Origin of the sequence: Actinoallomurus oryzae, assembly GCF_039541955.1 — a bacterium.
Classification (GTDB): Bacteria; Actinomycetota; Actinomycetes; order Streptosporangiales; family Streptosporangiaceae; genus Actinoallomurus; species Actinoallomurus oryzae.
The window spans coordinates 1-57,182 of record NZ_BAABHF010000019.1; the positions used below are offsets into that span (position 1 = coordinate 1).

At 71.6% G+C, this 57,182-nt stretch carries 52 protein-coding genes (1 of these 52 running past the window's edge); 33 read left to right on the forward strand and 19 right to left on the reverse strand.

All coding sequences use genetic code 11. From position 1 onward, the window contains the following. Positions 1-55 precede the first annotated feature (55 nt). Genes ABEA10_RS14345 through ABEA10_RS14355 form a run of 3 tightly spaced genes read right to left on the reverse strand, consistent with a single transcriptional unit; the run spans position 56 to position 3,088 of the window. The gene (locus tag ABEA10_RS14345; RefSeq protein ID WP_345463116.1) at positions 56-982 is read right to left on the reverse strand and encodes a glucose-6-phosphate dehydrogenase assembly protein OpcA; all 927 of its coding nucleotides are present in this window, start codon (positions 980-982) and stop codon (positions 56-58) included. A 31-nt stretch (positions 983-1,013) separates the two neighbouring features. Then, the gene (locus ABEA10_RS14350; RefSeq protein WP_345463119.1) at positions 1,014-2,183 is read right to left on the reverse strand and encodes a zinc-dependent alcohol dehydrogenase; all 1,170 of its coding nucleotides are present in this window, start codon (positions 2,181-2,183) and stop codon (positions 1,014-1,016) included. Beyond that, positions 2,180-3,088: an SRPBCC family protein gene (locus ABEA10_RS14355; protein WP_345463122.1), complete on the reverse strand. Its 909-nt coding sequence runs from the start codon at positions 3,086-3,088 to the stop codon at positions 2,180-2,182. Before ABEA10_RS14355 ends, ABEA10_RS14350 begins: the two co-directional genes overlap by 4 nt. Before the next feature lie 237 nt (positions 3,089-3,325). Between ABEA10_RS14355 and ctaD the strand changes: the two genes are divergently transcribed. Beyond that, positions 3,326-5,005, forward strand: coding sequence for an aa3-type cytochrome oxidase subunit I (ctaD, locus tag ABEA10_RS14360; RefSeq protein WP_345463125.1), 1,680 nt, complete (start codon positions 3,326-3,328; stop codon positions 5,003-5,005). A 97-nt stretch (positions 5,006-5,102) separates the two neighbouring features. Then, on the forward strand, positions 5,103-5,333 hold the full coding sequence (locus ABEA10_RS14365) for a hypothetical protein (RefSeq protein ID WP_329237112.1): 231 nt from the start codon (positions 5,103-5,105) through the stop codon (positions 5,331-5,333). Positions 5,334-5,391: 58 nt separating this feature from the next. Here ABEA10_RS14365 and ABEA10_RS14370 read toward each other — a convergent pair whose 3' ends face one another. Beyond that, positions 5,392-5,763 (reverse strand): DUF2267 domain-containing protein, encoded by a 372-nt coding sequence (locus ABEA10_RS14370; RefSeq protein WP_345463132.1) that lies wholly within the window; start codon positions 5,761-5,763, stop codon positions 5,392-5,394. A 348-nt stretch (positions 5,764-6,111) separates the two neighbouring features. On the opposite strand from ABEA10_RS14370, the gene ABEA10_RS14375 reads away from it, so the two are divergent. Continuing rightward, positions 6,112-6,750, forward strand: coding sequence for an SUKH-3 domain-containing protein (locus ABEA10_RS14375; RefSeq protein WP_345463136.1), 639 nt, complete (start codon positions 6,112-6,114; stop codon positions 6,748-6,750). Between the two features lie 66 nt (positions 6,751-6,816). Here ABEA10_RS14375 and ABEA10_RS14380 read toward each other — a convergent pair whose 3' ends face one another. Next, complete coding sequence (locus ABEA10_RS14380) at positions 6,817-7,248, reverse strand: DUF2267 domain-containing protein (RefSeq protein ID WP_345463139.1); 432 nt, start codon at positions 7,246-7,248, stop codon at positions 6,817-6,819. Between the two features lie 329 nt (positions 7,249-7,577). Between ABEA10_RS14380 and dnaK the strand changes: the two genes are divergently transcribed. From dnaK to clpB, 5 genes are read left to right on the forward strand one after another with little or no spacing between them, the layout of a single operon-like run. Further along, positions 7,578-9,494 (forward strand): molecular chaperone DnaK, encoded by a 1,917-nt coding sequence (gene dnaK, locus ABEA10_RS14385; RefSeq protein ID WP_345463142.1) that lies wholly within the window; start codon positions 7,578-7,580, stop codon positions 9,492-9,494. Between the two features lie 8 nt (positions 9,495-9,502). Beyond that, positions 9,503-10,108 carry a nucleotide exchange factor GrpE gene (locus ABEA10_RS14390; protein ID WP_345463145.1) on the forward strand — a complete coding sequence of 202 codons (606 nt, stop codon included), beginning with the start codon at positions 9,503-9,505 and terminating at the stop codon, positions 10,106-10,108. Further along, positions 10,092-11,048, forward strand: a complete 957-nt coding sequence (locus ABEA10_RS14395) for a DnaJ C-terminal domain-containing protein (protein ID WP_345463148.1) — start codon at positions 10,092-10,094, stop codon at positions 11,046-11,048. Before ABEA10_RS14390 ends, ABEA10_RS14395 begins: the two co-directional genes overlap by 17 nt. Beyond that, complete coding sequence (locus ABEA10_RS14400) at positions 11,045-11,365, forward strand: chaperone modulator CbpM (protein WP_329237127.1); 321 nt, start codon at positions 11,045-11,047, stop codon at positions 11,363-11,365. Before ABEA10_RS14395 ends, ABEA10_RS14400 begins: the two co-directional genes overlap by 4 nt. After that, positions 11,347-13,959: an ATP-dependent chaperone ClpB gene (gene clpB / locus ABEA10_RS14405; protein WP_345463154.1), complete on the forward strand. Its 2,613-nt coding sequence runs from the start codon at positions 11,347-11,349 to the stop codon at positions 13,957-13,959. The genes ABEA10_RS14400 and clpB overlap by 19 nt, the downstream gene beginning before the upstream one ends. 64 nt (positions 13,960-14,023) lie before the next feature. Here clpB and ABEA10_RS14410 read toward each other — a convergent pair whose 3' ends face one another. The 8 genes from ABEA10_RS14410 to ABEA10_RS14445 all read right to left on the reverse strand — a co-directional run bounded on the left by ABEA10_RS14410 (position 14,024) and on the right by ABEA10_RS14445 (position 22,445). Further along, entirely contained in the window at positions 14,024-14,542 is a 519-nt protein-coding gene (locus ABEA10_RS14410; RefSeq protein WP_345463157.1) for a (2Fe-2S)-binding protein, read from the reverse strand. 65 nt (positions 14,543-14,607) lie between these two features. Next, positions 14,608-15,453 (reverse strand): FAD binding domain-containing protein, encoded by an 846-nt coding sequence (locus ABEA10_RS14415; RefSeq protein WP_345463160.1) that lies wholly within the window; start codon positions 15,451-15,453, stop codon positions 14,608-14,610. Then, on the reverse strand, positions 15,450-17,792 hold the full coding sequence (locus tag ABEA10_RS14420) for a xanthine dehydrogenase family protein molybdopterin-binding subunit (RefSeq protein WP_345463163.1): 2,343 nt from the start codon (positions 17,790-17,792) through the stop codon (positions 15,450-15,452). Before ABEA10_RS14420 ends, ABEA10_RS14415 begins: the two co-directional genes overlap by 4 nt. Beyond that, the gene (locus ABEA10_RS14425) at positions 17,765-18,523 is read right to left on the reverse strand and encodes an ABC transporter permease (protein ID WP_345463166.1); all 759 of its coding nucleotides are present in this window, start codon (positions 18,521-18,523) and stop codon (positions 17,765-17,767) included. The genes ABEA10_RS14420 and ABEA10_RS14425 overlap by 28 nt, the downstream gene beginning before the upstream one ends. Further along, complete coding sequence (locus ABEA10_RS14430) at positions 18,520-19,359, reverse strand: ABC transporter permease (RefSeq protein ID WP_345463169.1); 840 nt, start codon at positions 19,357-19,359, stop codon at positions 18,520-18,522. The genes ABEA10_RS14425 and ABEA10_RS14430 overlap by 4 nt, the downstream gene beginning before the upstream one ends. After that, positions 19,356-20,153: an ABC transporter ATP-binding protein gene (locus ABEA10_RS14435; RefSeq protein ID WP_345463172.1), complete on the reverse strand. Its 798-nt coding sequence runs from the start codon at positions 20,151-20,153 to the stop codon at positions 19,356-19,358. Before ABEA10_RS14435 ends, ABEA10_RS14430 begins: the two co-directional genes overlap by 4 nt. 12 nt (positions 20,154-20,165) lie before the next feature. Next, complete coding sequence (locus ABEA10_RS14440; RefSeq protein ID WP_345463175.1) at positions 20,166-21,173, reverse strand: ABC transporter substrate-binding protein; 1,008 nt, start codon at positions 21,171-21,173, stop codon at positions 20,166-20,168. 267 nt (positions 21,174-21,440) lie between these two features. Continuing rightward, the gene (locus ABEA10_RS14445; RefSeq protein ID WP_329237155.1) at positions 21,441-22,445 is read right to left on the reverse strand and encodes an LLM class flavin-dependent oxidoreductase; all 1,005 of its coding nucleotides are present in this window, start codon (positions 22,443-22,445) and stop codon (positions 21,441-21,443) included. 68 nt (positions 22,446-22,513) lie between these two features. Here ABEA10_RS14445 and ABEA10_RS14450 point away from each other — a divergent pair, with 68 nt between their 5' ends. Then, complete coding sequence (locus tag ABEA10_RS14450; RefSeq protein WP_345463179.1) at positions 22,514-23,686, forward strand: acyl-CoA dehydrogenase family protein; 1,173 nt, start codon at positions 22,514-22,516, stop codon at positions 23,684-23,686. Between the two features lie 13 nt (positions 23,687-23,699). Continuing rightward, on the forward strand, positions 23,700-24,299 hold the full coding sequence (locus ABEA10_RS14455) for an SRPBCC family protein (protein WP_345463182.1): 600 nt from the start codon (positions 23,700-23,702) through the stop codon (positions 24,297-24,299). Positions 24,300-24,314: 15 nt separating this feature from the next. On the opposite strand, the gene ABEA10_RS14460 is transcribed toward ABEA10_RS14455, so the two are convergent. Further along, positions 24,315-25,487 (reverse strand): amidohydrolase family protein, encoded by a 1,173-nt coding sequence (locus tag ABEA10_RS14460; RefSeq protein WP_345463185.1) that lies wholly within the window; start codon positions 25,485-25,487, stop codon positions 24,315-24,317. Positions 25,488-25,559: 72 nt separating this feature from the next. Here ABEA10_RS14460 and ABEA10_RS14465 point away from each other — a divergent pair, with 72 nt between their 5' ends. The 5 genes from ABEA10_RS14465 to ABEA10_RS14485 are packed head-to-tail and all read left to right on the forward strand — an operon-like array spanning position 25,560 to position 30,957. Beyond that, positions 25,560-27,014: an aldehyde dehydrogenase family protein gene (locus ABEA10_RS14465; protein ID WP_345463188.1), complete on the forward strand. Its 1,455-nt coding sequence runs from the start codon at positions 25,560-25,562 to the stop codon at positions 27,012-27,014. Between the two features lie 13 nt (positions 27,015-27,027). Further along, entirely contained in the window at positions 27,028-28,650 is a 1,623-nt protein-coding gene (locus ABEA10_RS14470) for a thiamine pyrophosphate-binding protein (protein WP_345463191.1), read from the forward strand. Then, complete coding sequence (locus ABEA10_RS14475) at positions 28,647-29,816, forward strand: CaiB/BaiF CoA transferase family protein (protein WP_345463194.1); 1,170 nt, start codon at positions 28,647-28,649, stop codon at positions 29,814-29,816. Before ABEA10_RS14470 ends, ABEA10_RS14475 begins: the two co-directional genes overlap by 4 nt. Before the next feature lie 23 nt (positions 29,817-29,839). After that, positions 29,840-30,490, forward strand: a complete 651-nt coding sequence (locus ABEA10_RS14480; protein WP_345463197.1) for a GntR family transcriptional regulator — start codon at positions 29,840-29,842, stop codon at positions 30,488-30,490. Beyond that, a complete protein-coding gene (locus ABEA10_RS14485) occupies positions 30,487-30,957 on the forward strand; it encodes a RidA family protein (protein WP_345463200.1) in 471 nt (156 codons plus the stop codon). Before ABEA10_RS14480 ends, ABEA10_RS14485 begins: the two co-directional genes overlap by 4 nt. Here ABEA10_RS14485 and ABEA10_RS14490 read toward each other — a convergent pair. From ABEA10_RS14490 to ABEA10_RS14500, 3 genes are all read right to left on the reverse strand, one after another. After that, the gene (locus ABEA10_RS14490) at positions 30,929-31,561 is read right to left on the reverse strand and encodes a GntR family transcriptional regulator (protein WP_345463203.1); all 633 of its coding nucleotides are present in this window, start codon (positions 31,559-31,561) and stop codon (positions 30,929-30,931) included. The two genes, ABEA10_RS14485 and ABEA10_RS14490, sit on opposite strands and share 29 nt — an antisense overlap. 166 nt (positions 31,562-31,727) lie before the next feature. Then, positions 31,728-32,426: a 4-carboxy-4-hydroxy-2-oxoadipate aldolase/oxaloacetate decarboxylase gene (locus tag ABEA10_RS14495; protein WP_345463206.1), complete on the reverse strand. Its 699-nt coding sequence runs from the start codon at positions 32,424-32,426 to the stop codon at positions 31,728-31,730. Positions 32,427-32,525: 99 nt separating this feature from the next. Beyond that, a complete protein-coding gene (locus ABEA10_RS14500; protein WP_345463209.1) occupies positions 32,526-33,905 on the reverse strand; it encodes an MFS transporter in 1,380 nt (459 codons plus the stop codon). A 246-nt stretch (positions 33,906-34,151) separates the two neighbouring features. On the opposite strand from ABEA10_RS14500, the gene ABEA10_RS14505 reads away from it, so the two are divergent. The 4 genes from ABEA10_RS14505 (at position 34,152) to ABEA10_RS14520 (ending at position 37,397) form a co-directional block, all read left to right on the forward strand. Then, entirely contained in the window at positions 34,152-35,078 is a 927-nt protein-coding gene (locus tag ABEA10_RS14505) for a DUF6282 family protein (RefSeq protein ID WP_345463211.1), read from the forward strand. Beyond that, the gene (locus ABEA10_RS14510; protein WP_345463213.1) at positions 35,075-35,863 is read left to right on the forward strand and encodes an NAD(P)-dependent oxidoreductase; all 789 of its coding nucleotides are present in this window, start codon (positions 35,075-35,077) and stop codon (positions 35,861-35,863) included. The genes ABEA10_RS14505 and ABEA10_RS14510 overlap by 4 nt, the downstream gene beginning before the upstream one ends. 62 nt (positions 35,864-35,925) lie before the next feature. After that, on the forward strand, positions 35,926-36,531 hold the full coding sequence (locus ABEA10_RS14515; RefSeq protein WP_345463215.1) for a GntR family transcriptional regulator: 606 nt from the start codon (positions 35,926-35,928) through the stop codon (positions 36,529-36,531). Positions 36,532-36,551: 20 nt separating this feature from the next. After that, complete coding sequence (locus ABEA10_RS14520) at positions 36,552-37,397, forward strand: DUF72 domain-containing protein (protein WP_345463218.1); 846 nt, start codon at positions 36,552-36,554, stop codon at positions 37,395-37,397. Between the two features lie 58 nt (positions 37,398-37,455). Here ABEA10_RS14520 and ABEA10_RS14525 read toward each other — a convergent pair whose 3' ends face one another. Further along, the gene (locus ABEA10_RS14525; RefSeq protein ID WP_345463221.1) at positions 37,456-38,355 is read right to left on the reverse strand and encodes a FadR/GntR family transcriptional regulator; all 900 of its coding nucleotides are present in this window, start codon (positions 38,353-38,355) and stop codon (positions 37,456-37,458) included. Positions 38,356-38,438: 83 nt separating this feature from the next. On the opposite strand from ABEA10_RS14525, the gene ABEA10_RS14530 reads away from it, so the two are divergent. From ABEA10_RS14530 to ABEA10_RS14560, 7 genes are all read left to right on the forward strand, one after another. After that, a complete protein-coding gene (locus ABEA10_RS14530; RefSeq protein WP_345463224.1) occupies positions 38,439-39,299 on the forward strand; it encodes an HpcH/HpaI aldolase/citrate lyase family protein in 861 nt (286 codons plus the stop codon). Between the two features lie 153 nt (positions 39,300-39,452). Next, complete coding sequence (locus ABEA10_RS14535; protein ID WP_345463227.1) at positions 39,453-40,907, forward strand: MFS transporter; 1,455 nt, start codon at positions 39,453-39,455, stop codon at positions 40,905-40,907. Beyond that, positions 40,904-41,485 carry a MaoC family dehydratase gene (locus ABEA10_RS14540; RefSeq protein ID WP_345463230.1) on the forward strand — a complete coding sequence of 194 codons (582 nt, stop codon included), beginning with the start codon at positions 40,904-40,906 and terminating at the stop codon, positions 41,483-41,485. Before ABEA10_RS14535 ends, ABEA10_RS14540 begins: the two co-directional genes overlap by 4 nt. Continuing rightward, the gene (locus ABEA10_RS14545; protein WP_345463233.1) at positions 41,482-42,687 is read left to right on the forward strand and encodes a CaiB/BaiF CoA transferase family protein; all 1,206 of its coding nucleotides are present in this window, start codon (positions 41,482-41,484) and stop codon (positions 42,685-42,687) included. Before ABEA10_RS14540 ends, ABEA10_RS14545 begins: the two co-directional genes overlap by 4 nt. A gap of 1 nt (position 42,688) precedes the next feature. Then, a complete protein-coding gene (locus ABEA10_RS14550; RefSeq protein WP_345463236.1) occupies positions 42,689-43,852 on the forward strand; it encodes an acyl-CoA dehydrogenase family protein in 1,164 nt (387 codons plus the stop codon). Between the two features lie 151 nt (positions 43,853-44,003). After that, complete coding sequence (locus tag ABEA10_RS14555; RefSeq protein WP_345463239.1) at positions 44,004-45,386, forward strand: MmgE/PrpD family protein; 1,383 nt, start codon at positions 44,004-44,006, stop codon at positions 45,384-45,386. Positions 45,387-45,897: 511 nt separating this feature from the next. Further along, complete coding sequence (locus ABEA10_RS14560) at positions 45,898-47,112, forward strand: sialidase family protein (protein WP_345463242.1); 1,215 nt, start codon at positions 45,898-45,900, stop codon at positions 47,110-47,112. A gap of 128 nt (positions 47,113-47,240) precedes the next feature. On the opposite strand, the gene ABEA10_RS14565 is transcribed toward ABEA10_RS14560, so the two are convergent. After that, a complete protein-coding gene (locus ABEA10_RS14565) occupies positions 47,241-48,008 on the reverse strand; it encodes a FadR/GntR family transcriptional regulator (RefSeq protein WP_345463245.1) in 768 nt (255 codons plus the stop codon). Between the two features lie 142 nt (positions 48,009-48,150). Here ABEA10_RS14565 and ABEA10_RS14570 point away from each other — a divergent pair, with 142 nt between their 5' ends. The 7 genes in view from ABEA10_RS14570 to ABEA10_RS14600 are tightly spaced (at most 59 nt apart) and all read left to right on the forward strand, a layout consistent with a single transcriptional unit that may run on beyond the window. Next, on the forward strand, positions 48,151-49,758 hold the full coding sequence (locus ABEA10_RS14570) for an ABC transporter substrate-binding protein (protein ID WP_345463248.1): 1,608 nt from the start codon (positions 48,151-48,153) through the stop codon (positions 49,756-49,758). Positions 49,759-49,801: 43 nt separating this feature from the next. Continuing rightward, positions 49,802-50,761, forward strand: a complete 960-nt coding sequence (locus ABEA10_RS14575; RefSeq protein WP_329237228.1) for an ABC transporter permease — start codon at positions 49,802-49,804, stop codon at positions 50,759-50,761. Continuing rightward, on the forward strand, positions 50,761-52,740 hold the full coding sequence (locus tag ABEA10_RS14580) for a dipeptide/oligopeptide/nickel ABC transporter permease/ATP-binding protein (RefSeq protein WP_345463257.1): 1,980 nt from the start codon (positions 50,761-50,763) through the stop codon (positions 52,738-52,740). Before ABEA10_RS14575 ends, ABEA10_RS14580 begins: the two co-directional genes overlap by 1 nt. Beyond that, complete coding sequence (locus tag ABEA10_RS14585; protein ID WP_345463260.1) at positions 52,737-53,756, forward strand: oligopeptide/dipeptide ABC transporter ATP-binding protein; 1,020 nt, start codon at positions 52,737-52,739, stop codon at positions 53,754-53,756. The genes ABEA10_RS14580 and ABEA10_RS14585 overlap by 4 nt, the downstream gene beginning before the upstream one ends. 57 nt (positions 53,757-53,813) lie before the next feature. After that, positions 53,814-54,743, forward strand: a complete 930-nt coding sequence (locus ABEA10_RS14590) for a dihydrodipicolinate synthase family protein (protein WP_345463263.1) — start codon at positions 53,814-53,816, stop codon at positions 54,741-54,743. Between the two features lie 12 nt (positions 54,744-54,755). Continuing rightward, positions 54,756-56,558 carry an exo-alpha-sialidase gene (locus ABEA10_RS14595; protein WP_345463266.1) on the forward strand — a complete coding sequence of 601 codons (1,803 nt, stop codon included), beginning with the start codon at positions 54,756-54,758 and terminating at the stop codon, positions 56,556-56,558. A gap of 59 nt (positions 56,559-56,617) precedes the next feature. Continuing rightward, a protein-coding gene (locus tag ABEA10_RS14600; RefSeq protein WP_345463269.1) for a beta-galactosidase crosses the window boundary here: on the forward strand, positions 56,618-57,182 show its start. It continues 1,436 nt past the right edge of the window; only the first 565 of its 2,001 coding nucleotides appear in the window; it begins with the start codon at positions 56,618-56,620; its stop codon lies beyond the right edge, outside the window.

Here is a 57,182-nt window from a genome sequence, read left to right on the forward strand (position 1 = left end):
CTACCAAGGCATGATCGACCTGGCCACCCTGCTCATATGGCTTTGAGGACACGCTCTAGGGCACGCCGGCGGGGACGCGGAGCGTGACGTTCTCCGCCCAGCCCACGAGTGCCTCGCGGTAGATCTCGTCGGGCTCGAGCCGGCGGAGCTCCTCGGCGATCAGCTCGGCCTTCGGCCGCCGGTGCAGACCCACCTGCCGCTCGGGCTGGCCGGGCCGGCTGAGGGTCGCCACCCGCCCGTCCGGGCGCGTCACGGACATGCGTCCGGTCGTCGTCTCCAGCGCGACCGACGTCACGCCGGGGCCGCACGACCAGGCCACCTCGGCCGGCGCCTCCAGCCGTGCGGACAGCCAGGAGGCGAGGAGCACGGCGCTGGGGTTGCCGAACGCGGCCTCGATCGTGATCCCGGTGATGGCCCCGTGCGGCTTGTCCAGCCCGCTGGCCAGCAAGGAGCGCCACGGCGTGAGCCTCGTCCAGGACAGGTCGGTGTCGCCTGGCCGGTAGGCCAGCGCCAGCCGGGTCAGCGCGTCGAGGGGGTCGGCGTTGCCGGTGACGTCGGTGACGCGACGCTGGGCGAGGTGGCCGAGAGGCTCGTCGCCGGGACGGCTCGGCGCCTCACCGGGCCACCAGGTGATGACCGGCGTGTCGGGCAGCAGCAGCGGCAGCACGGCCGACTCGGCGTGCTGGGCCAGCGACCCGTACATCCGCATCAGGACGGTCTCGCCGGGGCCGGTGTCGCCGGCGTGGACCTCCGCGTCCAGCCGAGGCTCCTCACCGCCGCGCCGGATGACGGCGAGGATCCGGCTGGGGCTGTCCTGCGACGCTTCGGCCGAGAAGCGCAGCGCATCGTACTGGCCCACCTCGTCGGTGACGATCACGAGGGTCAGCACCTTGCCGCTCGCCGGGCCGCCCACGCGGTGGCGTACCGCGATGAGCGCCTCCTCGATCTTGCCGGTCGTCGTGTTCACCAGATCAATGATCATGATCGGTACCTCCCGTGCGCCGGTACGGGCGCTACGGCGTGAGGACCACCTTGAGGCAGTCGTCCTCCTTCTGCCGGAAGATCTCGTAGCCGTGCGGGGCGTCCTCCAGCGGCATGCGGTGGCTGATGACGAAGCCGGGATCGATGTCCCCGGCGCGGATCCGCTCCAGCAGCGGGCGCAGGTAACGCTGGACGTGACACTGGGCGCCCCGCAGGGTGATCGACCGGTTCATCAGCGAGCCCATCGGGAACTTGTCCACGAAGCCGCCGTAGACGCCGACGACCGAGACGACTCCCCCGTTGCGGCAGGCCATGATCGCCTCCCGCAGCGCGAACGGCCGGTCGGTCTCGGTCCTGGTCGCCTGCTTGGCCCGGTCGTACCCGTACATCAGCGGGGCGGGGTGGTGCGCCTCGATGCCGACCGCGTCGATGCACGCGTCCGGCCCCCGGCCGGCCGTCATGTCGCGCAGAGCGTCGAGGACGTCGGTCCGTTCGTAGTCGAGGACCTCGGCACCCGCGCGCTCGGCCTTGTCGAGCCGGTACGGGATGCGGTCGATCGCGATCACCCGCTCGGCGCCCATGAGGAAGGCCGACGCGATGGCGAACTGCCCGACCGGCCCGGCGCCCCAGACGGCGATGACGTCGCCCGGCGTGATGTCGCACATCTCGGCGCCCATCCAGCCGGTCGGGAAGATGTCGGACAGGAAGAGCACCTGCTCGTCCGGCAGGTCGTCCTCGATCTTGATCGGGCCGACGTCGGCGAACGGCACGCGCGCGTACTCCGCCTGCCCGCCCGCGAAGCCGCCCAGCATGTGCGAGTAGCCGAAGATGCCCGCCGGGCTGTAGCCCATCACCTTCTCCGCCATGCCGGCGTTCGGGTTGGAGTTCTCACAGACCGAGTACAGGCCGTGCTCGCACGCGTCGCAGGCACCGCAGGCGATCGGGAACGGCACGACGACACGGTCGCCGGCCCGCAGGCCGGTGACGTCCGGCCCCGTCTCGACCACCTCCCCCATGAACTCGTGCCCGAGCACGTCGCCCTTCTTCATCGTCGGGATGTAGCCGTCGTAGAGGTGGAGATCGGATCCGCAGATCGCCGTGGAGGTGATGCGGACGATCGCGTCGCGGGAGTTGAGGATCCGCGGATCCGGCACGTCCCGGACCTCGACGTGGTTGCGGCCCATCCAGCAGTTGGCTCTCACGGCGTCCCCCCTGTCGTCACCGGCTGCGCCGGGCGCCGCCGGAGCCGGGGCATCGCCCGCACGCCCTCCGGGCCGCCCTCCGCGCGCAGTACCTCGCCGGTCTCCATGATCTGCTTGAATCGCCGCAGGTCCTCGCGTACCTGCCGCTCGGGGTGCGCGAGAGCCGCCCCGGCCGCGCCGTACGGCAACTCGTAGAGGAGCCGGACCCGCACCTCGGTCCCCTGGAGGCCCGGCGCATCGGCGAAGCGCACCTCACCGCTGTTCGTCACCACGGTGCCCCGGGAGGAGCACCAGGCGATGACCTCGCCCGGCCGGTCCTCGACGATCTCCGCGTCCCACTCGACCGTGCGCCCGGACGGACCGCGGACGGCCCAGCGGGAGTGGCGGTCGTCGATCACCGTCACCGACTCCAGACGGCTCGTGAAGCGCGGCAGGTTCGCGAGGTCGCGCCAGAAGCGGTACACCTCCTCACGCGGGCGCCGGACCGTGATCGCCGCGTGCAGCGTCAACTCCCGGTCCCACGGGCGGCGGCCCCGGCGCAGTGCGGTGGCCAGGTCGACGGCCGCGATGCCCGCGACCGCCGCCGTGGCGACCGCCGCCCGGCGGCGCCGCACTCCCCGGCGGCGGGCCGCCGCGAGGCCGAGCACGGCCAGGTCGGCCGCGTCGCCCGCCACTCGCGTCCACACCCACGGCCCCGGGACGCGGCTGCCCAGCAGGACGGCCGCCTGGCACAGCTCGCGTACGCCCGCGAGCGGCACCAGCAGGTGGGCCGACGCGGAGTCGTCCACCCCGGTGATGCGGCGTACGGCGTTCGGCACGGCGAGCTGGGCCGCTCCCAATCCCACGCCGGCCCAGCCGAGTGCGCGGGCCGGCCGATCGGTCTTGCGCTGACGTCCATCGTTCATGGCGTCCTCCCCCCGGCCCGCGAGTGCCAGGCCGAGCCACGGAGCGTGATGTACGTCCTCTTACCAGCGGACCTCTTCGGCTCCGCCGGTTCAAGGGCGCGGGGTAAAACTTGGGCAAGCCGCCCCCGGACGCGGATCACGACGACGCTCCGACCTGGGAGGACGTGACGCGGTTGGCCACCGTACGCAGCGGGAACGGCTGGGGATGGCGATGCCGGACGGCACTGGAGACCGGTCATGGTACTTACGGGGCGTACACCACCGACCGCTCCGGAGCGACCCCCGCGTGCCCGCGGCGGAGCCGTCGTCTCCGTGCTCACCACGACCGATCACAAGGTGATCGGTTACCTGTACCTGACGACGGCGTTCGGCTTCTTCCTCATCGCCGGCCTGCTCGCGATGATCATCCGGGCCGAGCTCGCCGAGCCGGGAATGCAGTTCGTCGGCGCGAACCGGTACAACACCCTGTTCACCATGCACGGCACGCTCATGCTGCTGCTGTTCGCGACACCGCTGTTCGGCGGGTTCGCCAACTTCCTGGTGCCACTGCAGATCGGGGCGCCCGATGTCGCCTTCCCGCGGATGAACGCCCTCGGCTACTGGCTGTTCCTGTTCGGCGGGATCATGGTGGTGGCGTCGATGCTCGTTCCGGACGGCCCGGCGAGCTTCGGCTGGACCGCCTACACACCGCTCAGCGACTCGGTCCACTCGCCCGGCGGCGGCGGAGACCTGTGGATCATGGGCTTGGTGCTGTCCGGCCTGGGCACGATCCTGACCTCGGTCAACTTCATGACGACCATCGTCGCCATGCGCGCGCCGGGGATGACGATGTTCCGGATGCCGATCTTCACGTGGAACATCCTGTTCACCGGCATCCTGGTGCTCCTGGCCTTCCCCGTGCTGGCCGCGGCGCTGCTGGTGCTGGAGGCCGACCGCAAGCTCGGCGCGCACGTGTACGACGCCAGTTCGTACGGGGCGATGATCTGGCAGCACCTGTTCTGGTTCTTCGGCCACCCCGAGGTCTACATCGTCGCGCTGCCGTTCTTCGGCATCGTCACCGAGATCATCCCGGTGTTCTCCCGCAAACCGCTGTTCGGCTACGTCGGCATGGTCGGCGCGACCGTCGCGATCACGGGCCTGTCGGCCACGGTGTGGGCGCACCACATGTTCGCCACCGGCCAGGTGCTGCTGCCCTTCTTCTCCTTCATGTCGTTCCTGATCGCGATCCCGACGGGGGTGAAGTTCTTCAACTGGACGGGCACGATGTGGCGCGGGCACCTGACGTTCGAGTCGCCGATGCTGTGGGCGATCGGGTTCCTGGTGACCTTCCTGTTCGGCGGGCTGACCGGCGTGATCCTCGCCTCGCCCGCACTCGACTTCCACGCCACCGACAGCTACTTCGTCGTCGCACACTTCCACTACGTGCTGTTCGGCACCGTGGTGTTCGCCATGTTCGCCGGGTTCTACTTCTGGTGGCCGAAGATGACGGGCCGGATGCTGAACGACCGGCTCGGCAAGATCCACTTCTGGATGCTGTTCATCGGCTTCCACATGACGTTCCTCGTCCAGCACTGGCTCGGCGCGGAAGGCATGCAACGGCGCGTCCCCGACTACTGGAGCCCGTTCGCGACGCTGAACGCCGTGTCCAGCGCGGGGGCGTTCCTGCTCGGCCTGTCCACGCTGGTGTTCATCTACAACGTCTACTGGACCGCCCGGAACTCGCCGAAGATCATGGCCGACGACCCCTGGGGGTACGGCAACTCGCTGGAGTGGGCCACCTCGTCCCCGCCGCCGCGCCACAACTTCCAGGAGATCCCCCGTATCCGGTCCGACCGGCCGGCGTTCGACCTGCACTACCCGCACACGCCGCTGCCGGCCGGCGGCGAAACGTCGCACGAAGCACCCGGCGAGGGCTGAAGGCCGTCGCGTCCCACCCGACTACGCCCAGGTCAAGGCGGGTAGTGGAGCAGTACGCCGTTGATGGCGGAACGCGAACAGCTGACAGGGGGCGCTCATGACTGTGCGCAACGAGGAGACCGGGCAGATCACCGGAACCCAGGACAAGGACTACAACCTGCTCTGGTTCACCGAGACGTGCCTGAAGAACGCGCTACGGCTGGAGACCTACATCGCCGACGCCGACCGGTCGGGCGACTCCGAACTGGCCGACCTGTTCCGCCGCGCCCAGGCCGAGAGCCGCAAGGGCGCGGAGCAGGGCAAGGAGTTCCTCCGCCGGCGCCTGTGACGTCCCTGCCGAGCGTCGCCGACCGCCCGGGACCCGCAGATGGGTTCCGGGCGGTCGCTCAGGGCGGGGGCAGCAGCATCGTGTAGTCCGGCGGGAGCCGGGTCGTCAGGCCGGCGTACGCCTCGTTCCCGACCGCCTCACGGAGGGCGGCGGCGACGGCGCGGACGTCGCGTTCGGCCGACTCGGTGTCCACGCCCTCGCGTTCGGCGACGCGGCGCAGGAACTCGGCGACGGCGAAGCGCTCGGCGGAACGCTCGGTGCGCAGCCAGGGCCTGATCTCGTCGGGGAGCCGCGGGATCAGGGCATCGGCGTTCTCGCGCGAGAGGCGTTCACCCAGTGTCGTCAGGACCGCTCGCGCGGCGCGTTCGGCCTCCCCGGCGTCGCCCCCGGCCTCGCTCTGCGTGATCTGCAGGAACTCGGAGTACTCCATGCCCACCCAGCGCCCACTCAGCGGAACCGCCGGTGAAGCGGCGAGCGGACGCTCGCGCCTTTCCGGCCGGCACGGTCCGAAGTGCGCCCTCCCCGCCCGGCGGCGGGGACGGCGCGTTCGGCTCCCCTGCGGCGGTTCGTCAGTGACCCTCGCTCTGCCGGATCGCCACGCCTGGGACGCTATGCGCCGCGGTCCGGCGCGACATCCCTAATCCGGGTAGTGCGCCACCGCGCAGCGGAGGCCGTGGCGGGGCCCCTAAGCCGGCGCGGGACAGGACCGGAGTGCCCTGAGCGAGCGGATGAGCACCGGTGTTCTCCCTGCTTCTCCGGGGATACGCGGGATCGAGCGATGGGGGCTCATGAGCGAGGCGGCGGAGCCCGGCCACGGCGGTTCACCTACGCCACCCTGTCGCCGCTGTCCGGCGCCGGCTGGATGCCGGGGCGGGACACCATCGCGCGGGTGGCCCCGTGGTTCGACGTCCTCGCCGCGCGGGGCGTCGAGGTCCACGACGCCGCCCGCGCGATCTACCGCGAGTTCGCCCTGTTGGACGCCACGCCCATGTACGACCGCGGGGAGTTGCTGACCGCGCCGCTCTACTTCCTGCCGGCCGAGGACGTCGCGCTCGACGACCAGGCCCTCAGGAGGTGGGCGTCGCTCGCCGGAGCCATCGGAGGCCGCCCGGTGTGCCCGGTCGCGCACACGGTCGGTGACCACCCGGGCCGGCCGCACGTCATCGTCGCCGACGACCTCGGCCGCGTCTTCCCGGTGCGCGAGACCGGCGAGGACTTCCTCGGCGAGAACATCGACCAGGCGATGGAACTGCTCTTCCACGGTCTCGAACCGCCGCCGGTACGCGACGGCCGCTGGACGCCCCGCGACGACATCCCCGGCCCGGCGGCCCCGCGCGAGGACGACCCGCTCTTCCAGTACTTCCCGCCCACCGAGGCGGAACCGCGCTATCTGCGCGAGCTCGGCCTCGACATCTGAGCGTGGCGCACGCCGGGGCCGTGCCCGGCGTTCTCACCTGGCGAACGCATCGTGGTACGGGCGCTCTCAGGGCAGCATCTCCGCCAGGTCCTTGGGCAGTTCGGCCTTGATGCCCTGCCACTCGCCGTCGGTGACGTAGAGGCGCAGCGCCTGGGTCACCGAGCTCACGAGCTTCTCGGTGCCGCCTTCCACCTCGCACGGCGGCATCTCACGGCGAATGTGGTCGAGGAAGTCCTCGCGGTGCATCTTCATGGGCACCCCGCTCGGATGCCACCCGTCGTAGTAGAGGCCCCGGACCAGCAGCGGCAGCTGAGCGGCGAAGTGCGCCGTCTCGTCGACCGTCAGGCGATCGCGAACCGCGTGCAGCACCGCGCGCAGGGCGCCATAGGACTGGTTCCGGCGCTCCTTCGGCCAGCCGCACGACTCTTCGATCTGCCGCAGCATGCGGTTCGTCTTGTGCAGCGTGGTGTCGAACGATGAATATCCCGTCTGAGTCATCCCGGTGCCCCGTTTCTTGGGATTACGACCGCGTCCCCAGACCGCTATAACGGCCCCCTCCCCCGGGCCTCCGCGGCGCAAACGAAGCGCGCCACCGGGATCACGGCTTCGCCGGGGCCTCGTCGCCGCTTACCCCTCCGATCCCTACCAGGGTTGAGGATGCGCCGGGCCGCGCGGACGGCGAGTGTCGATGGAGGAGACACGGGCCGACGTCAGGACCGGCCGCGGGACGGGCGTCCCGGCCCCCGGGAGCCGAGCGGCTCGGCAGCAGGCGAGCCCCCCGGTCCGGTGCGCGCACCGCGGCAGGTCGGACAGTACGGAGGTGGGTCATGCCGAAGGCGGCGGGGATCGATCTGGGGACGACGAACTCGGTGATCGCGGCGATGGTGGAAGGCCATGCGTCGGTGGTGCCGAACAGTGAGGGGTCGCGGACCACGCCGTCGGTGGTGGCGTTCACGCCCGAGGGCGAACGGCTGGTGGGACAGCTGGCGCGCCGTCAGGCGATCCTGAACCCGAAGGGGACGATCTATTCGGCCAAGCGGTTCATTGGGCGGCGGTTCGACGAGGTGGCCAGTGAGCTGACCGCGGTGACGTTCGACGTGGTCGCGGGGCCGGACGGCGCGGTGCGGTTCCAGGTGGGGGGCAAGCAGTACGCGCCGGAGGAGATCTCCGCCCTGATCCTGCGGAAGCTGGCCGATGACGCGGGCAAGTTCCTCGGTGAACGGGTGACCGAGGCGGTCATCACGGTCCCGGCGTACTTCAACGACGCCCAGCGGCACGCCACCCGGGACGCGGGGCGGATCGCGGGGCTGGAGGTGCTGCGGATCATCAACGAGCCGACCGCCGCCGCGCTCGCCTACGGGCTGGACAAGAAGGGCAACGAGACGGTCCTGGTGTTCGACCTGGGCGGCGGGACCTTCGACGTGAGCATCCTCGACGTCGGGGACGGCGTCGTGGAGGTCCGGGCCACCTCCGGCGACGGGCACCTCGGCGGGGACGACTTCGACCGCCGGACCGTGGACCACCTGGCGGATGAGTTCAAGCGCGACACCGGGATCGACCTGCGGGATGACCCCCAGGCGCTGCAGCGGCTGTTCGAGGCGGCCGAGAAGGCGAAGGTGGAGCTGTCCTCGGTGACGCAGACGACGATCAACCTGCCGTTCGTCACCGCGGACGCCACCGGTCCCAAGCACCTGAACACCACGTTGATGCGCTCGACGTTCGAGCAGCTGATCGCGGATCAGCTGGCGCGGTGCGAGGGTCCGATGCGGCAGGCGATGGGCGACGCGAAGATCACCGCCGACGACATCGACGAGGTGATCCTGGTCGGCGGGTCGACGCGGATCCCGGCGGTCCAGGCCCTGGTACGGCGGCTGACCGGCGGCAAGGAGCCGAACATGACGGTCAACCCCGACGAGGTGGTCGCGATCGGCGCGGCCATCCAGGCCGGGGTGCTCAAGGGCGAGGTCGAGGACGTCGTGCTGCTCGACGTCACACCGCTGTCGCTGGGCCTGGAGACCCTGGGCGGGGTGATGACCAAGACCATCGACCGCAACACCACGATCCCGGCGCGGCGCAGCGAGACGTTCTCCACCGCCGAGGACAACCAGACGGCGGTGGACGTGGTGGTCCTGCAGGGCGAGCGGGAGCGTGCGGCGGACAACCGGACGCTGGGCCGGTTCCGGCTGGAGAACATCCGTCCGGCTCCGCGGGGAGAGCCGCAGATCGAGGTGACCTTCGATGTGGACGCCAACGGGATCTTGAACGTCTCGGCGCGGGACAAGGACACCGGCGCCCAGCAGGCGATCACCATCAGCGAGAGCACCAATCTGGATCCCTCGGAGATCGACCGGATGATCCGGGACGCCGAGGCGCACAGCACCGAGGACGCCCGGATCAAGGAGACCATCGACGCCCGCAACACCCTCGACTCGGTCGCCTACCAGGTGGAGCGGCGGCTGGGCGAGTTCGGCGATCGGGTGCCCGAGCACGAGCGGGCACGGGCGCAGATGCTCATCAACGACGCCCGCCAGGCGATCAAGGAAGAGGCGCCGATCGACCGGCTCCGTTCCCTGACCACCGAACTCCAGCAGGTCTACCACGGTCTGTCCGCCATCGGCGCCGCCGGCGGACCCGGAGAACCTGGCGGGCCGGGCGGTCCCGGAGGCCCCGGTGGGCCGGGACGGCCGCCGCCCGGCGGCGGCGGCGAGGACGTGATCGACGCGGAGTTCACCACCGATGAGTGAGACAGCCGATGAGTGAGACAGCAGGCGGCGGCGAGGCCGGGCGTCCGCGCGAGCCGCGCACCTGGCCGCCGGACCCCGCCGGCCCGCCCGCCCAGGCGCCGGCCGAAGAGGCCGGACGCGGCCCGGCCGAGCCGGTCGAGGCCGCCGATGAGGCCGGGGAGGACATCGCGGCGAAGGTCGCGGAGCTGGAGGACCGGTGGCGGCGGACGCTCGCGGACCTGGACAACTACCGCAAACGCACCGTCCGCGCCCTGGACGAGGAACGCGACGCCGAGCGCGCCCGTACGGCCGCGCAGTGGCTGCCGGTCCTGGACAACCTCGAACGCGCCCTCGAACACGCCGACGCCGAGCCCGGCGCCGTCATCCAGGGCGTCCGTGCCGTCCTCGACCAGGCCCGCGACGTGATCGCGCGCCTCGGCTACCCGCGCCAGGACGACGTCGGCGTGCCGTTCGATCCCTTCCGGCACGAGGCGGTGAGCACCCTGGCCGGCACCGACGCGCCCGAAGGAACCGTGGTCGGGGTGGCGCTGCCGGGGTACGGCGAGGGACCGCGGCAGCTGCGACCGGCGCAGGTGGTGGTCGCCAAGGGACGGTCCGATGGCCCCGCCTCGTGACTTCTATGCCGATCTGGGGGTGTCGCGGACCGCGAGCCAGGACGAGATCCAGCGTGCCTATCGCAAGCTCGCCCGCCAGTACCACCCCGATGTCAACAAGTCCCCCGAGGCCGAGGAGCGGTTCAAGGACGCCTCCGAGGCGTACTCGGTGCTGTCCGACCCCGAGCAGCGCAGACGCTACGACGCGTTCGGCGCCGACTTCCGCCGGGTTCCCGAGGACGTCGATCCCGAGGCCTGGGCGCGCGCCCGTGCCGGAGCCGGCCGGGCCCGTACCGGCACCGGAGCCGGCGGCGGGTTCGAGGGGTTCGGCGGGGTCGACTTCGAGGACCTGTTCGGGGACGTCTTCGCCCGGCGCGGCGCGGGCGCCCGGCGGGCGCCGTACGGCGGTGGCTGGGGGCCGATGCCGGGCGCGGACCAGGAGGCCCAGGTCGAGCTGTCGGTCGTGGAGGCCTACCACGGCACGCGCCGGAAACTGACCATCTCCGGTCCGGAGGGCACCCGGACGGTGGAGGTGAACATCCCCGCCGGGGTCACCGACGGGCAGCGAATCCGCCTGGCCGGTCAGGGCGGCCGCGGGATGGACGGCGGGCCGGCCGGCGACCTGTACCTGGTGGTCTCCATCCGGCCCGACGAGCGCTACCGCGTCGAGGGCCGCGACATCTTCCTCCGGCTGCCGGTCGCCCCCTGGGAGGCCACGCTGGGCACGACCGTACCGCTGGAGACCCCCGGCGGCGACGCCAAGGTCAAGGTCCCGCCCGGAAGCTCGTCGGGCCGGCGGCTGCGGCTGCGGGGGCGCGGGCTGCCGAACCCGCGCGGTGCGGCCGGTGACCTGTTCGCCGAAATCCAGATCGTGGTGCCTCCGCGGCCGACCGACGAGGAGCGGCGGCTGTTCGAACGGCTCGCCGCCGCGTCCACCTTCGATCCCCGGGAGCGGCGATGACCTACGCGCTGATGCGACCACTACGCCTGGACCTGGACTCCTTCGCCCGGCTGTGCGGCACCCATCCCGACCTGATCCGCCGGCTCGTCGCCCTGGACCTGATCGAGGCCGAGCAGGACGCCTGCGGGGAGCTGTGGTTCATGCCCGCGCAGATCGCCGCGGTCGGCCGTATCCGTCGGCTGCGCTCCGCGTTCCCCCTCAACTACGCCTCCATCGGCCTGGTGTGTGAGCTGCTCGACCGCATCGCCGCGCTGGAGTCGGCCATGCAGCATCGTTCGAGACGTCTGGGAGACCGAACATGGACATCAACAAGCTGACCGAGAAGTCACAACAGGCCCTGAAGGCCGCCCAGACCCACGCGGTCGAGAAAGGACACAGCGACGTCGACGCCGAGCACCTGGCCGTGGCGTTGATCGACCAGCCCGACGGTCTCGCGTCACGCCTGCTGGAACAGGCCAACGTCGACCCCGGCCTGCTGAGGAGCGAGATGGAGAGCCTGCTCGGCAGGCGTCCCCGGGTCGCCGGTCCCGGAGCGACCCCCGAGCAGGTGCACGTCACCCGCCGGCTCGGGCGGGTGCTGGAGAAGTCGTTCGAGGAGGCGCGAAGGCTCAGGGACGACTACGTGTCGGTCGAGCACCTGCTGATGGCGCTGATCGACGAGGCCGTGATCACGGGGGTGCCGCCGGAGAAGTTCGCCGAGGCGGTGAACGCGGTGCGGGGCAACCAGCGGGTCACCTCCGCCACCCCCGAGGCGGCGTACGAGGCGCTGGAGAAGTACGGGCGGGATCTGGTCGCCGAGGCGCGGGAGGGCAAGCTGGACCCGGTCATCGGGCGTGACACCGAGATCCGCCGCGTCATCCAGATCCTGTCCCGCAAGACCAAGAACAACCCCGTCCTGGTCGGCGATCCCGGCGTCGGTAAGACCGCGATCGTCGAGGGCCTGGCGCAGCGCATCGAACGCGGCGACGTGCCGGAGGGGCTGCGCGGCAGGACCGTGGTCAACCTGGACCTGGGCGCCCTGGTCGCGGGCGCGAAGTACCGGGGCGAGTTCGAAGAACGCATGCAGGCCGTGCTGAACGAGGTCAAGGCCGCCGCGGGGCGGATCCTGCTGTTCGTGGACGAGCTGCACAACGTGGTCGGCGCCGGCGCCACCGAGGGGTCCATGGACGCGGGCAACATGCTCAAGCCCATGCTCGCCCGCGGTGAGCTGCACATGATCGGCGCCACGACGCTGCAGGAGTACCGCCGCTACATCGAGAAGGACGCCGCGCTGGAGCGCCGGTTCCAGCCGGTCATGGTGGACGAGCCCTCCGTGGAGGACGCCATCTCCATCCTGCGCGGGCTGCGCGAGCGGCTGGAGGTCTTCCACGGCGTGAAGATCCAGGACGCCGCGCTGGTCGCCGCGGTCGTGCTCAGTCACCGCTACATCTCCGACCGCTTCCTGCCCGACAAGGCCATCGACCTGGTGGACGAGGCGTGCGCCAAGCTCCGTACCGAGATCGACTCCATGCCCGCCGAGCTGGACGAGCTGACCCGGCGCGTCACCCGGATGGAGATCGAGGCGGCGGCCCTGGAGAAGGAGGAGGACCCGGCGAGCCGCGCCCGGCTGGAGGACCTGCGCCTCGACCTGGACGGGCTGCGGTCGGAGGCGGAGGCCATGCGGGCGCAGTGGGAGGCCGAGCGCCACACGCTGCGGCGCCTGCAGGACCTGCGGCAGGAGATCGAACAGGTGCGCCGCGACGCCGACCAGGCCGAACGCGAGTACGACCTGAACCGGGCCGCGGAGCTCCGCCACGGCGTGCTGCCGGACCTCGAACGCCGCCTGCGGTCGGAAGAGGAGCGGCTGCTCGCCAAGCAGGGCGAGCACCGGCTGTTGCGCGAGGTCGTGACCGAGGACGAGATCGCCGCGATCGTCGCCCGCTGGACCGGCATCCCGGTCAGCCGCCTCAAGGAGGGCGAACGCGAGAAGCTGCTGCGGCTCGAGGACATCCTCCACGAGCGCGTCATCGGCCAGGACGAGGCCGTCCGGCTCGTCTCCGACGCCATCATCCGCGCCCGCTCCGGCATCAAGGACCCGCGGCGCCCGATCGGGTCGTTCGTGTTCCTCGGCCCGACCGGCGTCGGCAAGACCGAACTGGCCAAGGCGCTCGCCGAGGCGCTGTTCGACACCGAGGACAACATGGTGCGTCTCGACATGAGCGAGTACCAGGAGCGGCACACCGTCAGCCGCCTGGTCGGCGCGCCTCCCGGATACATCGGGTACGAGGAGGGCGGTCAGCTGACCGAGGCGGTCCGCCGCAAGCCGTACTCGGTCGTGCTGCTCGACGAGATCGAGAAGGCGCACCCCGACGTCTTCAACACGCTGCTGCAGGTCCTGGACGACGGCCGCCTGACGGACGCGCAGGGCCGTACGGTCGACTTCCGCAACACGATCCTGATCATGACGTCCAACATCGGGTCGGAGCTGCTGCTGGAGGGCGTCACCGACCAGGGCGAGCTCAAGCCGGACACGCGGGAGGCGGTGCTGGCGGCGATGCGGGTCCACTTCCGCCCGGAGTTCCTCAACCGGGTCGACGACATCGTGCTGTTCAAGCCGCTGACGCAGCCCGAGATCGAACAGATCGTGGACCTGATGCTGGGCGACCTGCGCGAGCGCCTCGCCGAACGCCTCACGATGCTGGAGGTGAGCGCGGAGGCGCGCGCCTTCATCGCCCGCGAGGGGTTCGACCCGGTCTACGGCGCCCGTCCGCTGCGCCGCTTCCTCGCCCGCGAGGTCGAGACGCCCATCGGCCGCGCCCTGCTCACCGGCGACATCCACGACGGAGCCGTCATCCACGTGAACCTGGAGAACGGCCACCTCGTCGTCCGCCACGAGAACCCGGTGGAGGCCGAGGCCGTCGTGTCGGGCTGACCCGGCCCGGCCACGCAACGCCGGTGAGCCCGACGCCGGGCCGGGCTCCACGGGGTCGCCGCCCTCAGCGTGGCCCCGGGATGCCCGAGTCGTCACGCCCGGGCGTGCCACGCCGGGCGACCTCGAGTACGGCCTCGACGATCCCCTGGTAACCCGTGCACCGGCACACGTTGCCTGACAGCCGCTCGCGTACCTCGTCCTCGTCGAGGTCACGGCCCTCGGCGAGCAGTTCCGTCGCGACCATGAGGAACCCCGGGGTGCAGAAGCCGCACTGCAGGCCGTGGTGGTCGGCCAGGGCGGTCTGGAGTGGGTTCAGCGGATCGCCGTCGGACAGGCCCTCGACGGTCCGCACCGAACGGCCGGACGCCTGGGCGGCCAGGACCAGGCACGACCGTACACTCCGGCCGTCCAGCAGGACGGTGCACGCGCCGCACACGCCGTGCTCGCAGCCGAGGTGCGTGCCGGTCAGGCCCAGATGGTCGCGCAGGAAGTCCGCGAGGGACGTACGGGGTGGCACGGCACCACGGCGGGTCACGCCGTTGACCACCAGGTCGATCGGCACACCGCCGTCCGGGTCGCTCATGATCCCTCCTTTCGCCGGTGGAGAGGGCCGGACGCGCGCGTTGTCGATCCGCTCACTCCGTTCGCTCATGTCTCTCTCCGGGCGGCGTCGCGCAGGGCGCGGGTGACGCACACCCGTGCGTGCGCCCGCCGCAGCTCCGGCTCGTCGGGCGGGTCCAGGTCACGGGTCGCGTCCGCCGCGTACGCCTCGACGGTCTGGTCGGTCACCGGACGTCCCGTCAGCACGGCCGTGTCGAGAAGGATCGGACGGTCCGCCACGCCGAACAGCACGCACCGCACCTGTCGTACGACGCCCGCCTCGCGGCTCAGCACGACGGCCGCGCCGGCGGACGCGAAGTCGCCCCGCCGCCGCGCGATCTCCGCGAATCCCCACGTGGTGCCGCACTCCGGCGCCGGGACGCGGATCCACGTCAGCATCTCGGCGGGCTCCAGAACCGTGGTGTAGAAGGACAGGAAGAACGCCTCCGCCGGGACCTCACGGCGCGGGTGGCCGTGGCGGTCGACGTAGAGCGTGGCGTCCAGTGCGACGAGCGCCGCCGGGAGTTCGGCGGCCGGGTCCGCGTGGGCGACGCTCCCGCCGACCGTGCCCTGGTTGCGGATCGAGACGTGCCCGACGTGGCCGACCGCCTCGGCCAGCAGCGGCACACGGCGCCGCACAAGAGGGTCGGTCTCCAGCCTGCGGTGGGTGCACAACGCGCCCACGATCAGCGAGTCCTCGTCGTCGAAGATCCGGTCCAGCTCGCCGAGCCGACCGATGTCGATCAGGTGCGACGGACGCGACAGCCGGAGGTTCATCACGGCGAGGAGGCTCTGGCCGCCCGCGAGCAGCTTGCCGTCCGGGGCGGCACGCAGGTCGGCGAGGGCCTCGGCGACGTCCAGCGGACGCCGGTACTGGAACGGCGCCGGCTTCACCTCGTGTCCTCCCCGCACATCGCATGGACGTCGGCCGGCCGCAGCGGCGTCGCCGTCAGCCTGGTCCGCCGGGACGGTACGGCGTCCTCGACCGCGCTCGCCAGCGTCGCGTACACCGCGATCGTGCCGCTCTCCCCGACGCCCTTGACGCCCAGCGGGTTCAGCGTCGCGTCGGTGTGCATTGCGGCGACGTCGACCGTCGGGACGTCGAGAGTGCCCGGCAGCAGGTACTCGGCGAAGGTGGCGGTCAGCGGCTGACCGTCCGGCCCGTACGGGAAGGACTCCAGCAGGGCGCCCCCGATGCCCTGGGCGACCCCGCCCCGGATCTGGCCCTCCACGACCGCAGGATTGATCTCCACACCGCCCTCGTGCGCGACGGCGTAGCGCAGCACCCGGACCAGTCCCGTGGCGGGCTCGACGCCGACGATGGCGGCATGGGCCCCCATCGTCCATGTCACGGTCGAGGGCTCGTAGACGCCGCTGATGTCCAGATCGCCCTCATCGGCCAGCCGCCCGTCCAGGGCGAGCGCGCCCGCGAGCTGCTCCCAGGTGAGCGTCTCCCCCGAGACGGCCGTGAACCCCTCCGGGCCGGACGACAGGTCGGCGGTGTCACGGCCGAGCATCTTGGCCGCGAGCACCACCGCGCGTTCGCGCATCCGCACGCAGACCTCGCGCACGGCGTTGCCCGCGACGACGGCGGTGCGGCTCGCGAACGTACCGACGCCGACGGCCAGCCGGTCCGTGTCCGACGGATGCCACACGATGCGGTCCAGGCTCACCCCGAGCGCGTCGGCCGCCGCCTGCGGGAGCGTCGTCTCGTGCGACTGCCCGGCGGAGGCGGCGCCGGTGGACAGCTCCACCCGGCCGTCGCTGAGCAGCCGTACCCGCGCCGACTCGCGCGGACCGCGACCCGTCGCCTCCATGTAGCAGCCGACGCCGTGGCCGACCGCGAGTTCCGGGTGCCGCGCGGCGGCCTCGGCGACCGCCTCGCGCGGCAGCAGTTCGAGGCACGCGTCCAGGCACTTCCGGTAGTCGCCGCCGTCATAGGTGATCGCCACACCGTCGCGGTACGGCAGCGGCCGGGCGTACGGCAGGTCGGCGGCGCCGAGCAGGTTCCGCCGTCGGATCTCCTCGCGGCCGATGCCGAGCCGGTCGGCGGCGGCGTCCAGGCTGCGTTCGAGCGCGAAGCACGCCTCCGGCCGGCCCGCGCCGCGGTACTGCGCGACGGTCGTCTTGTTGGTGTAGACGGCCTTTCCGGTGACCCGGTAGGCGGGCAGCCGGTAGGGCCCCAGCAGATGGATCGCGGTGTTGGCGACGATGCCGGCCACCCAAAGGCTGCCCGCGCCGAGGTCGGCGGCGAAGTCGACGCTCAGCGCCAGCAGCGAGCCGTCGGCGTCCACCGCGAGCTCGGCGGTGAGCACCTGGTCGCGCGCCTGCGCGGTGGCGACGAAGTGCTCCGAGCGGTCCTCGATCCAGGCGACCGAGCGACCGAGCCGCCGCGCCAGGTACGGGACGAGGATCTCCTCCGGGTAGACGTTCGCCTTCGGGCCGAACCCGCCGCCGACGTCCGGCACGGTCACCCGTACCGACCAGCGCGGCCAGCCCGTCGCGGCGCAGATCGCGTCGCGTACGACGTGCGGAACCTGCGTGGACGTCCGCACGTGCACCCGGCCTTCGAGCGGGTCCCACTGGGCCAGGACGCCGCGGCACTCGATCGGTACGCCGCCGTGCCGGCCCATCCGGTAGGTCTCGCGGACCACGACCGCGGCCCGCTCACGCGCCGCCTCCACGTCGCCGAACGAGGTGGCGAGCGTCGCGGCGACGTTCCCCGATACGTCCGGGTGGACCCGTGGGGCATCCGGGGCGAGCGCCTGCTCGATGCTCGTGACCGGACGGCCCGGCTCGTACTCCACGGTCACGAGCTCGATCGCGTCCTCGGCGAGCGCGCGGCTGTCGGCGACGACGACCGCGACCGGCTCGCCGACGTACCGAACCCGGTCCACCGCGAGGGTGTCGATCGGCCGCGGCGTCCAGCGGAACCCGAACGCCTCCGCGAAGACCGGGTGCGGCCGGTGCAGCGGCTCGATCGGTCCGAGCACCCCGTCCAGGTCGGTGCCGGTGAGCACCAGGTGCACACCGGGCAGCTCGCGCGCCGCCGTCGCGTCGACCCGGATCGACGCGCTCGCCTGGGTGGAGCGCACGAGTGCCGCGTGCAGCGTCGCGACGTCGACCAGGTCCGCGACGTACCGCCCGCGCCCGGTCAGGAAACGCCGGTCCTCCCGGCGCGGGACGGAGGTGCCGACATAGCCGCTCACCTGACCCGCCGTTCGAGTTCCCACAGGGCGAAGGACACCACGAAGGAGACGATGAGGAGCAGGAGGATCGTGCCCATCATGGTGGCGTACTCCCCGGCGCTGTACGCGCTGAGCACCACGCGCCCCAGCCCCTTGTCGGTGGCGAAGAACTCCGAGAGCACCACGCCCACCATCGCCAGCGAGACCGCCAGGCGGACGCCGGTGAGCAGCGGCCTGCGGATGGCGGGCAGGAGGATCATGGTCGCGTACTGCCGGCGGGAGGCCTGGAGCGACCGCGCCAGCTTGCCGTAGATCTGCGGGATCTCCCGTACGCCGGCCTCCACGTTGATCAGCACGGGGAAGAGCGCGAACAGCACGCCCATCACCATCTTGGAGCCGTAGCCGAGGTGGAATACCGGCAGCAGCATCGGGTACAGCACGATCTTCGGCAGGCCGTTGAGCCCGATGACCATCGGTTCGAAGAGCGTGCGGGCACGGCGCGACAGCCCCAGGCCGATCCCGATGAGGCCGCCGACGATCGTGCCGATGGCGAAGGCCGAGAGCGCCGCGATGCCGGTGACCCGCAGGTCGTCCAGGTAGTCGGGGTCGCCGAAGGAGTGCACGAGCGCCCGTACGCTGGCCGCCGGCGTGGGGATCGCGAAGGTCAGCCTCGACAGCAGCCACCAGAGGATGGCGGCGGCCAGGAGCACGAGCACCGAGCCGATCGCCACGGCCGGCGGCGCGGACGCCCTCCGTGCCGGGGACAGGGTCGTCATGAGCCGGACCTCCCTTTGAGCAGGGCGCGTTCGAGGAGCGCGAGCGCCGATGTCAGCGCCAGTGAGATCACGAAGACGACGAGGATGTAGGCCACCATCGTCGCGTTGTCGAACGACTCGTACAGGTAGCGGATGCGGTGGCCGATCCCCGAGGACGCCGTGGTGAACTCCATCGCGATCGCGCCGATCAGCGCGTACACGCCGGCGAGGCGGAGCCCGGCGAGCAGGAACGGCGCGGCGGCGGGCAGCGCGATGTGCAGCAGCGTCTGGCGCCGGCCGCAGCCGAGGGAACGGGCCAGTTTGAGGTGGACCGGCCGGATGCCGCGCAGCCCCACCCACGTGTTGAGCGCCATGGGGATGAACGCCATGACCGTCGAGAGGATCACCACCGGCCACTGGTTGATGCCGACGATGACGATCATGACCGGATAGAACAGCACCATCGGGACCGCGTAGAAGGACACCAGGTACGGCTCGAAGATCTTCCCGGCGGTCGGCGCCTTCCAGAACACGATGCCGACTACCAGTCCCAGGACGGCGCCGCCGGCGAAGGCCATGCCGACCTCCCAGACGGTGCTTCCGCAGTCCGCCCAGAACTGGCCGGTGCGCACGGCCGCGGTGAACGCGGTCCATACCGAACCCGGTTTGGGCAACGTCGCCTCGGACCACAGAGACGCCGCCGAGCCGGCGATCCACACGACCACGGCGAGCACCACGAGGCCGGCCGTCGACCAAGCGCCGGCGGGCCCCGGCAAACGTACGGCGCGCCTCCGCGCGGCCGGCGGCACCGTCTCGGCCGCCGCCGGCCGCACGGCCTCGCGTACGCGGGCCGTCACGCCGACTCCGCCATGAATCCGCGCATCGCTTCCTTCTGCAGCGACTCCCAGATCCGGTTGCGCAGGTCGTTGAACCGCGGCGTGGACACGACGCCCGCGTCGCGGTCGTCAGGCAGGTCCACGTCGATCACGTCGATGATCCGGCCGGGCCGGTACGACATGACCCACACCTGCTGCGACATCAGCAGCGCCTCGGACATGTCGTGCGTGACGAACAGGACCGTCTGCTGCGTCTGGCCCCAGATGCGGCGCACCTCGGCGCCCAGCAGCAGCCGTGTCTGCTGGTCCAGTGCCGCGAACGGCTCGTCCATCAGCAGCACCGAGGGCCGCTGGGCGAGTGTCCGCGCGAGGGCGACGCGCTGGCGCATGCCGCCGGACAGCATCGACGGATAGGCGGACTCGAACCCCTGCAGCCCGACGAGCTCCACCATCTCGCGGGCACGGGCGGCCCGCTCTCCCTTGGGGACGCCGAGGACGCGCATCCCGAAGACGACGTTCTCCGTCACCGTCTTCCAGGGCAGCGTCGAGTCCTCCTGGAACACCATGCCGGTGCGACGGTCCGGGCCGGTGACCCGCGCGCCGTTGATCTCGACCGTGCCCGAGGTGGGTCGTTGCAGGCCGGCCACCACATTGAGCAGCGTCGACTTGCCGCAGCCGCTCGGGCCGACGATCGAGACGAACCGATGCTCGCCGATCTCGTGTGTGATCCCGTCGACGGCGGTGACGGGCTCGTCATCGCCGTTCGCGTCGAACCGTACGGTGACGCCGTCCAGTTTCAGTCCCGCGGTAGCCATGCTGGGACCTCCCTATGAAAGATTTCCGGCGCGGTCGGCCGCGGGCAGGTACCGCTGGTCGAGGACCTTCGACCAGTCGACCGGCGCCTTGATCTGGCCGGCGCCCCGCATCATGTCCGACAGGTTCTTCAGGGCGGCCGGGTCGACCTTCAGCGAGTACGCCTTCGCCGTCTCCGGCGTCTGCTTCAGCGCGTCCGTCATGGTCGCCTCGTCCACGCCCACGAGCGGCCCGAGCTCCTTGCCCGCGACGTCGGGCTGCTGGGCGACACTCTGCAGCGCCTGGTCGGCGACCTGCAGGAACTTGCTGACGGCCGCGGAGTGCTTCTTGGCGAAACCGGTGTTGACCGCGACCATGTCCGCCGGGAAGTCGCCGATGAGGTCGCGGGCCTGGACGAGAACGCGGGCGCCGTCGGTCTTCTGCTTCTGGGTGATGAACGGGTGCATCGCCCAGCCCGCGGTGATCTTGCCGGACTTGGCGGCGGTCCAGTTGTCGCCCATCGCGCCGACCGACACCCCCTTGATCCCGTCCTGCGGCGCTTTGGCCTGCATCGCCTTGAGCACCAGCTCGGTGGAGGAGCCGGCGGTCGAGTAGCCGAGCGAGGCTCCGTTGATGGTCGCGCCGTTCTTGGCGGTGATCCAGGAGAAGTCGTTCACCTGGAACCACGGCGCGATGACCTTCAGGTTGGCGGCCGGCTTGCTCGACGCCAGCACGACCGAGGCTCCGCCCGCGATGGCGATGTCGGCGTCGCCGCTCGTGACGACGCGGAGCGTGTTGCCACCGCCGCCGCCCGAGTAGATCGACACGTCGAGGCCCTGCTGCTTGAACCAGCCCTTGTTGATCGCGAGCTGGAGGACCGCCATGAAGGGCAGCTTGTCGACGTCCGTGGCGGACACCCGGACCTTGACGTTGCCGGATTCGGACTCGTCGCCGCCGCCTCCACAGGCGGTGGCGGTGGCCATGGCCAGAGTGGCCACCGCGAGTGCGACGAGGCGGCGTGGCCTGCGCGACGTTCTGTTCATGCGTCTCTCCTCACTCCGCCGGCCCGCGGCAGGAGGGTGTGAGCTTTCGGGGGATGGCTCGTGCAGGGATACGGCGGGCCGCCACCGCGGCCACCAGGCCGAGGAGCGCCAGGAGAAGCACCGGCCAGGACCAGTCGCGATGACGGGTGCGGGCCGAGGCCTCCGATGATTCGCGGTGCGCCGGCGGCTGCGTGGCAGTGCGCCGCAACGGCGGAGGGGCACCTGGTACGGGCGCCCCTGGAGGTGGATACGGGTCCGCCATGGGGACTAGCCCCGCGGTTCCAGGCCGTCGACGATCTCGGCGAACGCCCGGATGGTCGCCGTCCTGCTCTCCCCCGGCCGCACGAACGGGACGATCGACATCTGGTCGATCCCCAGCTTGGCGACGTCGGCGACACGTGCGCGGCACTCGTCGGGAGTGCCGGCCATGGCGAACAGATCCACCAGCTCGTCGGGCACCAGGTCGGCGTGGTCGGCCTCGGTGTCCATGTGGTGGTAGTAGTCGTAGGTCTCCCGGATGCGGTCGATCGCCTCCTGCAACGACGGGTCCACCTGTGCGGGCAGCGGACGGATGCAGACCCGCGCCACGTGTGCGCGGGTGAGGTCGCGGGCCCGCACCGGGTCGTCGGCGATGGCCGTCGGCGTCCACAGCACGATGTGCAGGTCGTCAAGGGTGCGGCCGGAGGCGCGGGCGCCCTTCTCGATCGTCGCCAGGGCGGCCTCGACGAACTCACGGGCCGTCCCGACCAGGACGATCACCCCGTCGGCGATCCGGCCGGCCAGCTCCAGGATCTTCGGCGCCGACGCCGCGATGTAGATCGGCACGCGCACCGGCTCGCGCAGGTAGCCGAGGCGGAACTCCGCGCCGCTGTCGGGTTCGCGCACGGCCTCTCCGCGGAACAGCCGGCGCAGTTCGTCGACGGCCTCCTCGAGCTGGGCCAGTTTGAGAGGCGACAGTCCCATCGTCCGCAGCGAGGAATCGCCGGTGCCGATGCCCAGCGCCACGCGTCCGCCCGTGTACTCCGCCAGAGTCGCCCAGGTCGAGGCGAGCAGGGATCGATGCCGGGTCACGGCGTTGGTGACGCCGGTGCCGAGCACGACCCGCTCGGTGCCGACGGCCGCGGCGCCCATCGTGATCGAGGATTCGCGCCAGATGTTCTGCGAGTCGCCGAACCAGACGTTGTCGTAGCCGAGTGTCTCGGCGAGCCGTGTGTAGTCCCGGATGACCCCGACGGGCTCGGTGGGGAAGAGCCCGACGCCCTTGCTGATCACGCGACCTCCACAGGTATCATGAATCATGTATACATGACCCTAACGGAGCCCGATCTCGAAGGGAAGACATGTCGAGCAGCTCGTTGCAGTCCCTCAGCCCGCTTGACCTCGACCGGCTGCTGACCGCCGACGAACGCGCCGTGCGCGACGCGGTACGCGACCTGGCCGCCAAGGAGCTCCTGCCCAATGTCGAAGAGTGGTACGAGGCAGGGAGGATCCCCCGCGAACTGGCTCAGGAGTTCGGCAGGCTCGGCCTGCTGGGCATGCACCTGAACGGCTACGGCTGCGCCGGCATGAGCGCCGTCGACTACGGCGTCGCCTGCCTCGAACTCGAGGCCGTGGACAGCGGGCTGCGCAGCTTCGTTTCGGTCCAGGGCTCCCTCGCGATGACCGCGATCCACCGGTTCGGCTCGGAGGAGCAGCGTGAGCACTGGCTGCCGCGGATGGCGACCGGTGAGGTCGTCGGCTGCTTCGGCCTGACCGAGCCCGACCACGGCAGCGACCCGGCCGGCATGCGCACGCGCGCCCGCCGCGACGGCGACGACTGGGTGCTGAACGGCGCCAAGATGTGGATCACGAACGGGAGCATCGCGGACGTCGCCGTCGTGTGGGCCGCCACCGAGGACCGCGTCCGTGGATTCCTCGTTCCCGCCGGCACGCCCGGCTTCACCACCCGCGAGATGAAGCGCAAGCTCTCGTTGCGCGCCTCGATCACCTCCGAGCTGCTCCTGGAGGAGGTGCGGCTGCCCGCCGACGCGGTCCTGCCGGGCGTGACCGGCCTGCGCGGGCCCCTGTCGTGCCTGAACGAGGCGAGGTACGGGATCCTGTGGGGCGCGATCGGATCCGCCCGTACCTGCTTCGAGACCGCCGTCGGCTACGCCGGCTCGCGGGTCCAGTTCGGCCGGCCGATCGCCGGCTTCCAGCTCACCCAGCGCAAGCTCGCCGACATGTACCTCGAGCTGACCAAGGGAGCACTGCTGGCCCTGCAGATCGGCCGGTTGAAGGACGCCGGCGACCTGACGCCGCAGCTGGTCAGCGCCGGGAAGCTGAACAACGTCCGCGCGGCGCTGACGATCGCCCGCGAGGCCCGCACCATCCTCGGCGCCAACGGCGTCACGCTGGAGTATCCCGTCATGCGGCACGCCGCGAATCTGGAGTCGGTGCTGACCTACGAGGGCACCAGTGAGATCCACACCCTCGTTCTCGGTGAGGCCATCACCGGGATCCCCGCCTACCGCTGAGAGGGAGACACCGGTGCGGCTGCGGAACGCGTTCCAGGTACCCACGAGCATCGACACCGCCTGGGAGGTGCTCACCGACATTCCACGCCTGGCTCCCTGCATGCCCGGGGCCCGTCTCGACGAGCCGTCCGGCGACGGGGAGTTCACCGGCGCGGTCAAGGTCAGAGTCGGCCCGATCGGAGTCGAGTACCGGGGCACCGCCCGCGTGCTGGAGCGCGACGACGCGGGGCGGCGGATGGTGGTGGAGGGCCGGGCGCGCGACGTCCGCGGCCAGGGCGACGCCACGGCGGTGATCACGCTGACCGCCCGCGAGGAGTCCGGTACGACGATGGCCGAGGTCGTCACCGACCTCGACATCAGCGGGCGGATCGCCCAGTTCGGACGAGGCGCGCTGGAGCAGGTGAGCGGCCGTCTCGTGGAGGAGTTCGCCGGGCGGCTGCGCGCCGAGGTGACGGGCGGCACGCCGCCGACCCCCGCCGCGGACGCCGTGAGCCTGCGCACCCTGCTCCCCGGCCGGCCCTCGCCCGCCGCTCTGCGGTACGCGGCCGCCGCCGCGGCGACCGCGGCGGCCCTGGCGGTCCTGGCCGTCAGGGCACGCCGCGGGCGTCGCTGAACGATGCGGACCTGGTCAGTACGCCGTGACCGCCGCGCTCGCCTGGGGTGGCGGAGTCTGCTCGCTGCGCCCGCTGACCAGCGGGACACCGTCGACGAGGACCGCGGAGATACCCGGCAGGTCGCCGAGGGCGAAGCACTCCAGCGCGTCCGTGCCGCGCGAACCCTTGATCGGGCCCAGCACGACGAGGTCGGCCGGGCGCCCGGGGGCGAGCACGCCCTGGGGCAGGCCGTGCCGGGCGGCGGTGTTGCCGGTGGCCGCCGCGACGGCGAGTTCGGGCGCGAGTCCGCAGACCGAGGCGAGGAAACAGATGTTGCGCATCATGCCCCGAGGGATCACGCCCGTGCCGCCGGGCGTGTCGGTGCCCACGGTGAGCCGGTCGAGCCGGCCGGCCTCGCGCAGGTGGTCGACCGTGACCATGGTCGCCCGGTAGTTCATCGAGCTGCACACCTCGAAACCGGCGTCCGGCAGGTCGTCGATGACACCGCGAATCTCCTCGTCGGGCATGGGGATCGGGCCGCCGGAGATGTGCCCGACCACGTCCGGCCGTACGGCGGCGACCACGTCACGGCCGGCGACCCGGCTCGAGCCCGAGCGCGAGACGCCGCCCGAGTGCATCTTCACGGTCATGCCGCGCTCGGCCGCCCAGCGCATGTACTCGACCGCCTCGCCGTCGTCGAGGCGGTTCCAGTCGTAGAAGATGAACTTGAGCTGCCGGATGCCGGCCTCGGCCATCTGGTCGAAGTGCGCGGCGGTCATGCCCGGCACCAGCAGCAGCGTCCCCGCCTCGACCTTCACCCCCGAGGGCCGCGTCCGCGCGAGAGTGGCGCGCGACACCCGTGCCAGGCCGAGGACCAGGTCGGGGGTGAGGTCCTCGAACGGCAGACCGGGGACGTGCAGCTCGCCGGCCGAGACCATCGTCGTCGTCCCGCCGTGCAGGTAGTTGTGGATCCAGCCGACCGCGTTCTGGGCCGGCGTCCACTCCCCCACGGTCGGATGCACGTGGCCGTCCACCAGGCCGGGGATGACGGTAAGCCCGTTCGCGTCGACGACCGTGTCGGGAGCCGGGCAGTCGCCGCCGATCGAGGTGATCACGCCGTCCTCGACCACCAGCGTCGTGTCGCGCACCGGTGGCGCCGCGTCCCCCGTCACGAGCAAGCCGATACCGGTCACCAGCGTCCGTCCCACGGTGCCTCCCAGGATTGATCGGAGAGTACGGACTATGTATACATGATACGTGACTCCATGGAAGGTGCTCAGATGACGACTGCGGTGCGGAGCCTCGTCGGCGGCCGGTGGCGGGACGGGTGCGGAGCCGCCCGTACCTCGGTGAATCCGGCGCGCCCCGGCGAGGTGGTCGCCGAGTTCTCGGCGGCCGGCGACCAGGACGCCGAGGACGCGATCGCCGCGGCGAACGCGGCGGCCCACGCGTGGGCGCGCACGCCCATCCACGAACGGGCCGCCGTGCTGCGCCGCGCCGCGGACCTGCTCGACGCCCGTGCCGAGCCCGTGGGCACGGAGTTGACCCGCGAGGAGGGCAAGACCCGGCCCGAGGGGATCGCGGAGGTGCGCCGCGCGGCGGAGATCCTCCGGTTCCAGGCCGATGAGGCCAACCGGGACGCCGGCGAGATCTACGCGTCGCCGCGCCGGGAGGAGCGGATCCTCGTGGTGCGCAAGCCGCTCGGCGTCGTCGCGATCGTCACGCCGTGGAACTTCCCGATCGCCATCCCCGCATGGAAGATCGCCCCCGCGCTCGTGCACGGCAACTGCGTCGTGTGGAAGCCCGCGAGCCTCGTCCCACTCCTCGCCTACCGCTTCGCCGAGGCCCTCGTCGAGGCGGGACTGCCCGCCGGCGTGCTCTCACTCCTGCTCGGCCCCGGATCGACCGGGTCGTACCTGGCCCGGCATCCCGGCGTGGCCGCGGTGAGCTTCACCGGCTCCACCGAGATCGGCACGGAGCTCATGGTGACCTGCGCGGGACTGCGCAAGCCCGTGCAGACCGAGATGGGCGGCAAGAACGCGGCCGTCGTGCTCGCCGACGCCGACCTCGACGTGGCCGCCGAGCAGATCGTGCTCGGTGCCATGCGGTCGACCGGGCAGAAGTGCACGGCGACGTCGCGGCTGATCGTCGAGGAGCCGGTCTCGGACGACCTGCTCGCCCGCGTCCGCCGCCGGCTCGACGGGCTGAACGTCGGCGACCCGCTCCTGGAGGAGACCGACATGGGCCCGGCGGCCTCGCTCGACGCCCGCGACTCGATCTTCGCCGGCATCGACGGGGCGGTGGCCGACGGCGCCGAGGTCCTCACCGGCGGTCGCCGTTTCGCGGACGAACGCGCGGACGCGGCGTTCGTACCGCCGACCCTGCTCCGCCTGTCCTCCACCGGCCCGGCCGTATGGCGCGAGGAGGTGTTCGGGCCGGTCCTGTCGGCCGTCACCGCGGCCTCGGCCGACGAGGCGTTCGCACTGGCCAACGACTCGGCGTTCGGGCTCGCGGCGTCGGTCTTCACCGAGGATCTCGGCCGGGCCATGCGCGCCGTCGACGAGTGCGCCGTAGGCGTCCTGCACGTGAACTCCGAGACCGCCGGCGCCGATCCGCATGTGCCCTTCGGCGGGGTAAAGGACAGTGGGTCGGGGCCGAAGGAGCAGGGGCGGGCGGCGCGCGAGTTCTTCACCCACACCACGACGGTCTACCTGCGCCCCGGCGCGCGAACCTGAAAGGAGAGCCGCCATGGAGGAGGCATCAGTCGCCCGGCGTGTGCTCGAGGCGTTCGAGCGGGCGGGCGTACGTAAGGCGTTCGGCCTGCCCGGGGTGCACAACCTCGCGTTCTGGCGCGACGCCGGACCGGGCACTCCGGAGATCGTCGGTGTGCGGCACGAGCAGACCGCGGTGTACGCGGCCGACGGGCTGGCGCGCGCGACCGGCGGGCTCGGTGTCGCCCTGACGACCACGGGACCCGGCGCGGCGAACGCCGCGGGGGCCTTCGGTGAGGCCGCCGCGGCCGGGTCGCCGGTCGTGCTGGTCGCCAGCGAGGTGTCCACGGCGCTGCGCCGGCCGGGGACCGTACGGGGCATCCTGCACGAGTCACGCGACCAGGCCGGCATCTTCGCTCCCCTGGCCAAGGCGGTGTACCGGCCGCGGACCGCCGCGGAGGCCGGTGCGGCGGTCGGCGACGCGGTGCTGACCGCCTTGTCCTGGCCGCGCGGACCGGTCTACGTCGACATCCCGACGAATGTCCTCACCGAGCCCCTGCCGCCGATCGAGGTCTCCGCGCCGACACGCCGGTCCCCTGGCCTCGGGCAGGTCGACCGGCTGGCCGCGCTGCTGGGGGAAGGCGTCGGCACCGTGATCTGGGCCGGCGGAGGCGTCGTGCAGTCCGGCGCCGAGCCTGAACTGGTCGCGCTGGCCGAGCGCCTGGACGCGCCGGTGGTCACCACGTACGCCGCGCGCGGCTCGATGCCGCCCGGTCACCCCCTGCACGTCGGCCTGCCGCCGCACGAGCCCGAGGTGGCCGAGCTCATCGAGAAGACGGGCCTGCTGCTCGCCCTGGGTACCGGCTTCGACGGCATGATGACCAGGAACTGGCGGATGCCCTTGCCCGGCCGTCTGGCGGTGGTGAACTGCGCCGAGGAGGACCTCGCCAAGAACCTCACTCCGGACGTCGCCGTACTGGGCGACGTCCGCACCGTGCTGACGGAGTTGCTCGGTCTCCTCACGCCCAGACCTGCGGGAGCCGCGGAGGGGCTGGGGGCACTGCGCGAGGCGACCCGCGGCCGTCTGAGGGCCGACCCGCGCACCGCCGAGGCGATGCGGTTCCTCGCGAGCGTGGAGTCCGCGCTCGGCGAGGACACGGTGGTCGTCTGCGACATGGCCATCCCCGGCTACTGGTACGGCGGGTACGGACGGGTCGCGGGCGGACGCCTGCTGCAGTACCCGGTCGGCTGGGGCACGCTCGGCTACGCCCTGCCCGCCTCGGTCGGACCGGCCGCGGACGGGCGGCCGACCCTCGTGATCTCGGGCGACGGCGGCCTGATGTTCGCGCTGGGAGAGTTCATGACGCTGGCCGAACGCCGCCTGCCGGTCACCGTCCTGGTCCTCGACGACGGCGGTTACGGCATGCTCCGGTACGACCAGGAGGTCGCCGGCGACCCGATCCGCGGCACCGACCTGCGCAACCCGGAGTGGGAACGGCTGGGCGAGGCGTTCGGCGTCCCCGCGACCGTCGTCGACGGGGTCGGTGAGGCGCTGGCGGGCGCACTCGCCGAGGCGCTCTCCGATCCGGGGCCACGGCTGGTCGTCGGACGAGCCGCGTTGCTGCCCCCGAAGACGACGTCGCCGAGGTGGTTCGAGTGACCGGCCCGCTGGACGGCGTGCTCGTCGCCGACTTCTCCCGCGTGCTGTCGGCCCCGCTCGCGACGATGTTCCTCGCCGACCTCGGCGCCGACGTGATCAAGGTGGAGCGACCCGGCGCCGGCGACGACACCCGGCAGTGGGGACCGCCGTACTGGGGGGACCAGAGCACCTACTTCCTCGCGGCCAACCGCAACAAGCGCAGCGTCGCCCTGGACCTGCGAACCGATCGCGGCCGGAAGGCCGCGCTGACGCTGGCCGCACGCGCCGACGTCGTCGTGGAGAACTTCCGGCCCGGCACGATGGACTCCTTCGGCCTCGGTTATGAGGCCGTACGGGAACCCAACCCCCGCGTCGTGTACTGCTCGGTCTCCGGCTACGGATCCGGAGCGGGCCGCGACCGTTCCGGCTACGACTTCGCGGTGCAGGCCGCCGGCGGGCTGATGAGCATCACCGGGCCGGCCGACGGGGAGCCGACGAAGGTCGGCGTCGCGCTCGTGGACGTGCTGACCGGCCTGCACGCGGTCATCGGCGTCCAGGCCGCGCTGTACGAGCGGCGGCGGACCGGACGCGGGCGGCACGTCGAGGTCAACCTGCTCTCGTCGCTGCTCGCGAGCCTGGCGAACCAGGCCTCGGCCTTTCTGTGCACCGGTGAGGTGCCCGGCCGGCTCGGCAACGACCATCCGAGCATCGCGCCGTACCAGCTCGTGCGGACCGCGACCCGGCCGGTGGCCCTCGCGGTGGGCAATGACGTGCAGTTCCGCGCGCTGGCCCATGCCTTCGACGCGGACGACCTGGCCGCCGACCCGCGGTTCGCCACCAACCGGGACCGGGTGGCGAACCGCGGGGCGCTGGATGAGGCGCTGGCCGGTCTGCTGTCGGCGTTCGACGCTGATGAGGTCATCGCGCGCTGCGCGGCGAACGGGGTGCCCGCCACACCGGTGAACGACCTGGCACAGGCGTTCGCGCTGGCCGAGGAGCTCGGGCTGGACCCGGTCGCGCGGGAACCGGAAAGCGGCTGGGCGCCGCAGGCGGCGAACCCGATCAGGTTCGACGGGGAGATTCCGGCGTATCGGCTGCCGCCGCCAAGGCTCGGCGAGCATGACAATGATATTCTCCGCTGGCTCGATACAATGGAAGAAAATCCGATGACTCCTGGAGCACGTTGATGTCACTCCCGAAACGGACATTCGTGCGTCCACCCACCGCACAGGAGGCCGTTCTCCGAGAACTGCGCGACGCCATTATCAGCGGAGCGATCGCGCCGGGCACGCAGCTTCTCCAGGAGGAGGTGGCAGAGCAATTCGGCGTCAGCCGGGTCCCGGTGCGCGAGGCACTGCGCATCCTCGAGGGCGAAGGCCACCTGACCCACACGGCGCAGCGCGGCTACTATGTCACCGCGCTCGACATCGACGACCTGGTCGAGATCTACCGGCTGCGGCAGCTTCTCGAGTCCGCCGCCGTCCGACACACGGCCGGCCGGCTCACCGAGGCGAACCTGACGGTCATGCGCGAACTGATCGAAAAGATCGACGAGGCGGGCGCCGCCGATGATATCGGCGGCATCGCACGCGCCAACCGGGATTTTCACTTCGTGCTCATCGACTCGCCGGGGCAGGCGCGCCTCGTACGCCTGATTCATCAGCTGTGGGATGTCTCGTCCCCGTATCGCTCGCACTATTTCGCCGGTAAGGAAAATCGGGAACGGCTACAGAAAGAACACCGCGCGATTCTGCGTGCCGCCACCGCCGGAGACACCGAAAAAGTGATCGAACTCCTGGATCTGCACCGCCGTAACGCCATCGCCGAACTCGCGGCCGCACTCAGCGAGCAGCCGTCGTGACCCCGCGCGAACGGGCCGTGAGCCTGGGCATCGACCTGCCGCCCCCGGCACGTGCCCTCGGCGCCTACACGCCGGTCCGCGTGGAGGGCCGGCAGGCCTGGGTCTCGGGCCACACGGCGCGCCGGCCGGACGCCGGCCGCGTGACCGGTGTGGTCGGCGAGGACGTCGACGTGGCGACCGCGCGGGACGAGGCGCGTACGGCGGCGATCAACCTGCTCGCGGCGCTGGAGTCCACCGTCGGAATCGACGCCGTCGACGGGGTCCTGCACCTGCGCGGGTACGTGCGCGCCGCCTCCGGCTTCACCGAGCATCCGCGGGTGATCGACGGGGCGTCGGACCTGCTGCACGAGGTCTTCGGGACCGATGGCGCGCACGCGCGTACGGCGGTCGGCGTCGCGTCGTTGCCGGGAGGTGCGTGCGTCGAGGTGGAGGCGGTCTTCACTCTGCGGGCCGCGGACCCCCGCTGACCGTGCTGCGGATCGACTCGACCGTGCCGGTCCGGTGGGTGTGCATCGTCTCCAACATCGCGTCGACGTCGTGGTCACGCGCGGCGTTGAGGAGCCGCCGGTGCTCCTGGCGGTCGCGCAGCTCCGACAGGCGCGTCTTCATGTAGTAGGAGCGGTAGAGGTCGGAGACGTCCCACATCTGGCCGAGGATGCGCAGCAGGTGCTTGCGCCCCGACATCTCGAACAGCGCGAAGTGGAACCGCCGGTGCGCGGCGAGCCACTCGCTCCAGTCCGCCTCCTTCTCCGCTCGGATCATGGTGTCCAGATCGGCGGTCATCGCGGCGACGGTCTCGGCCGAGATGTTGTCCACGGCCTCCCGCAGGGCCTCGCTTTCGAGGATCTGCCGGATGTCCTGGATCTGCTGGAGCTCCTCGACGTCGATCCGGGTCACCTGGTAGCCGCGGTGCGGTGAGTAGGTGACCAGCCCCTGCCCTTCCAACGTGCGCAGCGCGTCACGGACGGGCACCCGGCTCACGCCGTAGCGTTCGGCGATCTCGTCCTGCATGATCTGGCTGCCCGGAACCAGGTCACCGCTGAGGATCTCGCGCCGCAGCTCCTGCAGCACCGCGGCCTGCGCGGTAGGTGGACGCTTACTCGGCCCAGGACGCACTGCATACACTCCGAATGCCGGACAACGGTAGGAAGCACCTCGACCCTCAGCCTATGCGGTCGGCCGGCCTGTGCGGGCGGCGCCGGCGGCGTGAGCGCACCGGCCCTCCCGTCGCTCCGCGTCAGCCCTCGGTGTACTCGGCGGCGGTGACGTACTCCACGCCCTGCTCGCGCAGGAGGGTGCGGAGGTCGTAGCGGTCGAGGCCGAGTTGGCCGGCGGCCAGGGCCGCGCGGGTGGCCTCCTCCTTCTCGGTCCGGGCCCGGGCCTTCCGTACGCCCTCGGTGGCGTCGGCGCGGGGGACGCACAGGACGCCGTCGTCGTCGGCGAGGATGACGTCTCCAGGGCGGACGAGGCCGCCGCCCACGACGACCGGCACGTTCACCGCGCCGGCGGTCGCCTTCACCGTGCCCTGGGCGCTCACCGCGGCCGACCAGACGGGGAAGCCCATGGCGTTCAGTTCGGCGACGTCGCGGACGCCCGCCTCGATGACCAGCCCGCGTACGCCGCGGGAGCGCAGTGACGTGGCGAGCAGTTCGCCGAACATCCCGTCGGTGCACGGCGAGGTCGTCGTGACCACGAGGATGTCGCCGGCCGTGCACTGCTCGACCGCCGCGTGGATCATCAGGTTGTCGCCGGGCGCGCACAGCGCGGTGACCGCGTTCCCGGCGATGCGTGTGCCGCGCTGGATCGGGCGCAGGCCCGTGCCCAGGTACCCGATCCGGCCCAGCGCCTCGTGCACGGTCGCGACCCCGTACCCGGCGAGGTCGTCGACCACCGTCAGGTCGGTGCGCGTGATGTCGGTGACGACCACCTTCCTCATGACGGCTTCCCGGTGACCTGGGGGTAGAGACGCATGTACGCCTCGCCGCGCGCCGGCTTTTTAGTCGTCATGGGATCCTCCTGCATCTCGGTGTGCGTTTCAGACGGCGCTCGGCGCGGCCGCCGGCTCGGCGTTCGCGTCGAAGTCGACGTTCCGGGTCTCGGGCCCGATCAGCGCGCCCGCCAGAATGAGGACGCCGCCCAGGACGAGCAGCACGACGGGCGTGTACGTGTAGGGGATGAGGTGTTTCAACCAGTCCTGGTAGTAGGCGTAACCGGCCGTCACCAGCAGCGGAAGGCTGTAGCCCATGCCGAAGCCGCTGCCGCGGACCGCGGCCGGGAACCGCTCGCAGATGTAGGACGGCGTCACCGCGAACATGCTGGCGCCGCTGAGCCGCACCAGCAGGGTCAGGACGAAGACCAGCGGCAGGCCCGACCACGGCCCCTCGGCCAGGAACGCGAACGCGGCGGCGCAGACGACTCCGACGCTCACTCCGCAGGCGATGAAGAACGTGCGGCGCCCGATCCGGTCCGTCAGCGCGCCGATCAGCGGGAAGCAGAAGGTGTGCACGAACTGCGCGAGCACCAGCGTGCCGGTGATCTGCGTCGGGGTCAGCGTCGTCTGGGAGCCGAGCAGCGTGGGGAGCAGCCCGGACGCCATGTTGGAGGCGAACCAGACGCCGGCCATGAGAACGAACACCTGCCAGAAGCTGCGCCGGGCGGAGCCGAACAGGACGGTCTTGAGCGGGTTCTCGCGCTGCTTCGTCCGGGCGGAGGCGAGCCAGACCGCCGACTCGCGCACCGTACGTGAGTAGTACACGAGGAAGATCACGCCGAGGACCGCGCCGGCCGCGAAGGGGACCCGCCAGCCCCACACGGCGTAGGCCGAGTGGGGTCCGCCCGCCGGGGCGATGTGCAACATCAGGAAGCTGAGCAGCGAGATCGAGCAGTACGACAGCGGGAATCCGATGCTGACCAGGCTTCCGTACAGGCCACGGCGCCCGTTCGGGGCGATCTCCATGGCGAGCGGGATGGCGCCGGTGTACTCGCCGCCGAGGAAGACGCCGTCGACGAACCGCAACAGGATCATCGCGGCGACGGCCCACAGTCCGATCTGCGCGTGACCGGGCAGGGCGGCGATGATCCCGGTGGTGACCGCGCAGCCCGCGACCGACAGCAGCGTCACCCGCCGCCGGCCGACGCGGTCGGCGAGCCGGCCGAAGATGAGCGAGCCGAGCGGGCGGCCGATCAGCGTGGAGACGAAGACGGCCGCGGTGATGATCGCCTTGGTCCCCGGCGGAACGGAGGACGGCACGAAGTAGGACAGGGCGGGGGCGAGCGCGATGGTCGGCAGGTAGACGTCGAACATGTCGACGAAGAAGCCGAACGCCCCGCCGATCACGGCGGCTCGGCGCTGGGCGGTGTCGGGAGCGGGGGCGGGGGCGGGGGCTGGGGCGGGCGCGGGCGGGGTCGAGGTCATGGAGCACCAAGTCCGGAGCCCGCCGGAGGCCGCAAGCGGGCTCCAATTGTTGACAATCGTGTGGCCAATCGTGGGGCGACAAACCGCGACTGTCAAGGGGCCGGTCGCGAGCACTCCCCCTCAACACCCCGCTTCAAATGCTGAATCGCTCGCCATACTGACCGGGTCTTCACCGCACTCGCATTGCGAGCCCGTCCTTGGCGGAGTTAGATTGTCAACATTATTGCTGTACATTCGGAGACGAACATGACCAACGTTTCGCCCCCGTCCCCGCGGGCACGCGCCCTCGTCGAAGGCGCGTACGACACGCACATCCACGTCGCCCCGGACGTGATGGAGCGCCGGATCGACGACATCGACCTCGCGCGGCGGTTCGCCGACGTGGGGATGGCGGGCTTCGTGCTCAAGTCCCACTACGTACCCACCGCGGAGCGGGCCCAGGTCGTCCGCAAGGTGGTGCCCGAGGTCCGCGCCCTGGGCGCCATCACGCTGAACGGCTCGGTGGGCGGCCTGAACCCCTCGGCGGTGGAGATCGCCGGCCGCCTGGACACACGTGTCGTGTGGATGCCGACCGTCGACAGCCGCAACCAGCGGGACAGCCGGGCGCAGGACCCGGCGGGCGCCAAGCCGCCGATGTGGGCCGCTCTCCAGGACGACCTGCGGTCCGCCGGCATCGAGCCGCCGGCCGTCGACGTGGTCGGCGCCGACGGCACGGTCACCGAGGCCGTACGCGATGTGCTCACCGTCGTCGCCAAGCACGGCATGACCCTCGCCACCGGGCATCTCAACGCGGCGGAGATCGTCGCCGTCGCCGAAGCGGCCTTCGACGCGGGCGTACGCCGTGTCGTCGTGACGCACCCGGAGTTCACCTCACAGCGTCTCCCCGTGGACGTGCAGCGCCGGCTCGCCGAGCGCGGTGCGCTCCTCGAACGGTGCTTCACCACCGCGCACACCGGCAAGGTCACCTGGCGGCGGCTGCTGGACAACATCCGGGCCGTCGGGCCGGAGCACTCGGTGCTCTCCAGCGACCTGGGACAGCCGTTCAACCCGCCGGTCGAGGACGGCCTGGCGATCATGGCCGACACACTGCTGGAAGACGGGTTCTCCGAGAAGGAGATCCAGGTCATGGCGGTCGCCAACAGCCGCCGGGTCGCGGGCGAGGAGGCCCGATGACGGCCGCGGGGTGCGTCGCCGTACTGGGCCTCGGCGAGGCGGGCGGCGCGATCTCCCAGGACCTGGCCGCCGCGGGCGTCCGCGTGCGCGCCTACGACCCGCTGCCGCGGCCGTCGGACGGCCTCATCTCGTGTTCGGACGAGGCCGACGCCGCTCGCGGCGCCGACCTGATCCTCAGTGTGAACAGCGCGAAGGCCGCCGAGGACGCGCTGCGAGCGGGCCTGGCCGGTGTGGGTGAGGGCGCCGTGTGGGCGGACCTGAACACCGCCGCACCCGCGCTCAAGCGCCGGCTCGGGGAGCTGGCCGCCGAGGCCGGCGTCGCGTTCGCCGACGTGTCGCTCATGGCGCCCGTGCCGGGCAAGGGCCTGTTCACGCCCATGCTGGTGTCCGGCCCGGCCGCGCGCGCGTACGCCGGCCTGCTCGGCCCCGTCGGCGCGCGGGTCACGACGCTCGACGGACCCGCCGGGGAGGCGGCCACCCGCAAGCTGCTGCGCAGCGTGTTCTTCAAGGGCATGGCCGCGGCGGCGGTCGAGGCGCTGCACGCCGCCCGCCAGGCCGGGCTCGAGGACTGGATGCGGCAGCACATCGCCGAGGAGCTCGCCTCCGCCGACGAGAAGTTCGCCGGACGGCTGGAGACCGGCAGCTACCGGCACGCGGTGCGCCGTGCCGAGGAGATGCGCGCCGCGTCACAGCTGCTCGGCGAGCTGGACGTGCCCGCGCGGATCAGCGACGCGAGCCGCGCCTGGCTCGACCAGCTCGCCGGAGAGCCGGCGCCGGACCAGTGACCGCGGCACCGCGCCCGCCCGCCGGCCCGGCTCCTGGCACGAGCGGGGCCGGGAGCGACGGCGTGTCGGCGGCGATCCGTGAGGCGATCCTCGCCGGCGAGTTCGCGCCGGGGCAGCGCCTCGTCGAGGCGGACCTGTCCGCGCGGTTCGGCGCGAGCCGCGGAAGCGTGCGCGCGGCGCTGTTCGACCTGGCCAACGAGGGCATCGTCGAGCGTGTCCAGAACCGCGGCGCGCGCGTCCGCGCCGTCACGCTCGACGAGGCCATCGAGATCTGCGAGGTCCGCATGGCGGTCGAGGGCCTGTGCGCGGCCAAGGCCGCCGAGCGCATCACCGACGAGCAGATCGCCGAGCTCCGCGCGCTCGGCGCCGCGATGCGCGCGGCCGTGTCGGAGGGCCAGATCACGCGCTACTCCGAGCTCAACCAGACGCTCCACGGGCGGATCCGGCAGATCAGCGGCCAGTCGACCGCGGCCGGGGTGCTGGAGCGGCTCCGCGCGCAGAACGTCCGCCACCAGTTCCGGCTCTCCCTCATCCCCGGACGGCCGCACGTCTCCCTGGCCGAGCACCTGGCCATCATCGACGAGGTCTGCGCCCGCGCCCCGGAGGCCGCCGAACGCGCCGCCCGCCGCCACCTGCTGAGCGTCATCGACGCGCTCGGCTCCGTGTGACAGGCGCTAGCGTCGTTCTCATGCGGCTTCATGTGGGATGCGCGATGTGGACGCACGCGTCGTGGCAGGGCCGGTTCGTGCCCGCCTCCTCGCGGGAACGGCTGCGGTCGTACGCGACCTGGTGCAACGCGGTGGAGGGCAACACGACGTTCTACGCGACGCCGTCGCGGGAGACCGTACGGACCTGGGCGGAGCAGACCGACCCCGGCTTCCGCTTCGTGGTCAAGCTGCCCAAGGCGATCACGCACGAGCGCCGCCTCGGGGACGTCGAGGAGGATTTGCGGGCCTTCCTGACCGCGGTCGAGCCGCTCGGGCCGCGGGTCCACGCCCTGTGGGTGCAGCTCCCCCGGTCGTTCGCGCCGGGTGACGCCGGTGTGCTGGCCGGTTTCCTGCGGCGGCTCCCCCGGACGTACCGCACCGCGGTCGAGGTCCGCCACCCGGCGTTCTTCGAGGACGCGCGGGCGGCCCGGCTCCTGGAGCGGGTGCTGGCCGGCCCCGGCGCCGAGTGGGTGCCGTTAGACACCGTCACGCTGTTCCAGAGCCCGCCGTCCAGCGACGCCGAGCGGGACGCGTGGCTGAAGAAGCCGCGCGTGCCCCGCAGGATGGCCGCGCTCACCGACCGCCCGATCGTCCGCTACCTCGGCCGCGACGCCACCGAGCGTACGGTCGAGGGCTGGCAGGAGTGGGTCGGCACGGTCGCCGGCTGGCTGCGCGAGGGCCGCTCCCCCACGGTGTTCGTGCACACCCCCGACAACGCCGACGCGCCCGCGCTCGCCCGGCGCTTCCACGACGAGGTACGCGCACGCGTGCCGGAGCTCGAGCCGCTGCCCGAACCCGCGCCGGTCGAACCGCTGAGCCTGTTCTGACCGTACGGCCCCGCGCGGGGGTGAGGGCCGACGCCGAACGCCTCGGTGGGTCTCCTCCTCAGGCGCCGGGCCCGCCGCGCCAGGTGCCCGGGTGTCCGTAGAGCTCCCGCAGGTCGAGCAGGTGGTTGCGCATGGCCTCCTCGGCTTCGGCGGCCTCACCACGGTTGATGTGCTCGGCGATGGTGGCGTGGCAGGCATCGACCCCGTCCCACTCCTCCTGGGCGACGGCGGCGCGATCGAGCCGGGTGCGCAGCACGTCGCTGACCGGCTGACCCATCATCGTGAACATCAGGTTGCCGGTGGCCATGAGGATCAGAGTGTGGAAGTCCATGTGGGAGACGAAGCCACTCGGATCGCTGGAGTCCCGGGGGGCCGTGGCCGCGGCTCGCAACGCCTCGATGGTCTCCTCGTCGGCCCGTTGGGCGGCCAGCCGGGCGGCGGCGGGTTCGAGCAGGAGGCGGGCCTCGAGGAGGTCTCCGATGCCCAGTCGCGGGGTCGCCACCAGCACGCCGAGTGCGCCGCCGACGTCCTCGACCAGCTTGGCCGGGTCCGGCGCGGCGACGAACGAGCCGCCCTGGACTCCTCGCCTCGTCTCGACCAGGTGCTGGCTGGTCAACGCTCGCAGCGCCTCCCGGACCGTTGACCGGCTGACTCCGAACATCCTGGTCAGCTCGGCCTCCGCGGGAAGGCGTACGCCGGGTTCGAGGATGCCCCGCATGATCTGCGAGCGGAGCTCGTCAGCCACCTGCCGATAGGCCGGCCGGACCTTCTGGACGCGCAGATGCGCGGTCGGCGTCCCGTGGCGGCGCGTTCGGGCGCCGGTGCCGGCACCGGCGACGTCGCGGTGGTACGCGCCGTCGTCGTCCGTCGTGCCGTCGTCGTCCGTCGTGCCGCGGTCGCCGCCGGGCCCGGTCGCCGGAAGCGCGGCGGCGCCTCGTTGGTCCGGGGTCGGGGCCATGTGATCACGCTCCCCTTCGGTTGCATGCATCCTACCGGCGGTACGGATGGACCAGCGCGGCCAGATGTATAAAAGTCGGACGTATGAATCCAACCCCGCTCGACGCGCGGACCGCAGTGCTCGCCGCGCGCACCCTGCTGTTCGTTCCCGGTGACCGCCCGGACCGCTTCGCCAAGGCCGCGGCGTCCGGAGCCGACCTCGTCGTCCTCGACCTGGAGGACGCCGTCGCACCCACGGCCAAGCCGGCCGCCCGGGAGGCCGTGTGCGAATGGCTGGCCTCCTCCGGGCGACGCGCGATGGTGCGGATCAATCCGCCCGGGACCGAGTGGTACGCCGCCGACGTCCGCGCGGTGGCCGCCGTCGCTCAGGCCTCCGGCGGGACTCCCGCTCCGGCGATGCTGCCGAAGGCGCAGGACCCGGCCGAGGTGACCGCGCTCGTGTCCGCGCTGGGGCCGTCCGCCCACGTCGTACCACTGATCGAGACCGCACTCGGCATGCATCGCGCCGTCGAGGTCTGCGGCGTGCCCGGGGTCGTGCGGCCCGCGTTCGGCAGCGTCGATCTGGCGGCCGACCTCGGGATCGACCCGGACGACCGCGGCGCGCTGCGCCACGCGCGCTCGGCCCTCGTGCTCGGTGCCCGGGCGGCCGGAGCGGGTGCGCCGATCGACGGAGTGACGACGGCGGTGCGGGACGAGGCGGCCCTGCTCGCCGACTGCGCCCACGGCCTGTCCCTGGGCTTCACCGCCAAGTTGTGCATCCACCCGGCGCAGGTGGGACCGGTCGCGGCCGCGCTCTCGCCGACGCCGGAGCAGGTCAGGTGGGCTCGGTCGGTGGTCGAGGCGGCCGCCGCGGGCGGGGTCGCCGTCGTCGACGGGAAGCTCGTCGACGGGCCGGTGGTGAACCGGGCGCGCGCGGTGCTCCTTCGCGCCGCCGCGACGGCCTAGGCGGCCCGGCCCCGATCGAAGCCCACCCGCTCAAGGCCTTGCCGAGAGAAACGTCTGACATTTACCGTGTCCCAATCGCGAACACTCCGGTCACCCCGCCCGGTGCGGGTGGGCCCGCCGAGCGCGCACCGGAGCGCGCCGAGGGAGGACGCCATGACGACAGGCCCGTCTCGACCGACCGACACCGACATCGACATCGAAACCGGCACCGACATCGGCACCGATCCGGCCGGCTCCCCGGCCGTCCCGGACCCGGCGAGCACTGCGAGCACCGACCTCGCCGCCCGGCTCGATCGGATCCCGATCGCCACGCCGATGCACCGCCGCTGGGTATGGCTGCTCGGCTACCTGTTCATCTTCGACCTCGTCGACCTCAACTCGTTCGCCTACGCCGCCCCGGCGCTGCGCAGCGAGTGGAAGCTGTCGATCGGCGGCGTGGGAGCGATCACGTCGGCGGGCTTCGTCGGGATGTTCCTCGGTGCGATCGTCGGCGGCCGGCTGTCGGACCGCCTCGGCCGGCGCCCCCTGCTCATCGGCGCCGTGTTCTTCTACTCGCTGTTCTCGATGCTCAGCGCGTTCTCGACCGGCCCGCTGATGCTCGGGGTGCTGCGCGTGCTCACCGGATTCGGGCTGCAGGCGATGACCGGCGTGCTGCTGGTCTGGGTCAGCGAGATGTTTCCGCGGTCGCTGCGCGGCCGTTATCAGGCGCTGCTGCTCGCCATCGGGCTCGCCGGCGTGCCGATCGCGGCGTGGGTGGCTCGGCTCGTCGTCCCCCTGGGCCACGGGGCATGGCGGTGGATCTTCGCGGTCGGCGCGCTGGGCGCGATCGGCGGCGTGCTCGCGCTGCGCGTCCTGCCCGAGTCAGTGCGCTGGCGCGCGGCGCACGGCCGCACCGATGACCGTCGGGAGGCGGAACTGGTCGCGATCATGGAGGCGCAGGCCGAAGCGCGTACCGGGCAGCCGCTGCCGACGCCGGTGATCGACCAGCCGGTCGTTCCCGGGCGGTTGACCGAACTCCTGCATGGCACCACCCGTCGCAAGACGGTTGTCGCCGCCTTGGCGTGTGTGTTCCTGATTCTGTCCTTCTACGGGTTCAGCTCGTGGGTGCCGACCCTGCTGGTCGAGCGGGGCTACACCACGGCGCAGAGCCTCACGTTCTCCTCGATCCTCGCCATCGCCGCCGTGCCGGGCGCACTTCTCGCGCTGCCGGTCATCGACCGGTTCGAGCGCAAGACAGTGATCTTCGGGTTCCAGATCGTCGTCCTGGTGCTCCTGCTGCTGTTCGGGCTCGTCCACAGCCCAGTGGCGATCATCGTCTGCGGTTTCGGCGCGGCCATGCTGATGCAGACCGGCGTCGCGACGCTCTACACCTACATCGCCGAGGTGTTTCCGCTGCACCTGCGCGGCCTCGGCTCCGGGATCGCGAACGGATCGGGCCGCCTGGCGGGCGTGCTCGGCGGATTCCTGGTCGCCGGGCTGTACTCGGGGATGGGCCAGACCGCGGTCTACACCTACCTGGCGATCGCCGCGCTGCTCATGGGCCTGGTGATGGCGCTGTTCGGCGAGCGGACCACCAACCGGCGTCTCGAGGAGATCGAGCGCGAATGACCACCGATCAGCCGATGTTCGGCATCGAATCCAACGCAGAGGGAGTGAACGGCGTGGCGGTGAAAGCCGGCTGGCAGGGACGGTTCTATGAGGACTTCGAGATCGGAGACGTGTACCAGCATCCGCTGGGCCGCACGGTCACCGAGACGGACAACTCCTGGTTCACGCTCCTGACGATGAACACCAACCAGGCGCACTTCAACGCGCAGGTGGGGCAGTCCTCGGAGTTCGGCCGGATGCTGGTCGTCTCATCGCTGACCATCGCCATCGCGATCGGCCAGTCGGTCACCGACACGACCCAGAACGCCTTCGCGAATCTCGGTCTCGACGAGCTGAAGCTGACGGCCCCGGTATTCGCCGGCGACACGATCTGGTCGGAGTCGATCGTGCTGTCCAAGCGGGAGTCCGGTTCGCGGCCGCACGCCGGGATCGTCTCGATCAGGACTCGGACGCTCAACCAGGACGCGGTGGAAGTGCTGTCCTTCAAACGCACCTTCTACGTGCACAAACGCGACGCCGACCGTGCGAGGTCGCTGTTCCCGCAAGCCGCCGAGCCGCTGACGCTGGAGAACTCGTGAGGCCGCTCGAGGACCTGCGGATCGTCTCCCTTGAGCAGTACGGAGCCGGCCCGTTCGGTTCGATGCACCTGGCCGAACTCGGCGCGGAGGTCATCAAGGTGGAGGACCCGTCGGTGGGCGGCGACGTCGGGCGGACGGTGCCGCCCTACGACGAGGACGGCGACTCGCTGTTCTTCCAGTCCTTCAACCGGGACAAGTCCTCGATCACCCTGGACATCCGCACGCCCGAAGGCCGGGAAGTGTTCGAGGACCTGGTCCGGACCTCCGACGCCGTGTACTCCAACCTGCGCGGAGACGTCCCCGAGAAGCTCGGGATCCGCTACGCCGATCTGAAGGAGGTCAACCCGAGGATCGTCTGCTGTTCGCTGACGGGGTTCGGGATGACCGGACCGAGGTCGGCGGAGCCCGGGTACGACTACGTCCTGCAGGCGCTCGGCGGGTGGATGTCGCTGACCGGGGAGCCCGGCGGGGCACCGCAGAAAACGGGGCTCTCGCTGGTGGACTACTGCGGTGGGTACGTCGCCGCGATCGCTCTGCTGGCCGCGATCCACGCGGCCCGCCGCGACGGTGCCGGGACGGACTGCGACCTGTCGCTCTACGACACCGCGATCAGCCTCCTGACCTACCCGGGCACCTGGCATCTGACGGCCGGGTACGAGCCCACCAGGACCCGGCACTCCGCGCACCCGTCGCTGGTTCCGTTCCAGGCGTTCGAGGCGGCCGACGGGTGGCTGGTCGTGGGGTGCGCCAAGGAGAAGTTCTGGCACCGGCTCACCGAGGTGATCGGCCGCCCGGACCTGGCCGCCGACCCGCGCTACGCCACCTTCGCCGACCGCAACCGGAATCGGGACACGCTTCTGCGGCTGCTGGAGGAGATCTTCCGCACGCGGACGGTCGCGGACTGGCTGGCGCCGTTGTACGCGGCGTCGATTCCGTGCGCCCCGATCAAGGACGTCGCGGACGCCATGACCGACCCGCACACGCTCGAGCGGGAGCTGATCGCCGAGACGCCCCATCCGGCGTTCGGGACGGTGCGCAGCCTGCGGAGCGCGGTCCGGGTGGGCCCGCCGGGAGCGGACCGGGAGCCGACCCGGGGCGCACCGCCGATGGGGGCCGATACCGACCGCGTGCTGCGCGAGTTGGGCTACGACAACGACAAGATCGCCGCGCTGCGTGAGGCCGGCGTGCTGGGAAGGGGCTGACGTGGACTTCCGGCTGAACGATGGACAGCGACTCTTCCGGGACACGCTCCGGGACTTCGTCGACAGGGAGATCGTGCCGGTCGCGCGCGACTGGGAACACTCCGGGCGGTATCCCACGGAGATCGTCGAGGGCATGAAGCAACTCGGTCTGTTCGGGCTGGCCGTACCGGAGGAGTACGGCGGGATCGCCGCGGACACGGTGTCGTTCGCGCTGACCTTTGAGGAGATCTCGCGGGGCTGGATGGGCGTCGCCGGCATCCTGGGCAGCCATTCCGTCTCGTGTTTCATGCTCGCCAAGCACGGCACCGAGGAGCAGAAGGCCAAGTACCTGCCGGAACTGGCCACCGGAGAACGGCGCACCGGAATCGCGCTGACCGAGCCGGGCGCGGGCACGGACCTGCAGGGGATCCGGGCCACCGCGCGCCGCGAGGGCGACGAGTACGTCATCAACGGGACCAAGATGTGGATCACCAATGCCAGGCACGCCGACCCGTTGCCGGTCCTGGTGAAGACCGACCCCACGGCCACGCCCGCGCACAAGGGGATGAGCATTCTGCTCGTCGAGGCCGGGACGCCCGGGCTGGAGGTCGCCCGGGACATCGGCAAGCTCGGCTACAAGGGCCCCGAGTCCTGCGAGGTCGTGCTGGTCGACGTCCGGGTGCCGGCCGCACAGCTGCTCGGCGGCGTCGAGGGGCGTGGGATGCAGCAGGCGCTGTCCTCACTGGAGACCGGCCGGATCAACATCGCCGCCCGCAGCGTGGGCATCGCCCAGCGGGCGTACGACGAGGCGCTGGGTTACGCCCGCAAGCGCACCGCGTTCGGCCGGGCCATCGGGGACTTCCAGGCCGTGCAGCAGCGGCTGGCGGAGATCGCCGTGCGCCTGCAGGCCGCGCGGCTGATGACGTACTGGGCGGCCTCCCGGATGGATGACGGCGTCCGGATGGACACGGAGTCCGGCATGGCGAAGATCTTCGCTTCGGAGCAGGCGCTCGCCTGCGCGACCGATGCGATGCGGATCCACGGTGGTTACGGCTACTCGACCGAGTTCGAGGTCGAGCGGCTCTACCGGGACGCGCCGCTGATGTCCATCGGCGAGGGCACGAACGACGTCCTCCGTGGCGTCGTGGCGAAGTCGCTACTCGCCGGTAAGGCGACCATCCGGTGATGTTCCGGCCCGGTGACCTGGACGGTGTCCTCGGCGACCGCCGACGGGGCCGGTGCCGGATCGGCGGGCGAGCCCGGAGCTTCCCCTCCCGCCGGTCCCGGCCCGCCCGTGCAGCCGGCCTTCCGTCCATCCTCGACCAGGAGGCTTACCGATGACGATCAGTTCTGCCCGTACCGCTCTCGCTCGGCAGGTGGGCGAGTTCGCCGCCGGTGTCGACCTGTCCGACGTGCCCGCGGCCGTACGGGAGCGTGCGCGCCACCTCGTCCTCGACGCCGTGGGGCTGGCATTCGCCTCGACCGCCTACCGGTTCCCGGCCGTCGCGCTCGAGGCCCTGGCGGCGTTCGGCGGCGGTGACCACCCCGTGCTCGGCATGCGGGACCGGCTCTCCGCCCGGGACGCCGCGGTGCTGAACGGCGTGCTCATCCACGGCATGGACTTCGACGACACCCACATCCCCGCCGTAACGCACGTGTCCGCGGCCGCTCTACCGGCGGCCCTGTCCGCCGCGGTGAGCCGGCGCGCCACCGGCGCGGACCTGCTCTTGGCGTACATCCTCGGCGTCGAGGTCTCGGCGCGGGTCGGGCTCGGCGGCGCGGGCGGGTTCCACGATGTCGGCTTCCATCCGACGGCCGTGGCCGGTGCCTTCGGCGCCGCAGTGGCCGCCGGGAAGATCGCCGGGCTCGACGCCGACGGGTTCGCCGCGGCGCAGGGAGTGGTCGGATCGATGAGCGCCGGGCTGCTCGAGTTCCTGGCCGATGGGGCCTGGACCAAGCGCCTGCACCCGGGCTGGGCGGCGATGTCCGGCCTCACCGCGGCGAGCTTCGCCGCAGCCGGGTGGACCGGCCCGGCCGCGGTCTACGAGGGTCGCTTCGGGCTGTACAACACCCATCTCGCCGGGCACGAGGTCCGTCCCGAGGCAGTGGGAGCGGGGCTCGGTGACACCTGGGAGCTGGTCCGCACGGCGGTCAAGCCGTATCCCATCTGCCACTTCATCCACGCGTTCGCCGACGCGGCGCTCGCCGTACGCTCCGAGATCGGCGCAACGAAGATCGCCCGGATCCGGTGTGCGATCCACCCGGTGCCGGGCAAGGTCGTCTGCGAGCCGATGGCGGCGAAGCGTGCGCCGCGGGACGAGTACGACGCCAAGTTCAGCCTGCCGTATGTCGTCGCCGCGGCACTGACCCGTGGCCGGTTCACGCTCGCCGAGCTCGAGGACGACGCCCTTCGCGACGCCGACATCCTGGCCCTGGCCGAGAAGGTCGAGGTATCGGAGGATTCGGACAGTGCGTTTCCGGCCGCCTACTCCGGCGCCGTCGAGATAGAACTGGCCGACGGCCGCGTGCTTCGACACCGTGAGCAGATCAACCGCGGACATGACGAACGGCCGCTGAGCAACGCTGAGATCGTCGCCAAGTTCCGGGAGACGATCGGCGGGGTCGCCACCGATGCGACCGCGGACCGCGTGCTGAACGCCGTGCTCTCGCTCGGCGACGGCGCACCGGCCGCAGAGTTCGCGGAGGCGTGCCGCGCCTGACGGTCCGTCCGCGTCGGGATGCGGGTGGGCCGCGCCAGAGGACCCGGGACCGCAGGTCGCGGCCCCGGGCGCCGTCGAGTGTCAGACGACGCTGATGCCCGGCATCGGACAGAGCATCTTCTTCCGCGCCTGGAACTTCTTCTTCGCGGTCCACGGCACCGTCTTGCTCCGGCGACAATTCCGAGCACGGCGAAACCTTGGGTGGGGTTACCCGAGATACCGGCGACGACCGGACACACGACTCTGCGCTTTCCGGGAACATCCGCCGAAGTGCAGGGCGTGAATGCGAACCGCCGGCCATGGCATTTCTCCGCTATCGAGGAAAACGTCGACCGGACTCCACGGTGCGCAATTCGTCCGCACACGAGCGCGACGTCCTCGGGCACTCGACGGGACGGCGGCGCCGGGAGTCCGGCGGCGCGCGAGCGGCGGCGGGAGCCTTGACGCCCATCGCGGGCACCGTTAGCTTTCCTCGGACATAGGACGTCCTACGTCCAGATTGGGGAGAGGCATGCGTCTGCACAAGCGCGGCGGGCCGGTGTTCGCCGCAGGGGTCACGGCCCTGCTCGCGGCCGTGGCCGCCGGCGTGACACCGGCCCAGGCGGCGACGGCCCAGGCGGCAGCGCCCGGGTGCGAGGTCTCCGTGCCGTACACGGCCGGAACCGAGGGCTACAGCGCGTTCCGCATACCGGCGGTCATCACCACGAAGTCGGGTGACCTGCTGGCGTTCGCCGAGGGGCGGTCGGACGGGCTCGGCGACGCGGGGAACATCGACACGGTCGTGAAGCGCTCGACCGACGGAGGCTGCACCTGGCAACCGTTGCGCGTCGTGCAGGACAGCGGCCCGAACACCTCCGGCAACCCCGCGCCCGTCGTCACCGCGAGCGGCCGCATCGTGCTGCTGACCACCTACAACGCGGGCACCGCGACCGAGACGCAGATCCTGCGCGGCCAGGTGCCGGCCGAGGACAGCAGGCGCGTGTTCACCCAGTACAGCGACGACGACGGGGCCACCTGGTCCGCGCCACGCGAGATCACCGCGACGGCCAAGCTCCCGGACTGGCGCTGGTACGCCACCGGCCCCGGGCACGCGACGCGGCTGACGCACGGACCGCACCGCGGCCGGCTCGTCGTCCCGGCGAACCACTCCGTCGCGCCGCCGGCGGGCTCGGCCGACCTCGGCTCGGAGGCGAAGTACTACGGCGGGCACGACCTGTACAGCGACGACGACGGCCGTACCTGGCACATCGGCTACGTCGACGACAACACCGACGGCCAGGTCAACGTCAATGAGACCTCCGCCACCGAGCTGCCGGACGGGCGCGTCTACTTCAACACGCGCGACCAGAACGGCACCGCGGACGGGAACCGCGCCGACGCCTACAGCCTGGACGGCGGCCGGACCCTGCGCCGGCCGTTCCAGCCGCAGCCGGCGCTCGCCGGACCGGTGGTCGAGGGCAGCGTCCTGCAGGCGCGCGGGCCCAAGGCGCCGCTGCTCTACTCCGGCCCGGCCGATCCGAGCAAGCGAGCGGTCATGACGCTGCGCACGAGCCGCGACGGCGGTGTCACGTGGCGGTCGGCGCTCACGCTCTCGCAACTGCCGGCGGCCTACTCCGACCTCGTCCAGATCGACGCGCGCACCGTCGGCCTGCTGTACGAGACGGGCAACGCCGGCGCCAACGAGACGATCACCTTCCGCCGCATCGACCTGCGCGACCTGTCCTGAGAAGACCGCCTGGCGCCCCCCGCTCGGCAGGGCATGGGGTACCAGACGTCGCCCGGCGGACCCGGGCGCGAAAAGTCGTCGGGCCCGGGACGGTGGCGTCCCGGGCCCGGTATCCATGCCGGAGGGGCTCAGCCGCTGCGCAGGCGGGCGAGCCGGGTGCGGATGCCGGCGAAGTGCGCGCTCATCGCCGCCGCGACGGCCTCCCGGTCTTCGGCGATCACCGCTTCGTAGATGTCGCGGTGCTTGCGCGCGACCTGCTCCGGAGCCTCGTCGGGGGTGCCCAGCTCGTCGCTGAGCTGGTAGTAGACCTGCCAGAACGCACCCAGGAGCCGGCCGACGAGCGGATTGCCGAGCGGCCGGTAGAGCAGGTCGTGGAAGAGCCGGTCGGTCTCGGGCTTGACCGCGCCGACGAGCGACTCCTCCTCCATGCGCTCGATCACCTCGCGGGCCGGGGACAGCATCCCGGCGAGGTCGGCGCCGCCGTGCCGGTCGATCAGGCGCCACGCGAGCCCGTTCTCCAGGATCTCGCGGATATCGGTGAGGTGGGCCAGGTGGTTCGACTCGTCCTGCGGGGAGATCCGGCTGTGGAAGGCCAGCTCGTCGACCAGGCCGTTCAGCGACATCTCACCGACGAACATGCCGAAGCCGTGGCGGATGTCGACGATGCCGACGGCCTGCAGGGCCTTGAGCGCCTCACGGATGGAGTTGCGCCCGATGTCCAGCTCCTGCATGAGCTCGGACTCGGTCGGCAACGGGTCGCCGGCGGCCAGGCCTCGCCGAACGATGATCTCTTTGACCGCCTCCTGCACCTCGATCGCGCGGCTGAGCCTGCGGCTTCGCGAAGGAGCCGGCCCGCCGGGCTCGGGGAGGTGACGACGACCGTCGCGCAACGTCACGGAAATCTCCTGATCATCTGCTCTTGACTTGGCACAGAACCGACTTCTACTCTCCAACGCTACAGGAGATAGGACGTGGGACGTCCCATATCTGCCCCTAAAATTTTCGCCGCCTTCCTGACCGCCCACCCCGGGAGACACCGTGAGCGCCCCTCGACCCGCCTTCAGCCGCCGCGACTTCCTGCGTTACAGCGGGACGTTGAGCGCCGCGGCCGCCATCTCCACGACGATCTCCGCGTGCGGCGGCCCCGCCTCGACCGGTTCGGCCGGCTCCGGCGGCAACAAGGACCTCGTCACCGTGGTCATCGGCTACGGCAACGACCAGTCCTGGGACCCGAGCATGACGGCCTCGGCCTTCACGATGGCCGCCAACAACCACATCTACGAGGGCCTGGTCGACACCGACCCGATCACCCGCGCGCCGTACGCGGCACTCGCCACCGCCCTGCCGGCCGACACGTCGGCGACGTCGTGGAAGTTCGCGCTGCGCCAGGGCGCGACGTGGCACGACGGTAAGCCGGTCACCGTGGAGGACGTCCTGTTCTCCTTCGACCGCGTCATGGACCCCTCGACGCTGGCGTCCTCGTTCTTCACCAGCTGGCTGAAAGAGGTCCGCAAGGTCGACGACAACACCGTCGAGCTCGTCTTCAAGTTCCCGTTCCCGGACGCGCTGCCCCGCCTGACCATCGCCAAGATCATGCCGAAGCACGTGTTCGGCGCGCCGGGCGGCTGGGACGCGGCCAAGAACGGCAAGGCCGTGGGCTCGGGGCCGTACAAGATGACCGCGCACAACCCCAAGTCCAACACCGAGTTCGAGGCCTACTCGGGCTACAACGGCCCGCGCAGGCCGGCGATCAAGAAGATGAACTGGCTGTCCATCGTGGACGCCTCGGCCCGTGTGGCGAAGATCTCCGGCGGCAGCGCGGAGGCGCAGATCGCCGACAACGTGCCGTACGCCAACATCGACCAGCTGCGCAAGCAGGGGCTGACGGTCGAGGGCGGCAAGGGCATGAACCACATGTTCCTGATGTTCAACACCGCCCAGAAGCCGTTCGACGACGTGCGCGTACGCCAGGCGCTGTTCTACGCGATCGACACCAAGAAGATGATCGACGTGGCGCTGAAGGGACACGGCACCCCGGCGAGCAGCTTCCTCAACCAGCAGAACCCGGCGTACGCCCGGGCCAAGACGGTCTACGACTACAACCCGGACAAGGCCAAGTCGCTGCTCGCCGCCGCGGGAGTCAAGAACCTGTCGGTCACCCTCATGGCGGTCAACGTCAGCTGGATCAGCGACTGCCTGCCGACGATCGCCAACTCCTGGAACGCGATCGGTGTGAAGACCTCGCTCCAGCCCCAGGACACCAGCGCGCTGTTCACCAAGATGGACCAGTCGCAGTCGTACCAGGTGGTCGCCGCGGCCTCGAACCCCAACCAGTTCGGCCTCGACGCCGACCTGATCCTCCGGTACAACTTCACGTCCGGCGGCACCTGGATGAAGTACACCAAGTGGGACAAGAGCTCTGACGCCAAGGCGCTCTTCGCGCTGATGGACAAGGCAACCCGCGAGCCGGACAAGCAGAAGAAGCTGGCGCTCACGCACCAGTACATCGACGTCATCGCCGAGCAGGCGGTGCTCTATCCGGTCGTGCACACCGAGCTGATGACCGCCTGGGATCCCAAGAAGCTCACCGGCGTGCGTGCCCAGGCCTACCCCGGGGTCACCCTCCTGCAGGCGAAACGCATCTGATCGTCCGCCGCCGCACCCCGGCCCGACCCCCCAGGAGGCACCCGTGGCAGTGATCGCCAGAATGCTGGTGCGCCGCGTCCTCATCCTGATTCCCCTGTTGCTGGGCGTCGTTCTGTTCGTCTTCATCATCATGCGGTTCTCCGACAACAAACCGGAGTACGCGTATTTTGAGGGCGCCAATCCCACCCCGGCGCAGATTCACCAGTTCCAGGTGGACAACGGCCTGCTCGATCCGCTGCCGGTGCGGTATGTGCGCTTCGTCGGCCAGCTGGTCCGCGGCGACATGGGGACGAGCGCGCTCACCAAGGCGCCGGTGCGCAGCTCGATCGCGACCGCGATGCCGCTGACGCTGCAACTGACGCTCTTCGGCGTGGTGATCGCCATCGTGCTGGCCCTGATATTCGGTGTCGTCGCGGCGATATTCCGGGACCGATGGCCGGACCAGCTGATCCGGCTCGTGTCGCTGATCGGCGTCGCCTCGCCGGCGTTCTGGCTGGCGCTGCTGATGATCCAGTACCTGGCGGTCGACCGCGGCTGGTTCCCGACCAGCGGATACATCAATCCGGCGGACTCGGTCAGCGGCTGGCTGCGGTCGCTGACCCTGCCGGCGCTGGCACTGTCGCTGCCCGTCGCGGCCTACCTCACCCGGATCATCCGCACGTCGATGGTGGAAGAGCTCGACAAGGACTACGTGCGGACCGCGATCGGCAGCGGCCTGCCGCCGATCGTCGTCGTGGGCCGCAACGTGCTGCGCAACGCCCTGATCAACCCGCTGACGGTGCTCGGCCTGCGGGTCGGTTACCTGCTCGGCGGCGCGGTCGTGATCGAGACCATCTTCGCGCTGCCCGGCATGGGCCAGCTCATGATCACGGCGGTGCGCAACGGCGACCCCGCGGTCGTCCAGGGCGTCGTGCTGACGATCGCGACCGGCTTCGTCGTGGTCAACCTCATCATCGACATCCTCTATCTCCTGGTGAACCCCCGACTGAGGAGCGCCGGCTGATGCGCAGCGGACTGGCCAGAAGACTGTCGCGAGCGGGCATCGGCTTCCGCCGGCTGGGCCCCGCCTCGTGGGTCGCCCTGGGCGTGGTGGTCGTCATCGTCATCGCCGCGGTGTTCGCCCCGGTGCTGGCGCCGCACTCGCCGTACGTCCAGGAGGTCTCGGGCGGCGGCCCGAGCGCCTCGCACTGGATGGGCCTGGACAGCGCCAACCGCGACATCTTCTCGCGGTTGCTGTACGGCGCGCGCTGGTCGCTGGTGATCGGGCTCGGGGCCACCGCGATCGCGCTGGTCTGCGGGGCGCTGATCGGCGCCGTCGCCGCGACCTCCCGCCGGTCCGTCGACGAGACGATCATGCGGACGCTCGACGTCATCATGGCGTTCCCGGGCATCGCGCTCGCCGCCGTGCTGGTCGCGGTCTTCGGCGGCAGCATCCCGGTGCTGGTGCTGGCCATCGCCTTCCTGTACATGCCGTCGGTGGCGCGGGTGGTGCGGGCGAACGTCCTCGCCCAGTACGGCGAGGACTACGTCGCGGCCGAACGCGTCATCGGCGCCCGCGCGCCGCACATCCTGCTCCGGCACGTCGCGATCAACTGCGCGGCCCCGGTGCTGGTGTTCTGCACGGTGATGGTGGCCGACACGATCGTCTTCGAGGCGTCCCTGTCGTTCATCGGCGCGGGCGTGCGCCCGCCCGACCCCTCCTGGGGCAGCGTCATCGCCGACGGCCGGAACATGGTGCTGCTCGGCGGGTGGTGGGCCACCGTCTTCCCCGGCCTGCTGATCCTCCTCACGGTGCTCGCGCTGAACGTCCTGGCCGAGGGTGTCTCCGACGCCTGGGCGGCGCCGGCCGAGCGGCGTTCCGACTCCCCCGGCGCGCCGGCGCACCGGTCGCCGGCCGCGGCACCGGCGGCCGAGCAGGCCGAGCAGGCGGCGCTGACCGGCCTGGCCGAGGCCGCGCGCCGCCTGGCCCGGCGGGCCCGTCCGCTGCCGGAGGGCCGGCCGGTCCTCAGCGTGGAGAACCTGACCGTCGGCTTCGAGAAGCGCCACAACGGCGTGAACGTCGTCGACGGCATCGGCTTCGACGTCCGGCCGGGCGAGGTGCTCGGGCTGGTCGGCGAGTCCGGGTGTGGCAAGTCGCTGACCGCGTTGACGATCATGGGCCTGGAGCCGGCCGGCGCCCGCGTCGGCGGCCAGATCCGCTTCGACGGCAAGGACCTGCTGGAGCTGTCCCGGTCGGCGCGGCGACGGCTGCTGGGCCACGAGATGGCGATGATCTATCAGGACGCGCTGTCGTCGCTGAACCCCGCGATGACCATCAAGGCCCAGCTGAAGCAGGTCGTCCGGCGCGGGGGCCGGCGCAGCCCGGCGGAACTCCTGGAGCTGGTCGGGCTCGACCCCGTGCGCACGCTCTCGTCCTATCCGCACGAGCTGTCCGGCGGCCAGCGGCAGCGGGTGCTCATCGCGATGGCCCTCTCCCGCGACCCCAAGCTGATCATCGCCGACGAGCCCACGACGGCACTCGACGTCACCGTCCAGGCCCAGGTGATCGAGCTGTTGCTGCGCCTGCGGGCGGAGCTGGACTTCGCGCTCATCCTCGTCTCGCACGACCTGGCGCTGGTCTCCGACGTGACCGACCGGGTGGCGGTGATGTACGGCGGGCAGATCGTCGAGACCGGCGTGACGTCCGCCCTGGTGGGCGCGCCCGCGCACCACTACGCCCGCGGGCTGCTGGGCTCGGTGCTGTCGATGGAGGCCGGCGCCGACCGCCTCGCCCAGATCCACGGTGTGGTGCCCTCCCCCGCGGACTTCCCCAGCGGCTGCCGGTTCGCCGACCGGTGCCCCGCCGCCACCGAGGTGTGCCGTACGGAGACGCCGCGCCTCACGGGCGCGGACGACCGGCACTCGGTGGCCTGCCACCATCCCGCGGCCGACGTCTCGGCCTCCCTGTCCGCCTCCGCTTCCCCGACGAAGGAGGGCTCATGACGCAGCCAGGCGAGGCGCTCGTCGAGCTGACCGACGTCCACGTCGTGCACAAGGCGCGCTCGGGCGGCCTGTTCACGCGGGACCGTGTGTACGCGCTGACCGGCGCCGGCCTGACCGTCGCGCCCGGCGAGACCGTCGGCATCGTCGGCGAGTCGGGCTGTGGCAAGTCCACGCTGGCCAGAGTCGTCATCGGGCTCCAGCGGCCGACCGCGGGAGCGGTGTGCTTCCAGGGACGCGACGTCTGGTCGATGCCGGGCGCCGAGCGCCGGAGCGCGATCGGGTCGAGCATCGGCATGATCTTCCAGGACCCGGCCACGGCGCTGAACCGCAGGCTGCCGGTCCGCCAGGTGCTCCGCGACCCGCTCGACGTCCACCGCGTCGGCACCCCCGAGGAGCGCGACGAACGGGTCCGCGAGCTGCTCGACCTCGTGGGGCTGCCCCCGGGCGCGGCGGACCTGCTGCCCGGCCAGATGTCCGGCGGGCAGCGGCAGCGGGTGGCGATCGCCCGCGCGCTGGCGCTGCGGCCCCGGCTGCTGGTCGCCGACGAGCCGACCAGCGCGCTCGACGTGTCGGTCCGCGCGCAGATCCTCAACCTGCTGGGCGACCTGAAGGAGCGGTTCGGCCTGGCCATGGTGTTCGTCTCCCACGACATCCAGACGGTGCGGCGGATGAGCGACCGGGTCGTGACGATGTACCTCGGGCGGATCGTGGAGCAGGCCCCGGCCGCCGCGGTGCCCGGCGCGGCCCGTCACCCGTACACCCGGGCGCTGTTCTCCGCCACGCCCGGCCTGCTGTCCCCGATCGACCCGATCCCGCTCGTGGGTCCGGTCCCGTCCGCGACCCGGCCGCCGAGCGGCTGTCCCTTCCGCACCCGCTGCTGGAAGGCCGACGACGTCTGCGCCGCCGAGATGCCCGCCGCGGAGCAGGACGGGGACGGCGTCTTCCGCTGCCACCACCCGGTGCGCTCCGGCGCCACGGACCGCGAACTGATCAGCCAAGCGAACGAACGTGCCTGAGCCTCGCGTAAGGCGACACGCACAGCACCTCGGCCTCCGGCCGTCGAAGGAGAATCCATGACCCACGCCGCCCCGTTGTCCGGCGTCATCCCCCCGGTGTGCACCCCTCTCACCCCGGACCGCGAGGTCGACACCGCCTCGCTGACGCGGCTGGTGGACCACCTGCTGGAGGGCGGGGTGGACGGACTGTTCGTCCTCGGCTCCACCTCGGAGGTCGCGTTCCTGCCCGACGGGCATCGCCGCACCGTGCTGGACACCGTGCTCGGCCACGTCGCGGGGCAGGTGCCGGTGCTCTCGGGCGTCATCGACATGACCGCGCCCCGGGTGGTCGACCACGTGCGCGTGGCGGTCAAGGCCGGCGCGGACGGCATCGTGGCCACCGCCCCGTTCTACGCGCGCACCCATCCGGCCGAGATCGCGATCCACTTCCGCACCATCGCGGCGCACGCGGGCATCCCGGTGTACGCCTACGACCTGCCGATCTCGGTGCACAGCAAGCTGACCGCGGACCTGCTGCTGGAACTCGCCGCCGAGGGCGTGCTCGCCGGCCTGAAGGACTCCAGCGGCGACGAGGCCGGGCTGCGCGAGGTGATCCTGCGCCGCCGCGACCGCGACCTGACGTCGTTCGCGGTGATGACCGGCTCGGAGCTGACCGTCGACTCCGCGCTGTGGATGGGCGCGGACGGCGTGGTCCCCGGCCTCGGCAACGTCGACCCGCACGGCTACGTACGGCTCTACCAGGCCGCCTCGCGCGGCGACTGGGAGGCCGCGCGGGCCGAGCAGGAGCGCCTGTTCCGGCTGTTCCCCCTCGTGCACGTCGGGGGCCCGCACATGGGCCGGAGCTCCTCGGCCCTGGGAGCGTTCAAGGCCGCGCTGTTCCTTCGCGGCGTCATCGACCACCCGACCACGGCGCTGCCCCAGATCCCGCTCGACGCGGACGACATCGCCCGCGTCAAGGACTTCCTCTCCGAAGCCGCCCTCATCTGACCGGAGGACACCGTGGCCCATCTCAGATCCCCCCGCCGTACGGCGGCCGTGGGGCTCCTCGCCGCCGCGCTGCCGCTGGCGACCGCCGGAGCCGCGTCCGCCAGGACCGCCCCGGAGTTCACCCAGCAGGTCATCTTCGCCCAGCACACCGACGGCTACTACTGCTTCCGCATCCCCGCGATCGTCCGCGCGAACGACGGCACCCTGCTCGCCTTCGCCGAAGGCCGCGTCAACGGCTGCGGCGACGCGGGCGACATCGACCTGGTGCTCAAGCGCTCCACCGACGGCGGCCGCACCTGGGGCCCCCTCCAGGTCGTGCTGCCCGGCAACGGCGACACCCGCGGCAACCCGGCCCCGGTCGTGGACCGGCGGACCGGGCGCATCGTCCTCATGACGACCTGGAACCCCGGGAACGACGACACCGTCCGGCACCCGTTCGTGCAGACCAGCGACGACGACGGCGCGACCTGGTCCGCGGCGCGCGACCTCACCGGTGCGCTGGTCAGGCCGGAGTGGAACTCCTGGTACGCCACCGGCCCCGGCCACGCGATCCAGCTCCAGCACGGGCCGCACAAGGGACGCCTCATCGTCCCGGCCAACCACGAGGGCGACGGCGGGGCGCTCAAGGGCGGCCCGCAGGGCGGCCACCTCAACTACAGCGACGACGGCGGCCTCACCTGGAAGATCGGCGCCGACGACACCCGCACGACCAACGACGTCAGCCCCGGGGAGCTCAGCGCCACCGAGCTGGCCGACGGGCGGATCTACGTCAACGCACGCGACAACACCGGCACCGACCCCGGCAACCGCAACACCGCCACCAGCAGCGACGGCGGGCTGACCTTCGACGCGCCGTTCCGCACCCTGCTCAAGGTCGACGCCCCCAAGGTGCAGGGCTCGGTGCTGCGCGCCGGGAAGAAGATCTACCTGTCCGTCCCGGACCACCCGGTCACCCGCGAGGTCATGGCGGTCCGCACCTCCTCCGACAACGGCAAGAACTTCCAGAAGCTCGGCAAGGTCATCAACTGGGGCCCCTCCGCCTACTCCGACCTCGTCGACCTGGGAAGCGACCGACTCGGCCTGCTCTACGAAGCCGGGCAGGCCGGACCGTACGAGGAGATCCGCTGGGCCCGGTTCAACATCGCCTACCTCGCCACTCCCAACGGCACTCCCCCCGGTCTGCCCAAGCCACCCGCGCCCGGTCCGACGACTCCCGATGAGTCCGGACACCACAACGACGGGTACGTCCGCGGCGCGATGACCTCCCCGAGTGAGTTCGACGGCGCCGACGACTACGTCCAGGTGCCCTGGAACGACTCCCTCGACCTCGGCGACGGCGACTTCACCTGGTCGGCCCGGATCCGTTACGGCGACACCGCCGGCACCCACTCGATCCTGTGGGCCTACCGCGTCGGCAGCGGCGCGCCGGAGATCTGGCTGCGAGCGGAGCCGGCGAGCAAGCGCATCCGCGGGTTCATCCAGACCGACCAGGGCAGCGTCACGGTCGACACGAGCCAGGCCTACAACGACGGCCAGTGGCACGACGTCGTCCTGCGCCGGGCCGGCGGGAAGCTCACCCTCAGCGTCGACGGCCAGGCCACCTCGGTGGCCGACCCCGGTGGATCGGTGACCCTCGGCAAGCAGTTCACCATCGACGGCATCGACGTCGGGCAGCGCCTCGACGGGGTGCAGCGCTTCCACGGCTCCATCGCCGACGTCCGGGTCTTCGCCGGCGCCGTCCCCGACGACCAGGTCGCCACCACCCACCGCGGCCTGCGGCTGTCGTTGCCGCTCGAGCACATCGAGGCCCAGTGAGTGAGCGCGGCGAACGAATCGACGAACACGCACCCCTGATCTCACCTCCGCAAGGGCCCGTGAACCGTATCGATGCGCTGCGGGAGCGGGTCGGCATCGCCTACGGCGGCGACTACAACCCCGAGCAGTGGCCGGAGGAGGTGCAGGAGGAGGACCTGCGGCTGATGAAGGAGGCCGGGGTCTCCCTCGTCAGTGTCGGCATCTTCTCCTGGGCCTCGGTCGAGCCACGTCCCGGGGAGTACGACTTCGGCTGGCTCGACCGCGTCATGGACCGGCTGGCCGGGGGCGGCGTCGCCGCGTGCCTGGCGACCATGACGGCCTCGCCCCCGCCCTGGCTCACCACGCGCCATCCCGAGATGCTCACCGTACGGGCGGACGGGTCGGCCATCTCGCCGGGCGGGCGGCAGCACTACTGCCCCTCCAGCCCGGTCTACCGCGAGCACGCCGTACGCCTGGCCGAGCGGGTCGCCACCCGGTACGCCGGCCATCCCGCGCTGGCGCTCTGGCACGTGAACAACGAGTACGGCAACGTCATCCCGTGTCACTGTGACGTGTCCGCGGCGGCGTTCCGGCGCTGGCTGGCGGACCGGTACGGCTCCGTCGAGGAGCTGAACGACGCGTGGT

Coding starts and splice junctions, on each gene's coding strand:
- ABEA10_RS14465 (WP_345463188.1), top strand. CDS start 25,560: ATGACGACTGCGGTGCGGAGCCTCGTCGGCGGCCGGTGGCGGGACGGG.
- ABEA10_RS14500 (WP_345463209.1), bottom strand. CDS start 33,905: ATGACCTCGACCCCGCCCGCGCCCGCCCCAGCCCCCGCCCCCGCCCCC.
- ABEA10_RS14535 (WP_345463227.1), top strand. CDS start 39,453: ATGACGACAGGCCCGTCTCGACCGACCGACACCGACATCGACATCGAA.
- ABEA10_RS14345 (WP_345463116.1), bottom strand. CDS start 982: ATGATCATTGATCTGGTGAACACGACGACCGGCAAGATCGAGGAGGCG.
- ABEA10_RS14560 (WP_345463242.1), top strand. CDS start 45,898: ATGCGTCTGCACAAGCGCGGCGGGCCGGTGTTCGCCGCAGGGGTCACG.
- ABEA10_RS14555 (WP_345463239.1), top strand. CDS start 44,004: ATGACGATCAGTTCTGCCCGTACCGCTCTCGCTCGGCAGGTGGGCGAG.
- ABEA10_RS14530 (WP_345463224.1), top strand. CDS start 38,439: ATGAATCCAACCCCGCTCGACGCGCGGACCGCAGTGCTCGCCGCGCGC.
- ABEA10_RS14495 (WP_345463206.1), bottom strand. CDS start 32,426: ATGAGGAAGGTGGTCGTCACCGACATCACGCGCACCGACCTGACGGTG.
- ABEA10_RS14440 (WP_345463175.1), bottom strand. CDS start 21,173: ATGAACAGAACGTCGCGCAGGCCACGCCGCCTCGTCGCACTCGCGGTG.
- ABEA10_RS14425 (WP_345463166.1), bottom strand. CDS start 18,523: ATGACGACCCTGTCCCCGGCACGGAGGGCGTCCGCGCCGCCGGCCGTG.
- ABEA10_RS14505 (WP_345463211.1), top strand. CDS start 34,152: ATGACCAACGTTTCGCCCCCGTCCCCGCGGGCACGCGCCCTCGTCGAA.
- dnaK (WP_345463142.1), top strand. CDS start 7,578: ATGCCGAAGGCGGCGGGGATCGATCTGGGGACGACGAACTCGGTGATC.
- ABEA10_RS14365 (WP_329237112.1), top strand. CDS start 5,103: ATGACTGTGCGCAACGAGGAGACCGGGCAGATCACCGGAACCCAGGAC.
- ABEA10_RS14585 (WP_345463260.1), top strand. CDS start 52,737: ATGACGCAGCCAGGCGAGGCGCTCGTCGAGCTGACCGACGTCCACGTC.
- ABEA10_RS14390 (WP_345463145.1), top strand. CDS start 9,503: ATGAGTGAGACAGCAGGCGGCGGCGAGGCCGGGCGTCCGCGCGAGCCG.
- ABEA10_RS14450 (WP_345463179.1), top strand. CDS start 22,514: ATGTCGAGCAGCTCGTTGCAGTCCCTCAGCCCGCTTGACCTCGACCGG.
- ABEA10_RS14370 (WP_345463132.1), bottom strand. CDS start 5,763: ATGGAGTACTCCGAGTTCCTGCAGATCACGCAGAGCGAGGCCGGGGGC.
- ABEA10_RS14470 (WP_345463191.1), top strand. CDS start 27,028: ATGGAGGAGGCATCAGTCGCCCGGCGTGTGCTCGAGGCGTTCGAGCGG.
- ABEA10_RS14580 (WP_345463257.1), top strand. CDS start 50,761: ATGCGCAGCGGACTGGCCAGAAGACTGTCGCGAGCGGGCATCGGCTTC.
- ABEA10_RS14525 (WP_345463221.1), bottom strand. CDS start 38,355: ATGGCCCCGACCCCGGACCAACGAGGCGCCGCCGCGCTTCCGGCGACC.
- ABEA10_RS14355 (WP_345463122.1), bottom strand. CDS start 3,088: ATGAACGATGGACGTCAGCGCAAGACCGATCGGCCGGCCCGCGCACTC.
- ABEA10_RS14380 (WP_345463139.1), bottom strand. CDS start 7,248: ATGACTCAGACGGGATATTCATCGTTCGACACCACGCTGCACAAGACG.
- clpB (WP_345463154.1), top strand. CDS start 11,347: ATGGACATCAACAAGCTGACCGAGAAGTCACAACAGGCCCTGAAGGCC.
- ctaD (WP_345463125.1), top strand. CDS start 3,326: ATGGTACTTACGGGGCGTACACCACCGACCGCTCCGGAGCGACCCCCG.
- ABEA10_RS14520 (WP_345463218.1), top strand. CDS start 36,552: ATGCGGCTTCATGTGGGATGCGCGATGTGGACGCACGCGTCGTGGCAG.
- ABEA10_RS14540 (WP_345463230.1), top strand. CDS start 40,904: ATGACCACCGATCAGCCGATGTTCGGCATCGAATCCAACGCAGAGGGA.
- ABEA10_RS14510 (WP_345463213.1), top strand. CDS start 35,075: ATGACGGCCGCGGGGTGCGTCGCCGTACTGGGCCTCGGCGAGGCGGGC.
- ABEA10_RS14410 (WP_345463157.1), bottom strand. CDS start 14,542: ATGAGCGACCCGGACGGCGGTGTGCCGATCGACCTGGTGGTCAACGGC.
- ABEA10_RS14375 (WP_345463136.1), top strand. CDS start 6,112: ATGGGGGCTCATGAGCGAGGCGGCGGAGCCCGGCCACGGCGGTTCACC.
- ABEA10_RS14435 (WP_345463172.1), bottom strand. CDS start 20,153: ATGGCTACCGCGGGACTGAAACTGGACGGCGTCACCGTACGGTTCGAC.
- ABEA10_RS14590 (WP_345463263.1), top strand. CDS start 53,814: ATGACCCACGCCGCCCCGTTGTCCGGCGTCATCCCCCCGGTGTGCACC.
- ABEA10_RS14400 (WP_329237127.1), top strand. CDS start 11,045: ATGACCTACGCGCTGATGCGACCACTACGCCTGGACCTGGACTCCTTC.
- ABEA10_RS14395 (WP_345463148.1), top strand. CDS start 10,092: ATGGCCCCGCCTCGTGACTTCTATGCCGATCTGGGGGTGTCGCGGACC.